General features: G+C 62.6%; 50 protein-coding genes (1 of these 50 running past the window's edge). 18 read left to right on the top strand and 32 right to left on the bottom strand.

Going from position 1 to position 57,671, the window contains the following annotated elements:
- From BV071_RS00960 to BV071_RS00940, 6 genes are all read right to left on the bottom strand, one after another.
- Positions 1-305: the beginning of a COX15/CtaA family protein gene (locus BV071_RS00960; protein ID WP_035600918.1), read on the bottom strand. Its footprint begins 712 nt before the window's first position; 305 of the gene's 1,017 nt are visible here — the first part of the coding sequence; it begins with the start codon at positions 303-305; its stop codon lies beyond the left edge, outside the window.
- A 67-nt stretch (positions 306-372) separates the two neighbouring features.
- Positions 373-1,554, bottom strand: a complete 1,182-nt coding sequence (locus BV071_RS00955) for an AI-2E family transporter (RefSeq protein ID WP_052572720.1) — start codon at positions 1,552-1,554, stop codon at positions 373-375.
- A gap of 110 nt (positions 1,555-1,664) precedes the next feature.
- Positions 1,665-1,868: a hypothetical protein gene (locus BV071_RS00950; RefSeq protein ID WP_035600914.1), complete on the bottom strand. Its 204-nt coding sequence runs from the start codon at positions 1,866-1,868 to the stop codon at positions 1,665-1,667.
- A 36-nt stretch (positions 1,869-1,904) separates the two neighbouring features.
- On the bottom strand, positions 1,905-2,147 hold the full coding sequence (locus tag BV071_RS36110; RefSeq protein ID WP_075090815.1) for a DUF1731 domain-containing protein: 243 nt from the start codon (positions 2,145-2,147) through the stop codon (positions 1,905-1,907).
- Complete coding sequence (locus tag BV071_RS00945; RefSeq protein WP_075090814.1) at positions 2,029-2,922, bottom strand: NAD-dependent epimerase/dehydratase family protein; 894 nt, start codon at positions 2,920-2,922, stop codon at positions 2,029-2,031. The genes BV071_RS36110 and BV071_RS00945 overlap by 119 nt, the downstream gene beginning before the upstream one ends.
- 83 nt (positions 2,923-3,005) lie before the next feature.
- Positions 3,006-3,527, bottom strand: a complete 522-nt coding sequence (locus BV071_RS00940; protein ID WP_035600911.1) for a MarR family transcriptional regulator — start codon at positions 3,525-3,527, stop codon at positions 3,006-3,008.
- A 174-nt stretch (positions 3,528-3,701) separates the two neighbouring features.
- Between BV071_RS00940 and BV071_RS00935 the strand changes: the two genes are divergently transcribed.
- Positions 3,702-6,053, top strand: coding sequence for a hypothetical protein (locus tag BV071_RS00935; RefSeq protein ID WP_265593909.1), 2,352 nt, complete (start codon positions 3,702-3,704; stop codon positions 6,051-6,053).
- A 148-nt stretch (positions 6,054-6,201) separates the two neighbouring features.
- The gene (locus BV071_RS00930) at positions 6,202-7,524 is read left to right on the top strand and encodes an SGNH/GDSL hydrolase family protein (protein ID WP_265593908.1); all 1,323 of its coding nucleotides are present in this window, start codon (positions 6,202-6,204) and stop codon (positions 7,522-7,524) included.
- A gap of 177 nt (positions 7,525-7,701) precedes the next feature.
- On the opposite strand, the gene BV071_RS00925 is transcribed toward BV071_RS00930, so the two are convergent.
- The 5 genes from BV071_RS00925 to BV071_RS00905 form a co-directional block, all read right to left on the bottom strand.
- Complete coding sequence (locus BV071_RS00925) at positions 7,702-8,574, bottom strand: ThuA domain-containing protein (RefSeq protein WP_052572719.1); 873 nt, start codon at positions 8,572-8,574, stop codon at positions 7,702-7,704.
- 122 nt (positions 8,575-8,696) lie between these two features.
- Entirely contained in the window at positions 8,697-9,857 is a 1,161-nt protein-coding gene (locus tag BV071_RS00920) for a Gfo/Idh/MocA family oxidoreductase (RefSeq protein WP_035600902.1), read from the bottom strand.
- Positions 9,858-9,881: 24 nt separating this feature from the next.
- Positions 9,882-10,175, bottom strand: a complete 294-nt coding sequence (locus BV071_RS00915; RefSeq protein WP_035600899.1) for a hypothetical protein — start codon at positions 10,173-10,175, stop codon at positions 9,882-9,884.
- Positions 10,176-10,197: 22 nt separating this feature from the next.
- A complete protein-coding gene (locus BV071_RS00910) occupies positions 10,198-11,277 on the bottom strand; it encodes a Gfo/Idh/MocA family oxidoreductase (protein WP_035600897.1) in 1,080 nt (359 codons plus the stop codon).
- A 167-nt stretch (positions 11,278-11,444) separates the two neighbouring features.
- A complete protein-coding gene (locus BV071_RS00905) occupies positions 11,445-12,497 on the bottom strand; it encodes a sugar phosphate isomerase/epimerase family protein (protein WP_035600894.1) in 1,053 nt (350 codons plus the stop codon).
- 256 nt (positions 12,498-12,753) lie between these two features.
- Between BV071_RS00905 and BV071_RS00900 the strand changes: the two genes are divergently transcribed.
- The gene (locus tag BV071_RS00900) at positions 12,754-13,956 is read left to right on the top strand and encodes a bifunctional 3,4-dihydroxy-2-butanone-4-phosphate synthase/GTP cyclohydrolase II (protein ID WP_035600892.1); all 1,203 of its coding nucleotides are present in this window, start codon (positions 12,754-12,756) and stop codon (positions 13,954-13,956) included.
- Between the two features lie 7 nt (positions 13,957-13,963).
- The gene (gene rhaM / locus BV071_RS00895) at positions 13,964-14,278 is read left to right on the top strand and encodes an L-rhamnose mutarotase (protein ID WP_035600889.1); all 315 of its coding nucleotides are present in this window, start codon (positions 13,964-13,966) and stop codon (positions 14,276-14,278) included.
- Between the two features lie 13 nt (positions 14,279-14,291).
- Here rhaM and hemB read toward each other — a convergent pair whose 3' ends face one another.
- The 5 genes from hemB to BV071_RS00875 all read right to left on the bottom strand — a co-directional run bounded on the left by hemB (position 14,292) and on the right by BV071_RS00875 (position 17,498).
- Entirely contained in the window at positions 14,292-15,278 is a 987-nt protein-coding gene (gene hemB / locus BV071_RS00890) for a porphobilinogen synthase (protein WP_035600886.1), read from the bottom strand.
- On the bottom strand, positions 15,275-15,607 hold the full coding sequence (locus BV071_RS34130) for a type II toxin-antitoxin system RelE/ParE family toxin (RefSeq protein ID WP_075090813.1): 333 nt from the start codon (positions 15,605-15,607) through the stop codon (positions 15,275-15,277). The genes hemB and BV071_RS34130 overlap by 4 nt, the downstream gene beginning before the upstream one ends.
- The gene (locus tag BV071_RS00885; protein WP_035600883.1) at positions 15,592-15,777 is read right to left on the bottom strand and encodes a hypothetical protein; all 186 of its coding nucleotides are present in this window, start codon (positions 15,775-15,777) and stop codon (positions 15,592-15,594) included. Before BV071_RS00885 ends, BV071_RS34130 begins: the two co-directional genes overlap by 16 nt.
- Positions 15,778-15,820: 43 nt before the next feature.
- Positions 15,821-17,209 (bottom strand): cysteine--tRNA ligase, encoded by a 1,389-nt coding sequence (cysS, locus tag BV071_RS00880; protein WP_035600880.1) that lies wholly within the window; start codon positions 17,207-17,209, stop codon positions 15,821-15,823.
- Positions 17,210-17,276: 67 nt separating this feature from the next.
- A complete protein-coding gene (locus tag BV071_RS00875; RefSeq protein ID WP_035600877.1) occupies positions 17,277-17,498 on the bottom strand; it encodes a hypothetical protein in 222 nt (73 codons plus the stop codon).
- 102 nt (positions 17,499-17,600) lie between these two features.
- Between BV071_RS00875 and BV071_RS00870 the strand changes: the two genes are divergently transcribed.
- Positions 17,601-18,134: a hypothetical protein gene (locus BV071_RS00870; RefSeq protein ID WP_035600874.1), complete on the top strand. Its 534-nt coding sequence runs from the start codon at positions 17,601-17,603 to the stop codon at positions 18,132-18,134.
- Positions 18,135-18,159: 25 nt separating this feature from the next.
- On the opposite strand, the gene BV071_RS00865 is transcribed toward BV071_RS00870, so the two are convergent.
- The 6 genes from BV071_RS00865 to BV071_RS00840 all read right to left on the bottom strand — a co-directional run bounded on the left by BV071_RS00865 (position 18,160) and on the right by BV071_RS00840 (position 25,442).
- Entirely contained in the window at positions 18,160-18,897 is a 738-nt protein-coding gene (locus BV071_RS00865; protein ID WP_265593907.1) for a hypothetical protein, read from the bottom strand.
- A gap of 159 nt (positions 18,898-19,056) precedes the next feature.
- Positions 19,057-19,614, bottom strand: a complete 558-nt coding sequence (locus tag BV071_RS00860) for a type II secretion system protein GspG (protein ID WP_035600868.1) — start codon at positions 19,612-19,614, stop codon at positions 19,057-19,059.
- Positions 19,615-19,676: 62 nt separating this feature from the next.
- Positions 19,677-20,966, bottom strand: coding sequence for a type II secretion system F family protein (locus BV071_RS00855; protein WP_035600865.1), 1,290 nt, complete (start codon positions 20,964-20,966; stop codon positions 19,677-19,679).
- Between the two features lie 83 nt (positions 20,967-21,049).
- The gene (locus BV071_RS00850) at positions 21,050-22,723 is read right to left on the bottom strand and encodes an ATPase, T2SS/T4P/T4SS family (RefSeq protein WP_035600862.1); all 1,674 of its coding nucleotides are present in this window, start codon (positions 22,721-22,723) and stop codon (positions 21,050-21,052) included.
- Positions 22,724-22,782: 59 nt separating this feature from the next.
- A complete protein-coding gene (locus BV071_RS00845) occupies positions 22,783-24,432 on the bottom strand; it encodes a GspE/PulE family protein (RefSeq protein WP_035600859.1) in 1,650 nt (549 codons plus the stop codon).
- A 188-nt stretch (positions 24,433-24,620) separates the two neighbouring features.
- Entirely contained in the window at positions 24,621-25,442 is an 822-nt protein-coding gene (locus tag BV071_RS00840; RefSeq protein ID WP_035600856.1) for an ion transporter, read from the bottom strand.
- 99 nt (positions 25,443-25,541) lie between these two features.
- Here BV071_RS00840 and BV071_RS00835 point away from each other — a divergent pair, with 99 nt between their 5' ends.
- Together BV071_RS00835 and BV071_RS00830 are read left to right on the top strand one after the other, a co-directional pair.
- Complete coding sequence (locus BV071_RS00835; protein ID WP_035600853.1) at positions 25,542-29,006, top strand: translocation/assembly module TamB domain-containing protein; 3,465 nt, start codon at positions 25,542-25,544, stop codon at positions 29,004-29,006.
- A gap of 47 nt (positions 29,007-29,053) precedes the next feature.
- Entirely contained in the window at positions 29,054-31,039 is a 1,986-nt protein-coding gene (locus BV071_RS00830) for a BamA/TamA family outer membrane protein (protein WP_265593906.1), read from the top strand.
- 6 nt (positions 31,040-31,045) lie between these two features.
- On the opposite strand, the gene BV071_RS00825 is transcribed toward BV071_RS00830, so the two are convergent.
- Both BV071_RS00825 and BV071_RS32270 read right to left on the bottom strand, forming a co-directional pair.
- A complete protein-coding gene (locus tag BV071_RS00825; RefSeq protein ID WP_035600848.1) occupies positions 31,046-31,798 on the bottom strand; it encodes a PEP-CTERM sorting domain-containing protein in 753 nt (250 codons plus the stop codon).
- A gap of 126 nt (positions 31,799-31,924) precedes the next feature.
- Complete coding sequence (locus tag BV071_RS32270; protein WP_052572718.1) at positions 31,925-34,216, bottom strand: hypothetical protein; 2,292 nt, start codon at positions 34,214-34,216, stop codon at positions 31,925-31,927.
- A 178-nt stretch (positions 34,217-34,394) separates the two neighbouring features.
- Between BV071_RS32270 and BV071_RS00815 the strand changes: the two genes are divergently transcribed.
- Positions 34,395-34,970, top strand: coding sequence for a sigma-70 family RNA polymerase sigma factor (locus tag BV071_RS00815; RefSeq protein ID WP_052572717.1), 576 nt, complete (start codon positions 34,395-34,397; stop codon positions 34,968-34,970).
- A 41-nt stretch (positions 34,971-35,011) separates the two neighbouring features.
- The gene (locus BV071_RS00810; RefSeq protein WP_035600846.1) at positions 35,012-36,532 is read left to right on the top strand and encodes a FecR domain-containing protein; all 1,521 of its coding nucleotides are present in this window, start codon (positions 35,012-35,014) and stop codon (positions 36,530-36,532) included.
- A gap of 38 nt (positions 36,533-36,570) precedes the next feature.
- On the opposite strand, the gene BV071_RS00805 is transcribed toward BV071_RS00810, so the two are convergent.
- Entirely contained in the window at positions 36,571-38,151 is a 1,581-nt protein-coding gene (locus BV071_RS00805; RefSeq protein WP_052572716.1) for a carboxylesterase family protein, read from the bottom strand.
- A 183-nt stretch (positions 38,152-38,334) separates the two neighbouring features.
- Here BV071_RS00805 and BV071_RS00800 point away from each other — a divergent pair, with 183 nt between their 5' ends.
- The gene (locus BV071_RS00800) at positions 38,335-38,994 is read left to right on the top strand and encodes a hypothetical protein (RefSeq protein ID WP_035600843.1); all 660 of its coding nucleotides are present in this window, start codon (positions 38,335-38,337) and stop codon (positions 38,992-38,994) included.
- A gap of 38 nt (positions 38,995-39,032) precedes the next feature.
- Here BV071_RS00800 and BV071_RS00795 read toward each other — a convergent pair whose 3' ends face one another.
- Positions 39,033-39,410, bottom strand: a complete 378-nt coding sequence (locus BV071_RS00795) for a hypothetical protein (RefSeq protein ID WP_035600841.1) — start codon at positions 39,408-39,410, stop codon at positions 39,033-39,035.
- A 247-nt stretch (positions 39,411-39,657) separates the two neighbouring features.
- Between BV071_RS00795 and BV071_RS00790 the strand changes: the two genes are divergently transcribed.
- Positions 39,658-41,799 (top strand): AMP-binding protein, encoded by a 2,142-nt coding sequence (locus tag BV071_RS00790; protein WP_035600838.1) that lies wholly within the window; start codon positions 39,658-39,660, stop codon positions 41,797-41,799.
- A 320-nt stretch (positions 41,800-42,119) separates the two neighbouring features.
- Here the strand turns inward: BV071_RS00790 and tnpA are convergent, their stop codons facing one another.
- Complete coding sequence (gene tnpA / locus BV071_RS00785) at positions 42,120-42,572, bottom strand: IS200/IS605 family transposase (RefSeq protein ID WP_035600836.1); 453 nt, start codon at positions 42,570-42,572, stop codon at positions 42,120-42,122.
- 443 nt (positions 42,573-43,015) lie between these two features.
- Between tnpA and BV071_RS00780 the strand changes: the two genes are divergently transcribed.
- The 5 genes from BV071_RS00780 (at position 43,016) to BV071_RS00755 (ending at position 48,127) form a co-directional block, all read left to right on the top strand.
- Entirely contained in the window at positions 43,016-43,336 is a 321-nt protein-coding gene (locus BV071_RS00780) for a helix-turn-helix domain-containing protein (RefSeq protein WP_035600833.1), read from the top strand.
- A complete protein-coding gene (locus BV071_RS00775) occupies positions 43,333-44,538 on the top strand; it encodes an AAA family ATPase (protein ID WP_035600830.1) in 1,206 nt (401 codons plus the stop codon). Before BV071_RS00780 ends, BV071_RS00775 begins: the two co-directional genes overlap by 4 nt.
- Positions 44,539-45,504: 966 nt before the next feature.
- Entirely contained in the window at positions 45,505-46,137 is a 633-nt protein-coding gene (gene eda / locus BV071_RS00765; protein ID WP_035600825.1) for a bifunctional 4-hydroxy-2-oxoglutarate aldolase/2-dehydro-3-deoxy-phosphogluconate aldolase, read from the top strand.
- Between the two features lie 10 nt (positions 46,138-46,147).
- The gene (locus BV071_RS00760) at positions 46,148-47,002 is read left to right on the top strand and encodes an ROK family protein (RefSeq protein WP_035600822.1); all 855 of its coding nucleotides are present in this window, start codon (positions 46,148-46,150) and stop codon (positions 47,000-47,002) included.
- Between the two features lie 66 nt (positions 47,003-47,068).
- Complete coding sequence (locus tag BV071_RS00755) at positions 47,069-48,127, top strand: metallophosphoesterase (RefSeq protein ID WP_052572715.1); 1,059 nt, start codon at positions 47,069-47,071, stop codon at positions 48,125-48,127.
- Between the two features lie 438 nt (positions 48,128-48,565).
- Here the strand turns inward: BV071_RS00755 and BV071_RS00750 are convergent, their stop codons facing one another.
- From BV071_RS00750 to BV071_RS00730, 5 genes are all read right to left on the bottom strand, one after another.
- Entirely contained in the window at positions 48,566-49,477 is a 912-nt protein-coding gene (locus BV071_RS00750; protein WP_052572714.1) for a YceI family protein, read from the bottom strand.
- A gap of 66 nt (positions 49,478-49,543) precedes the next feature.
- Positions 49,544-50,638, bottom strand: coding sequence for a calcium/proton exchanger (cax, locus tag BV071_RS00745; RefSeq protein ID WP_035600819.1), 1,095 nt, complete (start codon positions 50,636-50,638; stop codon positions 49,544-49,546).
- 260 nt (positions 50,639-50,898) lie between these two features.
- Positions 50,899-52,380, bottom strand: coding sequence for an efflux transporter outer membrane subunit (locus tag BV071_RS00740; RefSeq protein ID WP_052572713.1), 1,482 nt, complete (start codon positions 52,378-52,380; stop codon positions 50,899-50,901).
- 9 nt (positions 52,381-52,389) lie between these two features.
- Positions 52,390-53,574 carry an HlyD family secretion protein gene (locus BV071_RS00735; protein ID WP_035600816.1) on the bottom strand — a complete coding sequence of 395 codons (1,185 nt, stop codon included), beginning with the start codon at positions 53,572-53,574 and terminating at the stop codon, positions 52,390-52,392.
- 1 nt (position 53,575) lies between these two features.
- Positions 53,576-54,100, bottom strand: coding sequence for a DUF3302 domain-containing protein (locus BV071_RS00730; protein WP_081885693.1), 525 nt, complete (start codon positions 54,098-54,100; stop codon positions 53,576-53,578).
- Between the two features lie 182 nt (positions 54,101-54,282).
- On the opposite strand from BV071_RS00730, the gene BV071_RS32265 reads away from it, so the two are divergent.
- Positions 54,283-56,466, top strand: coding sequence for an ATP-binding protein (locus BV071_RS32265; RefSeq protein WP_052572712.1), 2,184 nt, complete (start codon positions 54,283-54,285; stop codon positions 56,464-56,466).
- 200 nt (positions 56,467-56,666) lie between these two features.
- A complete protein-coding gene (locus BV071_RS00720) occupies positions 56,667-57,602 on the top strand; it encodes an SgcJ/EcaC family oxidoreductase (protein WP_035600812.1) in 936 nt (311 codons plus the stop codon).
- The last annotated feature ends 69 nt before the right edge of the window (positions 57,603-57,671 follow it).

The raw sequence follows: 57,671 nt of genomic DNA, 5'->3' as shown, positions 1-57,671 counted from the left end.
GTGGAGCTCAGGCGGTTGATGTATTCGGTCCAAGCGAAGACCGGATTGAAGCTCTCCAGCACATGCTCTGGCGTGACCGTGGAGGGATCGCGTCCATAGCGCTTCGCCGCGCGCTCGAACTTGGAGAAATCCAGTTTGGACAGGTCGATCTCCTCCTTGCTCGAAGGCGGCACATAGCCTCCCCAGCACTTCGGCCAGTCCGGGCAGCCCATCCCCGCACCGCTGACCCGCACGATCGCACCCACGCAAATCAATACGATGACGGCGACGAGCGCCGCGGTGGCAAACTTCTGGAACAGATTCATGCGCACCGCCGAGCATTGGCACTAGCCGTCCGCGATGCAAATGCAAGGTCGCTCCAGAGCAACCAAACTAGCCGCGGCTCGCTACATCCGGCGTCCCGCGCGGCGGCACCTCGCTCCCGCCCGGCAGATTCATGACCGCATCTTCTTCCTGCGGCGGCTTGCGACCCTCCTGACCGATGGCCACGGCCACCCAGCGGAACTCGTCGCTATTGTCCAAGATCACCTTGAGAATCATCGTCAGCGGCACCGCGAGGATGATTCCCACCAAGCCCCAGAGCCAGCCCCAGAAGATTACGCAGAGCACAACCACCAGGATCGACAGGCCGAAGCGGCGCCCGAGCAGCATTGGCTGCACGAAGTTATCGAGGAACATGTTGATCAGCCCGTAGCCGGCAGCGACCACCACCGCATCCGCGACCCCACCATCCTTCGCGATCAAGGCAAGCAGGATCGGCGGAACCGACGCGATCGCCGAGCCGACCGCTGGGATGAAATTCATCACGAAGGCGAGAATTCCCCACAGCAGGAAGAAATCGAGCCCCGCCACCCAGCAGAGCACCCCGGCCAGAATCCCGGTCGCCAAGCTGATGATGGTTTTGATCCCCAGATAGCGCTGGGTATCCAGCATCGCGCCGGACATCCGGCCAAAATTGGGCCCCCGGGCCTCACGGATCGCCCCGAAGCGGTTGCTGAAGCCTCGCGCTTCCGAGAGCATGAAAATGGTCAACACGATCACCACCACGGAGGTGGCGAGAAAGGAAAACACGCGGCTCACCACGCCCGTGCCGAGGCTCAGGTAGGTGGAGCCCTTGATGTTGCTAAGCTCGGCCAGGTTCTGGGTGGTGAATTCCTTCACCTTCTCCGCCCCGTCTTCCACGCCCCACTCTTCCAGCTTGCCGGCGATGGCGGTGCTGGCGTCCTGAATCTTTGCCCGGGCGAGGTTGTAGTATTCGGAATCCCACTTGTCCTGGAGGTCGCCAATGATGGTAATTCCCAGCACGATCACACCGGCCAAGAACGCGAAGTCCACCAACACCGTGAGAAATACCGCCACGGCAGGCGGCATGCGGTGGCGCATCAACCAATCGGTGACCGGAAAGCTCACCGTGGCGATAAAGAAAGCCAACAGCACCGGCACGAAAAAGGCCTGCGCTGCCTTCAAGCCTGCGATCACCACCACAAGTGCCGCTAGTACAAGCAACATCTGGGTGGCGCGGGGCTTCTTGGGGGACAGTCCGGGTTCGGCCATGCGGAGAGTTCCCTAGATTAGCCGAGCAGCTCCTGATTCACAAAGCTTTCCTGTGCAAAAAGCACCTGCATGACATCACCATCCGCAGAAAGGCTGGGAACCCGTGGGATCTATCGACTCCACTCCATCGCCACCGGCACCGTTTCAAGCGCATCAGGTGCGAGAGTTTCGCGTGGCTTCGCGGGCTCCTCACGAGTCGGCGGTGGCGAGAGAACCTCAGCCGCGGTCGGGGCCGAGCCTTCCTGCAACCAGAGGCTCAGCGCGAACATGCATAGGCCGAGAACGGCAAGCGCGGCAGGAAGGAAGCGCAACATGAGAGTAGAGGAAAACCAGTAGAAGCTTGGGAAATTTCAGCGCGTGCCGGCGGCTAGCTTCTTGCCAGCAGTCCACACGTGGACACCGGCCGAGCGACGCTCCGCCTCCCGGAAAAAACCGCTCAGGCCCGGTCTCATCTCCAAATCCGCTAGCGCGGCATCAAGTCGCGGCCAGCGCCAGCGGAAACCGGCCTCGCGGAGGCGGCGGGGATCGGCCCAGCGGCTCTTGAGGACCAGCTCGGTTTCCGTCTTCAGCAAGCGGGCACCGATCTCCAACATCCAGCGCGCGGCTGGCAAGCCGAAGGGGGGCTCCCTGCTGCTCGCGGAAGGCCCGCATCAGCTCGCGGTTGGAGGGAAACTCTGGAGCTGTGAGATTGAAGACGCCATCCAACAAGGGATCCGCGGCAATGAAGTCGATGGCGGCCAGCAGGTCATCCATGTGGATCCAGCTCACCCGTTGTTTCCCATTCCCCATGGTGCCGCCGAGCCCACGGCGGGTCAGATGGCGGAGGACTTCGAAGACGGTGCCATATTCATTCGCGAGGACCATGCCCGCACGCAGAGCCACCTTCCGGGTCAGGCCGGGCACTTTGGCGGCGAAGAAGGCCTCCTCCCAGGCCCGGGCGACCTGCATCGAGAAGCCATCGCCGGGCTCCCCTTCCCACTCATCCTGTGCCCTATCTTCGGCATGCCGATAGATGGTGGCCGTACTGGCGTTCATCCACAGCTTCGGCGGGATCCGGCAGGCAGCAATCGCTTGGCCTATCACGCTTGTCGAAGCGACCCGCGACTCGATGATCTCACGCCGGTTCCGCTCGTCGTAGCGACAGTTCACACTGCGTCCTGCTAGGTTGATGACCCGCTCGGCACCTTCGAGAGCCAAGGCCCATGGACCTTCGGTCCGGCCATCCCATTCGAGAAACATCCCGTCGCCACTCCAGCCCTCGCGATGCCGTGCCACGCAGACGACCTCGCGTCCTTGGCGTTGGTAGTGGCGTGCCAAATAGCGGCCCATAAAGCCGTTGGCGGCGAAGATCACGATTTGCGGATTCATCTTGTCCTACCTTTCCTCTGAGCGTGGTTAATTTACGCTATTTTCAGGATCTTTTGAAAATTGGTTCGCGCCAAAAAGACGCTTCAGCCCAACAGCTTGGCGGCGAGCTGGATGGCAAAGCCATGCTTCATGGAGCCCACCCGGTCCGCGACTTTTGAAGCAAATCCCACAAACTCTTCGAGCTGGCGGATTTGAGCGTGAAAGGCCTTGCCGTCAGCCGTGGTTAGGTCGCGGGTGCTTTCCGCACAGTGATTCAGAACCCCAAGTGTAGGCTCAATCTCGCGCTTCTTGCGCTCGCGGGTGACGATCGTGAAAATCTGCCAAACGTCCTTCTCCGCGTCGAAAAACTCGCGGCGCTCGCCCTTCTTCACAACGATCCGGACAAGACCCCAAGCAACGAGCTCCTTCAAATTGGTGTGGGCATTTCCGCGGCTGATTTCGAGCTCTTCCATCACCTCGTCGGTCGAGACCGGCTCAGGAGCGGTCATGAGAAGTGCATGAATTTGCGCCATCGTGCGGTTGATCCCCCACTGCGAGCCCATCGCGCCCCACTGCGCCACGAACTCCTCTCGTGCCGCTTTCAACCGTTCGCGCTCGCCGCTCATCTTGTTTTCACTATTTACTGAAAGTTCGAGAACAGCAAGCGGAAACTTTGCGATCCTGAGATTGCGCTCACCCAGTGACGAATTGGGAACATTTGTTCAGATGCTTACTAACGGTCGGCACCTATTCTGCTTCCCGCCCGCCCAATTCCCTTCTCAAGGCTCAAAAGACGACCCATGAAAAGCACGCATCCCCTGTCGCTGTTTCCGCTATCCGCGGTCTCGCTATGCCTTTGTTCCAGCGCTTTCGGTCAGGCTGTGACCATGTCCGGAGCTGGGAGTTACGCTCAGGATTTCGACACCCTGACCACTAGCACCACCAATGCCGCGTGGGCAGACAACACGACTCTGCCCAACTGGTATGCAGCCCGAAAGGCAGGAACCGGAAACTTCAATATCGCAGCTAACGCCGGAGGCAGCAATTCCGGGCAACTCTATTCCTATGGTGTCGGCACTGACACAGAGCGAGCTCTAGGCTCGGTCGGATCGGGTACTCCGCAGATCATGACCTACGGTGTTCTTCTCCACAACACCTCTGGGTCCTCCCTTACGATCAACTCACTCGCCTACACCGGTGAGCAGTGGCGCAACGGGGCTGCGGCTAACTCTAACAAGCTCACGGTTTCGTACAAGAAAGATAGCGCCCCAATCGCGGTGGAGCCCTCGGATCTCCTCCCCGCAGGTTGGACGGCAATTGCTACAGCCGATTTCACTGGGCCGATCACCGGCGGCACGGCGGGAGCCTTGGTTGGCAATGATGCTGCAAACAAGGTAGCTATCTCCAGCAATCCGGCCATTACCGTAGCAAATGGCGAGTATGTGATGCTGCGCTGGGCAGACCCCGATGATGCGGGCGCGGACCAAGGCTTGGCCGTCGATAACTTGGCCATTTCCTGGGTGGTCGAAAGCCAACCTGCCATTGTTCTGACTGCGACGCCAGCCGGCTTCGCTGAGAATGCCGGGGCCACGGCAGCCGTTGGTACCGTGACCATCCCCGCTGCCTTGGGTGCCCCCCTGATAGTAACACTTGCTTCCAGCGACACCACGGAGGCCACTGTCCCACCGACTGTGACCATTCCGGCTGGAAGCACTTCCGCCCCCTTCCCTATTGCTGCGGTGGATGACTTCCTGGTCGAGGCCAATCCGATTCCGGTTACGCTGACAGCCACCGTCGGCGGCTATACTACAGGCCAATTCCAAGTGAACGTAGCCGACGACGGCATCGATACCCCGATCGGCATTGGGGTCGAGCCGGATACCTTTAGTGAGGGCGCGGGAGCGAATGCCGCCACTGGCACAATCGAACTGGCGCAAAACACGCCGGTGGATTTGGTGGTCACCCTGACCTCCTTCGACACCTCTGAGGCGACGGTTCCCGCGACAGTCACCGTTCTTGCCAATACCGATTCGATCACCTTTCCGATCAATGCGGTCAATGACACCGATCAGGACGGCGACCGTCCTGTGACGATCCGCGCCACGGCGCTTGGCTACACCCAAGGGACGACAAGCATCACGGTGAAAGACGACGGCGACATCCCGTCCCCTCCGACGCTCAGTCCCGGAGCCATTGCCTTCGTCGGCTTCAATGCTGATGGCAACGACAACCTTGCCTTCGTCGCTCTGACTACGATCGCACAAGGCGATGTGATTTACTTCACCGACAATGAGTGGAACGGAAGCGACATCGGCTCTGGCGGGGCTTTCAATACCGGCGAAGGCTTCATCACCTGGACGGCTCCAACCGGTGGCGTAGCTGCTGGTGCGATCGTTGCCTTGGATGGACTGAGCACGGCCACACCCACCGCCAACGCGGGCAGCATCACCAGGTCAAACAGCTTCGATCTCGGTGGCAGTGGTGAAACCGTCTATGCATATCAGGGCTCGCTCAGTGTCGCGACTGGTTTCTTGGCTGCCCTTACGACCACGGACACGGACTCGATTGCAGGCACGGGCCTCAGCGCCTCTCATTTGGTGACCTTGGGCAAGGATATCGATGTGGCGGCCTATACTGGTGCTCGCAATACACAAGCGAGCTTCGCGGACTACCTGACCCTCATCGGCAATGCGGCTGCCAACTGGGCGGACGAAGACGGAACCAACGATCAAAGCGCCAATGGCACTGCTCCTGACGTGCCCTTCGATACCACCGCCTTTACCCTCGGCAGCGGCGGTAGCAACTACGGCACTTGGGCCTCCACCAACGGTGTCGGTGGCCCCACCCAAGACTTCGACAATGATGGCTTGGAAAATCTGCTGGAATACGCCATGGGCCTCGATCCCAAGGCAGACAGCCAGCCTGCGGGAAGTCTCGTAAATGGTCTGGTGAGCTATCCGAAGGGGGCTGAAGCCGTGGCCAATGGCGACGTGAGCTACAAGATCCAGACCTCCAGCACGCTGGCTAACGGCTCTTGGCTTGACGCCAACCCCACCACGAACAACCCCTCGATCATCACCTACAAGCTTCCCGACCCGAGCCCGACGGTGCAGAAGGTCTTCGCGCGCCTAGTGGTGACCCAGAACCCCTGATTGATCTAACCGATTTGAATCCCCAAGGGGCGGACCTGCGAGGGTCTGCCCCATTTTTTGCGTAGATTACCGGCCATTGTGCCCCTTGGCAGCCCATTGATCGAGGCTAGGTTCCCTCGCGGCGGAGCTGCCGTGAATGATGCGCGCGTTGTTTCGAATCCTTGCTTCTCTAACCGTCCTCGCCGCCGCGTCGCAAGCCGCGGACCCATTGAAGGTATTGGCCATCGGGGACAGCATGACGGAGGAGTATGCCTATGAGCTGACCTTCTCCGCGCCAGACTCCAACAGCACCAACGCCAACGTGCGGAGCTGGCCCGAGCTTTTGCGAATCTTCCGGCCGAACGAGGTGAGCCTGGGCCCCTTCGAAGCAACCGGCGGTTCCTATGTCGACCTCCGCAATGCCGGTCATGAGTGGAACTTCGGCATCCCCGGGATGACGACCTTGAACTGGTTTCGCCTGCTGGCCGACTCACCGAACGGAGAGCCCCTCGGCTTCGGCTACGCGATCACCAAGGACGCACTGGAAGACCAAATCTTCGTGACTCCGGCGGTAGTGATCATGCTGGGCGCCAACGACCTGAAGCAGCAGTACAACGACATTTTCAACGACACGGAGGCCGCCAATTTCTTCAACCAGATCCGCAATCGCCTGAACTCGATCCACGACTGGGTGCGAGCGAACCGCGGGGCACATCCGCCGGCCGTGATCGTGTGCACGGTGCCGGATGTCGGTGCCACGCCGCAGATCTCCAACATCTACAATGTTCCGGAAAAGCGGGCGAGCACGCGGGCGAAGATCGCCGCCTTCAACCAATCGATCATCGATTGGGCCGCGGCGGAACCAGTTCCGCCCACCGTCGCGCGGCTCGACCTGCTGACCGACCGGGTCTTCGATCAGGCACCTTTCCAGATCAACGGCACGGTGTTTACCCTTGCCGGCAGCCAGGAGAATCCGCCGACGCAAGTCTTCTGCAAGGACGGCTTCCACCCCTCCACCGTGGCACAAGCTTATATCGCGAATGAGATCATCGGGGCCCTGAACACCGCGCTGGGCACCTCGATCACCAAGTTCAGCGACCGGGAAATCCTGCGGAATCTGTTAGGCCTGAATCCCGACCAACCTTATCTCAGTTGGATCTCGGCCGCAGGCATTCCCGGCTCGGGAATGGAGGCGGATCCGGATGGTGATGGCTTGCCAAACCTTGTGGAGTATCTGTTAGGGACCTCGCCGAAGAATTACAGCCAGCCCTTCAGCGGTGCCTTTGCTCCCGGGACAAGCTTGAGTTGGATGCCGGATGCCGTCGGCCTACGCTTCGGAAATTTGACGGCAGAGGAGTCGATTGACTTGAAAACCTGGACACCGGTGCCGGCCGCCCGGATCACGACTGCCCAGGATGGGCGAGTATCGGTGAGCCCCGCGGCGGGGGTGAAGAATAGCTATGTACGGCTCAGGGCGACCGTGAAGCCGTGAGCCCCAGCAAGCGTGTAGAATTTTAGCAGCGCACTCCACAAGCGGCTGCGCCGTAAAAGGGGGCGCCTCCAGAGGACGCGCGACACACTGCCACTTTCGAGATCACTGAAAAGAAAAACCCCGGCCTCCGATGAGGAGGTCCGGGGCAATGAAATCCATCGGAAGGAGTGGGAGGTCTTACTTGTCGATCTTCACCTTGTAGTCGCCGAGGGCCCACTGGATGCCGGCGAGGTAGTGGCTGAGGACGGTGGGATTCCAATACATCTCGTGGTTGTGACCCAGCGAGCAGTAGAAGACACGGCCCTTGCCCCAGGACCTGACCCAAGACACACCCCAGTCCTTGTCCTCGCGCTTGAGGCCGTTGACCTTCATGTCGGACTTCTCGGGGTCGAGGCGGAGCATCATGTGAACCTTCTTCGAATCGTAGGGGGCCTTGAGCTGATAGATCTCCTCCTTGAAGTCCACGTTCTTGCCTTCGAACATGGCGACCAGCGGGAACTTCTCCTGGCCCGGCTCGACCTTGATCGAGACCTGCGTGCCGGAGCCCCAAGGGTGGCCGTCGAAGTAGCCGCCGATCATATCGCCGTAGTCCGACCACTTGTAGAAGGTGTCGGTCGCGGCATGGATGCCGATGAAGCCCTTGCCACCCTTCACGAAGTCCATGAGGCTCTTCTTGAGGACGTCCTGGTCAGGTGCTCCATCAAAGGGCTCGCCGGTGGTGCTCAAGAACAAGATCGCGTCGAACTGATCAATGGTCTTCGGCTCGAAGTTGGCGAGATCATCGCTGATCACGGTCTCAAAGGCACCGGTCTTCTTGCCGAGCTCGGTCAGAGCCAGCTTGCCTGTGCCGATCGAATCGTGATGGAAGCCGCCGGTCTTCGAGAAGATCAGCACCTTGCGCGGCTTCTCGGGCTTGGCAAAAGCCTTGGCCGGCAGGGCGGCGGCGATCTTCTCCGCACCGCCATCCGGAGGGCCGTCCGCGGCAGGAGAAGTGGCGAAGAACAGAGCTGCGGAAGCCGCAGCGAGAGGGAGATATAGACTGGGTTTCATGACTGGAATATAGGCACCACGAATCCATCAAATCCGACGGATCGGGCTAGATACCACTGGATGCGTTCCGACTTCTCATCACACATCAAGATTCGTCAAATTCGTGGTGCCTGGATGGAGTTTTAGTGTCCGGGCTTGGTCCAAGCCGCATTGTTCTTCGAGGAAGCAACGGTGGCTTCGATAAAGGCCATGCCGGCAAGACCGTCGTCGATATTCGGGAAGTCGTAGCCCTCGGGGCGAGGGAACTTACCGGCAAGCTCATCACGGATCGCTTCGCCAGCGGCGAGGTAGATGTTCGCGAAGGCCTCGATGAAGGCTTCCGGGTGACCGAAGGGCAGGCGCGTGTAAGCCGTGGCCTCCGGACCATTGTAGGAATTCCCGCGGCGCCAGATCTCGCGCGGCTTGTCCGGGAACTTCACGATCAGTTCATTCGGATGCTCCTGGTGCCACTCGATCGAACCTTCCGTGCCGTAGACCCGGATGTTCAGATTGTTCTCATCGCCACTCGATACTTGCGAGGCGTAGATGATGCCCTTCACGCCGTTCTGGTAGCGGACGAGAACGTTGCCATCGTCATCCAGATTACGGCCGGGAATGAAGGTGGTCAGTTCGGCAGCCAGTTCCTCGATCTCCAGACCGGTGATGTAGCGGGCGAGGTTCTCAGCGTGAGAGCCGATGTCGCCCATGCAGTTTGAGACGCCGGAGACATTCGGGTCCATACGCCAGTTGGCGATCTTGCTCGGCGCGGCCTCCTTGAAGGCGCTCGAGGCGTAGCCTTGGGGGTACTCGGCGACCACTTTGAGCAAGCGACCGAGCCTGCCGGATTTAACGATCGCCTTGGCTTCCTTCACCATCGGGTAGCCGGTGTAGTTGTGGGTGAGCGCGAAGACCTTCCCGGACTTTGCCACCACTTCAGCGAAGGCCTTGCCTTCCTCAAGTGAGAGGGCCAAGGGCTTGTCGCAGATCACATTGATCCCCGCCTTCAGGAAGGCCGTGGCCACCGGCACGTGCAGGTTGTTACGGACGACGATCGAGACGAAGTCGATGCGCTTGTCCGCAGGCAAGGCGGCCTCTGCCTTGGCCATCTCCTCGTAGGAAGTGTAAACGCGGGAAGGATCGAGGAAGAAATCCTCGCCGGAGGCCTTGCTCTTCTCTGGATCGGAGGAGAAGCAGCCGGCAACGAGTTCGATCTTGCCGTCGAGGTTGGCAGCCATGCGGTGGACGCCGCCGATGAAGGCGCCACGGCCACCACCGACCATGCCCATGCGGAGTTTGCGGTTCATAGAAAGAGTAGATTAAATTGCTGGTTAGGGCTCGTACACGACAATCCGGTCGCAATGGGTCAAAGCCTGATCAATCAGGCTCTTGAGAATCCACGCTGCTGATTTCGTCGCCGTGAGATTGTCGCAAAAGTAGACGCCGTTCGGCTCGATGCTGGCGTAGCCATCCGGCCAATCCCCTTCCTTCGCGATGCCGGACTCCCTCAGATTGTAGAGAGAGTTCACGGCATCGTAGGAATCGAAATAGGGCTGGCTGCGCAGGAAACCGTCGAATGATGCAACCGCCTGCGGATCACAAACGATTTTATATTCGCGCCCCATGTCAGCCACCCTGTTGGAGATCTCACACCGCCACCGGTGCCTGGGTCGCGGCGGACTTGTAGATCGCGTCGATGATCTTCATCAGCTTCAGCGATTGGTCCGGCGTGTTGAATGCCTCGGCCGTGCCTTCGATGGCATGGATGAAGTTCGCGGCGGAGGCGCTGCGGCCCATGTCCTCGCAAGCTTCAGTGACGATGCTGCGGTTGACCGAGCGGCCACCTTCCTGGACGTAGAGTTCGCAAGTATCGATGGCGGTCTCATCAATGCCATCGCGGCCGAAGAGACGCTCTACCTTGCCACCGGCCTTGCTGCCCTGGAAGACCACGGAGACTTCCTCGCGCTTGATCATCTCCGCCCAGGAAACCTGGAGCGTGAGAACCTGGCCGGTCTTGAAGGTGACGAAGCCGTGGGCCGCAGCCTCGACGTCATTGGTGCCATCGGCACGATCGGGGATGCCCCAAGGGCCCTTGAAGCCCTTGTCGGTGATGTGGTCGTTGAAGGTCTGTGCCAGCACGTGAGCCGGATCCGGGTAGCCCATGAAGTAGAGCGCCAGGTCGATCATGTGCAGGAGGTCGATCACCGGACCACCGCCGGAGAGGGCCTTGGTGGTGAACCATCCGCCGAAGCCCGGGATGCCGGTGCGGCGGATCCACTTCGCCTGTGCCGAGTTGATCTTACCCACGGTGCCATCGGCGATGTATTCCTTCATCGCGATCGACTCCGGCCGGGCGCGGTTGTTGAAGTTGAACATCAGCTTCTTGCCCGCGGCATTGGCTGCAGCGATCATCTCCTCCACCTCCGCGGCATTGAGCGCCGGGGGCTTCTCGCTGAAGACGTGCTTGCCAGCCTTGAGGCACTGGATCGCCAGCGGCATGTGGAACTTGTTCGGCACGATGATCGACACGGCGTCGATATCAGCATTCGCCAGCATCTCATCGACGCTCTCGAAAGACGCGGGGACATCCCATGCGGCCGCAGCCTTGGCCGCAGCGCCCGGGGCTGGGTCGGCGACGGCGGTGACGGTGGCTCCGGCCTGGCGGAAGCCCGCGGCGTGATAGCGCAGCATGCCGCCCGCTCCGATGATACCTACTTTGGTGGACATGATTCTTGTCGGGGAAGGAAGATGGGACCGGAACGGGATGGATGGAAGAGGGGCAGAAAAACAGATGAGCGGGCTGAAGCGAGATCGATTCGCCCCCATTAACGGGGACAAGCCGCGCCAAGCCCTCAACGCCCCAGAGTCCTATCCATTCCGGTCCTGGATTCTTCTTATTGGTTGGATTTGTCGAAGGCGGCGTCGAAGGCGACAGTGTTCCGTGGGAAATCGAGGCTCTTCACGAAACCGCAGCTCTCGGTGGCGCCGTGGAAGCGGTCCATGCGGCCGTCTTCCCACTCGATCGAGAGCGGGCCGGTGTAGCCCTTGTCATTGAGGGCGACGATGACTTCCTCGAAGTTGATATCGCCGCGGCCGACGCTGCGGAAATCCCAGTAGCGGCGCGCATCGCAGAAATCGGTATGGCCGCCGAAAACGCCGACCTCCCCCGTGCCGTGGCCCCACCACACGTCCTTCATGTGGGCGTGGTGAATGCGCTCGCCGAGCAGGTAGATGAACTTCACGTAGTCCACACCTTGGTAGCCGAGGTGGCTGGGGTCGTAGTTGAAGCCGAAACGCTTGTGGCCGCCGACCGCCTCAATCGCGCGCTGCGCGGAGACGATGTCGAAGGCGATCTCGGTCGGGTGGACTTCGAGGGCGAAATAGACGTCTTCCTTGTCGAAGGCATCGAGGATCGGCTTGAAGCGCTTGCCGAAGTCATCGAAACCCTTCTGGAGGTATTCTTGGCTGGTCGGCGGGAAGGCGTAGAGGGCACCCCAGATCGAGGAGCCGGTGAAACCGTTTACCACGGTCTTGCCGGAGCCAGCGGCCTTGCCTGCCATGTAGGACTTGCCTGCGTCGAAGAACTTCCGGGCAGCCTTGGCGGTATCGATCATTTCCTGGGCGGCGCGCTGGCGCACACCTTCCGGATCGCCATCGCCCCAGACATGCTCGGGCAGGATCGATTTGTGGCGCTCGTCGATGGGATCGCAGATCGCTTGGCCGACGAGGTGGGCGGAGATGGCGTAGCAGGCGAGGTCGTGCTTCTTGAGCAGTTCCCAAAGGTTTTCCACGTAGCCGGCCTCATTGAGGGCCTTCTGCACGTCGAAATGGTCGCCCCAGCAGGCGAGTTCGACCCCGTCGAAGCCCATGGCCTTGACCTTCGGGAGCAGTTCCGCGGCGGAGAGATCGGCCCATTGGCCGGTGAAGAGTGTGACAGGTCTGGACATAGTCGTGGGGTGGATGGTGCGTGAAGATTGGCGAAGCCCTTTCACCGGGGGAACGTGAAAATCCCGCTGAGGGAGGAAATTTGCGACATGCTAGGACAAGTCGAGCCCGGGCGAAGATCTTCATGCGCAGGCAGGGCGTTTGACCCGCCAATCGGGATTCCTAATTTCAAATCTTAAATTTCAAATTTGAGATTCAGAAGCTCCGCCCCCTCCCCCTTGACCTGCGGCCCCGACGCGCCGAGTCTGGGCCCTGCCCATGGCCACCCCGCTTGCCTTTAGCCCGATCGAGGAAATCATCGAGGAAATCCGTAACGGTCGCATCGTGATCGTGGCCGACGATCCGAATCGCGAAAACGAAGCGGATCTGATCGCCGCCGCAGCCCTCTGCACCCCGGAAATCATCTCCTTCATGGCCGTGCATGGCCGCGGCTTGGTCTGCGCGCCGATCACCCAGGAGCGGGCCGAGGCGCTCGACCTGCCGCAGATGACGCGGCGCAACCGGGAGATCCAGCGGACCGCCTTCACCATTTCCGTGGACGCGGCGAAGGGCATCAGCACCGGAATTTCCTCCGCGGACCGCTCGCTCTGCGTGAAGCTGCTGGCCGATCCGAACTCCGGGCCGGAGGATTTCGTCCACCCGGGCCACGTTTTCCCGATCCAAGCCCGCGATGGCGGGGTGCTGCGCCGTGCCGGGCATACCGAAGCCTCGGTCGACCTCGCGCGACTGGCCGGACTCGAACCCGCCGGAGTGATCTGCGAGATCATGAACGAGGACGGCACCATGGGCCGGGTCGGCGACCTCGGGGATTTCCAGAATACCCATGGCCTGAAGGCCTGCACCATCGCCCAGCTCATCGAATGGCGGCGCCGCTCGGAGAAGCTGGTAGTCCGGGAGGAAACCATCGGGCTGCCGACCGATCACGGTGAATTCACCTGCCACCTCTACCGGGTGGAGACCGATGGCTCGCACCACCTAGCGCTGGTCCGCGGCGAGATCGATCCCGAGAAGCCGGTGCTGGTCCGCGTGCACTCCGAGTGCCTGACCGGGGATGTCTTCCTGTCCCAGCGCTGCGATTGCGGCGGCCAGCTCGACGCGGCGATGGAGCGGATCTCGAAGGAGGGCGGCGTGCTGCTCTACCTGCGCCAGGAAGGCCGCGGCATCGGCCTGGCGGCGAAGATCCATGCCTACAAGCTGCAGGAGCAGGGGCTCGATACCGTGGAGGCGAATGAGAAACTGGGCTTCGGCTCCGACCTGCGCGACTACGGGATGGGAGCACAGATCCTCTACGATCTCGGCGTCCGCCGGATCCGCCTGCTGACAAACAATCCCAAGAAGGTAGTCGGCCTGGAGGGCTACAATCTGGAGATCGTCGAGCAACTGCCGATCAAGCTGCCCCCCAATCCACACAACGCCCGCTATCTGGAAACGAAGCGCGAGCGGATGGGGCATCGACTCTAAGGCCGCCATGATCCCGAAGGCATTCGTGATGTCGGTGAATGCCGGCTGCGAGGAGGAATACGAGCGGCGGCACCGGCCGATCTGGGAAGAGCTGGCGGAGGTGCTGCGGGCCCATGGCGTGCACAACTACTCGATCTTCCTGCATCCGGAGACGCGGCAGCTTTTCGGCTATGCGGAGATCGAGAGCGAAGAACGCTGGGCGGCGATCGCGGCGACCGAGGTGTGCCAGCGCTGGTGGCAGCACATGAGCGATGTGATGCCGGCAAACGAGGATGCTTCGCCGGTGTCAGTTGGGCTACGCGAGGTATTCCACCTCGATTGAGCGGCCAGCCGGCTTACTTGAGCCACTCCGCAGCGCGCTTGGCATAGTAGGTCAGGATCATGTCCGCTCCGGCACGCTTAATGCCCATCAAGCTCTCCAGTGCGATCGCCTGGCCATTCACCCAACCTGCGGCGGCGGCGCTCTCGATCATCAGGTATTCCCCGCTGACCTGATAGGCGGCTACGGGAAGCGTCGTACTTTCGCGAACGCGGGTGATGATGTCCAGGTAGGGGCCGGCGGGTTTCACCATCACCATGTCCGCACCCTCGGCTTCATCGAGGAGCGCTTCGCGGATGGCCTCGCGGGCATTGCCGGGGTCCATCTGGTAGGTCTTCTTGTCGCCTTCCTTGGGCGCGGAGTCGAGCGCCCCGCGGAAGGGCCCGTAGAAGGCGGAGGCATACTTGGCCGAGTAGCTGAGGATCGCGACCTTCTCGAAGCCGGCGGCGTCCAAGGCACTGCGCAGCGCCGCCACGCGGCCGTCCATCATGTCGCTGGGCGAAACGATGTCGGCACCGGCGCGGGCGTGGCAGAGCGCCTGCTGACAGAGGATCTCCACGGTCTCGTCGTTGAGAATCTGAAGCTCGCCCCTTTCATCGCGGCGGACCACGCCGTCGTGGCCGTCGGAATTGTAAGGATCGAGCGCCACGTCCGTGATCACGCAGAGCGTGGGGTGGGCGGCCTTCAGGGCGCGAATGGCGCGTGGAACGAGGCCTTCGTCATTCGCACATTCCTCGGCGAGCGGGGTCTTGAGGTTTTCTTCAATCTTCGGGAAGAGCACCACTGCGGGCACCCCCAAGGCATGTGCCTCCCCCGCTTCCTTCACCAGACCATCCAAGGACCAGCGGGTGACGCCAGGCATCGAGGAAATCGGAGTGTTCTCCGCATCCTCGTGAAGGAACATCGGCAGGATGAAGTCCGCCGGGCTCAACGTGTTCTCACGGACCAAGGAACGGATCGCAGCCGTGCGACGGTTGCGGCGGGGACGAATGGGCAGGTTCATGAACGAGAAGATCCGTTGCCGGGTTTTAAAGACAATTCATCAAGAGCATCGCGGGCTCCATGCCACACGCGAAGAACAGAAATATTACCCATCGAGTCATCGATCTCGTAAACGACCCGATACGATGAAACAACGATTTGCCGAAGGTTTTCCTCTGCAAACTCGGGAACCCTGCGACCTATCCTCGGAAATTTGACCAAGGCATCAATTTTCGTAACGATGAGATCGCCAAATCTCTTCGCTACCACACGATCATCGCGTGCTATGTAGCGGACCAAGTCGCGGAGATCCGCAAGCGCCGCAGCAGACCAGACTACTCGGAAATCCATTCGTCCAAAAGGGCTCGGACCTCTTCGTGTGGCGTCACCCGTCCTTGGCGAACATCCTCGCGGGCCCTGTCGATGGCCGCCACGAAACGGATACGCTCTTCAACATCCTGCCAAGAAGCATCCTCCGGCAAATCCCGGATCGTATCGAGGGCCAGCTCCTTGGTGGACATGATCAAATTCTAGCTTAGCTTTCTCTCTGCTTCAAGGGTCGGCTCAGACCGGCGTGAGTTCGTAGCCTTCCTTGCCGTCCTTCATATTCCAGCCGAGGCCGGTGAGCTGCTGGCGCATGACGTCGGCCTTGGCCCAGTCCTTCGCGGTGCGGGCAGCCCAGCGCTCCTCCGCAATGGCGCGGATCTCGGCGGGCACTTCGGCTTCGGGCTCTTCCTCGGGCAGCGTCAGGCCCAGCGCGCGGAGGATGCGATTGAAGCCGGCAAGGGCCTTGGCCGCTTCCACGCCTTCGAGCTTGGCCGCTTCACGCAGGCCCGTGAAAAGACCGCCGAGGCAGCCGGGCGTGTTAAGGTTATCGTTGAGGGAATCCCAAGCTTCCTGGAAGGGCCCGAAATCGACCGATGTGAGCTGCACTTCCCCGCCAACCTTCGCGGCCAAGCTGCGCTGGCCCTTGGCCAGCTTCGCCATGGCTTCGCGGGCACCCGCGAGCGAGTCCAAGGTGAAGTTGAGCTGCTTGTGGTAGTGCGCACCGATAAGGACGTAGCGCACCTCCATCGCGGTGAAGCCCTTCGCCTTGAGGTCGTCGAGGGTGTAGAAATTGTTCTTCGACTTCGCCATCTTGCCACCGTCCACCAGCAGGTGTGTGGCGTGAAACCAATGCTTGGCGAAATGGCCTCCGCAGGCGCACTTGCTCTGGGCGATCTCATTTTCATGGTGCGGGAACATCAGGTCCTCGCCACCGCCGTGCAGGTCGAAGTCGGAGCCGAGGTATTCCGCAATCATGGCCGAGCACTCGAGGTGCCAGCCGGGGCGGCCTTCACCCCAAGGCGAAGGCCAATAGTTGTCACCATCCTCTGGCTTGCGGCCCTTCCAGAGCACGAAGTCCGAGAGGCTGTCCTTCTCGTACTCGTCGGAATTCGCCCGCTCGTTCTGGGTTCGGCCCAACTCCAATTCGCGGGTGTCCAGCCGCGAGAGCCGTCCGTATTCCGGATAGGAGGCGATCTTGAAATAGACCGAGCCATCCTCCGAGGCGTAGGCATTCCCCTTCTCCACCAAGGTCGCGATCATCGCAATCTGCTGCGGAATATGCTCTACCGCGCCAGGCTCGACATGCGGGGGCTGCAGACCCAGCTCCTCGCAATCGGCATGGAACTTGGCCGTCCACTGTCCGGTGAAGTCGGTGAGCGATTGGCCGGCAGCTTGGGAATCGCGGATCGTCTTGTCGTCCACGTCGGTGATGTTCCGGACGTGGAAGGTGCGCATGCCCCCGGTCTCCAAGGTACGGCGGAAGACGTCCTGGAGCACGAAGGTCCGGAAGTTCCCGATGTGGGCGGGACCATACACCGTGGGCCCGCAGCAGTAGAACCGGTAGGTCGTGCCGTCGAGGGGGCGGAGCTCCTTGAGCTCGCGGTCCAGCGTGTCGTAAAGCCGCATCACCGGCGGGTCTAACGTCTGGGCCGGGCAATATCAACCGCAACGGCGTGGATTTGCCACGGTCTCCTCAATTCCGCAGCGGCACCTGGTGAAGCCGCGGGGTTCCCCCGGCTTCGACGATCTCCACTGGAATCGTCCAGACCGCACTGTCCTCGTGCATCGTAGAGACCGGGAGGACCGAATGGTCTGCGGATTCACGCGACGACTCCGCGAGCGTGCGCCGGACCGCCAAGGTCAGGGTAACGCAAAGTACGGCAACGCCGATGAGTCTGATCCGCTCGAAGGACATGAAGACCTTCCGAGAGAATCTAAATTTTTAGAAATAATCAACTTAATTTAAAAAATATTCCGGTTCGCATCCAAGCCGAAGCCGGTGCATCGTCTTCCCGAGATGGCACAGCACGAACGCCGGAAGCAGGTGATAGTAGCGTTGGTGATTCTGGGAATTGTCGCGCTTTCCTTGTTGGGGATGGCTGCCGCGGCTCATTTGCCGGGGCTTGCCGGGGAATTTTTTGCGCGGGTTCTGGGCCTCCTCACCACCCCTTTCATCCTCGAGACCAGCTTCTTCATTCTCGGCTTTGTGATCGTGCTGACGCTCAACCAGTGGCGCCAAATGCGAGAGGGTGACGAACTGGTCTACTTGGAGCAGGTCCAAGACGCTCCGGCCGGCCTACCCGACCAAGCCCGCTGGGCAATCTATCCCAACAAGCCCTTGGAGCCTGGCACCGTGGCGGAGGCCGACCTACTGGAGGGCGCGCTGGCCATTGGCGATCACGGACAGGCGATAGCCATTCTCGACGGCATGAGTTCCGCCGAACGCGAGCGACCAGAAGTCCTCCGCTCGCGGATCGCTCTCGCTGAGGCCACGGGCAAGAGTGATCTTGCCCGGGACCTGCGGGAAAAATTGGGGAAAACGAGCTGCTAAGCTCCCCTTCCCCCGGTCTAAACGCTTAGCGGGAGGCGCGGCGGGCGGCTTCCTCCAGGAAGATCTCCGCAAGGCGGAAGCAGCGGCGCGAAATTTCCCGGGCGTCGTGATCGTCGATCAAGGCAAGGCCTTCTTCGCCGACTTCGGATTGGAAGATTTTCCATGCCTTCTGGGCAACCTGCTCGGGATCGAGCTGGGGCCGGGGTGAGGCGTGCATGGCTTGGGAGTGCGAGCCAGCCTCCCTTTCGCGATCGCGGCCCCGATCGCGATCCCGGTCACGGTCGCGATCCCGGTCACGGTCGCGATCCCGGTCACGGTCGCGATCGCGCTCCCTCTCCGCTGTCGCGGGGGCTGAGACCGGTGCTTCATCGGGAGCAGACACGGCGTGCGGGTGCTGCTGGTGTCCTTGGCCCTGGCCCTGCGCTTGCTGGCCGTGCTTCTTCTTCCGGCGGCGGCGCTTCTTGGAGCCGCCGCCCGGTTCCGGGGCAGGAGTCTCAACCAGGAAGGCGATGCGCCCCCCATCGGAAGAATCGTCGGAGCGCTCGGCGGCGGGTGCCGGGGCTTCCCGTTGCGGAGCCACTTCCACAGAGGCGGGCGCAGGAGCAGGGGGCGCTTCTGGTGCGGCTTCCTTCGGCGCGGATTTCTCTTCAGCGGCCTTGGCGGCCGGCTTGGACGACTTGCGGACCGCGGGCCGCTTCTTGGCCACCTTCGCGGCGGGCGGCACTTCGGACTCTGCGGGCGTATGTTCGATCTCGTCGCTCATTGCTGCGGCGAAAAAGGCCACGCGATTCACGCGCGTCGAGCGTAAAGCGAAGCCAAGACGCGGATATCTTGCTGCGGATTTCCGGCGCTCCCAAAACAAAACCGGCGGCCCGAAGGCCGCCGGCAGAATATTCATCCAGAGAAGTCCTCGTGGAGGTCCTCAGTTCGACCAATTCTTGATGTCGTCCAAGCAAGCGGCATTCTTGGGATCCGTGTTGGTCTTGCCATCGGGGCCAGCCGACCAGATGTCGAAATCCGGGTTTTTGGCAGCCGACGAATCGCCGGAACGATAACGGTAGGGATTCCCCCAGGGATCGACGATCTTTGCTTGGGCACCGGTGCCTTGGATCCAAGCCTGACCACCCTTGGTGTTGTTCTGCGGGTCGAGTTCGGCCAAGTAGATCCTTGCGCCGCCCTTCTGGTCGTTTTCCTTGGCCTCGAAACCGTCGTAGAAGAGGGCCTTGTAGAGCACCTCATCGCCCTTCGCCCCTTCGGGGTCAGCGTTGGTCGGATAGGTCCGGTTCTCCAGATTGTAATCCGCCAAGGCATGAGCGAGCAGATTGATCTGCACCAGAGCCGTGTCCCGGGCTTGCTTGCCGCGGATCATATTGAGCGCGCCCAAGGTCAGGGCTGCGAGCACGACGATGATGGAGACAACGACCACCAGCTCCATCAAGCTGAAGCCCTTGGCCGGGCGGCGTGACTTTTGGATTTTCATGGGTAATTGATCGGGTTTTTGCGGGTGCGGGGCGACCGATAGCGGAGCCCCGCTTGTCGCCCTTACATGTTGCCCATTTCGGAGATGATCTTGATCAGCGGCAGGAACAGCGCGAACACCACGGCACCCACAACGAGGGCCAGGATGACGATCATGATCGGCTCCAAGATAGAGGTAAGCGCAGTCACGGCGTTGTCCACTTCATCGTCGTAGACGTCCGCCACCTTCAGAAGCATTTCCGGGAGCTGGCCGGTTTCTTCACCCACGTCCACCATCGAGATAACCATCGAGGGGAAGACGCTGCCGGCAGCCTGCAGCGGGGTCACGATCGATTCCCCTTCCTTGACCGCCTCGTGGACCTTCTCGATAGCGTCGGAAACGACGACGTTACCGGCGGTGTCGCGGGTAATGTTGAGGGCTTGGAGGATCGGAACACCGGAGGTCACCAAGGTGCCGAGCGTGCGGGAGAAGCGGGCGATGGCCGACTTGCGCTGGATGTCACCGAAGATCGGCAACTTCAACTTCAAGGAGTCGATCGTGCGGCGGCCGCCCTTGGTCTTGCCCCACATGTTGAAGAAGAAGGCAATGATACCGAAGACGACGAAGACCCAGACAACGTTCGGGATCGGCTTGATCGTCGCGTTCAGGAAGAACTTCGAGGTGCCGAAGACGACCTGCGAGATCATCGGAAGTTCGGCGCTGCCCAGTTCTTGGAACATCGACTCGAACTTCGGCACGATGAAGAGCATCAGGAAGATCAAGATGGCGACGGCGATGAACATCACGATCACCGGATAGACCATCGCCGAGACGATCTTGTTCTTCAACTTATGGGCCTTTTCCTGGTACTCCGCAAGACGGACGAGCACGACTTCGAGCACACCGCCAAGCTCACCGGCCTTGACCATGTTCACGTAGAGCTTGTTGAAGATCTTCGGGTGCTGGGCCAGCGCTTCGGAGAAGGTTGAACCGGATTGCACCGAGTCCGCCAAGGCACCGATGGTGCCCTTGAGCACGAGATTCGGCTCCTGCTTGGCCAGCACGGTCAGGCCGCGCAGCAACGGCAGGCCCGAATCGATCAGGGTCGCGAGCTGGCGGGTGAAGATCATCAGCAGCTTCGGCTTGATGCGGCCGCCAGTGGTACCCTTGCTCTTGTCAACGGCACCCTTGGCTGGCTTGCCCTTCTTGGCGGCCTTCTTCGCGAGCTTACCCTTGCCTGCCTCGACAACCTGCAAGGGGTAGTAGCCTTGGGAGCGGAGTTGCTGGATGGCCTCAGCTTCGTTCGTCGATTCGATCGTGCCGGACATCTGCTCGCCCTTGGCATCGGCGGCGGTGAATTGGAATTGGGGCATGGGGTTGTTTTTAAATCGAGTGATTGGACTGTGATCGCCGAAATGCAAGCTGGCGACTCAAAATTCTCACGGTATGGCCAGTTTCAGGTGTATTTCAGCACTTCTTCGATGGTGGTGTGGCCGAGGTAAATGTTCCGCAGGCCGTCCTCGCGGAGGGTCAGCATCCCCAGCTCCATCGCCTTCTGCTTGATCACCACCGAGGGCGCCCGGTCAGTGATTAGTTCCCGGATCGGGTCCGTGATATCAAGCAGCTCGTAAAGGCCCTTCCGGCCCTTGTAGCCAGAGTTGCCGCAAACCTCGCAGCCGCGACCGGTGAAGAAATCCTTGTCGCCGATCTCATGCACGGCGATGCCCAGCTGGGTCAGGATGCTCTCATTCGGCTCATACGAGGCTTTGCAAGACTTGCAAATGGTTCGGACAAGCCGCTGAGCAAGAACGCCTTCGAGCGAAGCCGCCACCAGGAAGGGCTCACAGCCCATGTCCACCAGACGGGTCACCGCGCCGGGTGCGTCGTTGGTGTGCAGGGTGGAGAGCACCAAGTGACCCGTGAGCGAGGCCTGAATAGCGATCTGGGCGGTATCCATGTCACGCATCTCCCCCACCATGATCCGGTCCGGGTCTTGGCGGAGGAAGGCTCGGAGAACCCGGGGGAAGGTCATGCCGATCGCCTCGTTGACCGGGATTTGGATGATCCCGTCGATGTCGTATTCCACCGGATCCTCGGCGGTGAGGAGCTTGGAATCGATGGTGTTGATCCGGGCCAACGCGGCGTAGAGCGTCGTGGTCTTGCCCGCACCGGTCGGACCCGTGACGATGAAGATCCCGTTCGGCTTCTCGATCGTGTCGCAGATGTATTCGTAAATGGCCGGCGGCATCGCAAGCGCCTCCAGCGAGAGGTTCACCGAGGAGCGGTCAAGAACGCGGAGCACGATAGACTCGCCGTATTGGGTAGGCAGCGTCGAAACGCGCATGTCCACCTGACGGTCACCCACCTGCTTCACGATACGGCCGTCCTGCGGGACGCGACGCTCGGCGATGTTCATATTGGACATCACCTTGATACGCGAAGTGATCGCTACGGCGAGATGCACCGGCGGCGGGGCCATTTCGTAGAGCGAGCCGTCCACCCGGTAGCGGATCTTGAAGTCCTTTTCGAAGGGCTCGAAGTGGATGTCCGAGGCGCGCTCCTTGATAGCTTGGAAAAGCACCAGATCCACGTAGCGGATGATCGGTGCGGAGTTGGCTTCCGCTTCCATGTCCGCCGCGCTCATCGCGGCGTCCACGCCGGTCTGGAGCTGCTGGAGGATGTCATCCATTGCCTTGCCCTCGCCACCGTAGCACTCGTTGATCTTCTGCTCTACGAGGTAGTCCGGAGCAATCGCGAGGACGACCTCGCGGCCCAAGGCGAAGCGCAGGTCTTCCAAGGTCTGGGGATTCATCGGATCCACCAGCGCGATGTGCAGGCCCTCGGCATCGAAATGAACCGGGAGCGCGCCGTGCAGGCGGGCCATGCCGGCGGGAACCAGCGCCAGCAGTTGCTCGGAGGGATTCCAGTTACGCAGTTCCACTAGGTGGGACCCCAACTCGGAGGCAACCACCGGCCAGACGTCGTCGCGATGATTGATGACCTGGAAGTCGGCGAGGATTTCAGCGGCCTCCTTGCCGCTGTTTTCCACCTCGTGGAGAATGTCTTGGCCGAGCGAGCGGTCGATGAGCCCGCGGCTGATGAAGAGTTCGACGATCTGGTTGCTATCCATGATCCGGGTTTTGAAATCTGAGATTAGAAATTTGAGATGAACGATTGGCCGGATCCGGCTTAGTCGAGGTCGGACATGGTGACGTGGATGACTTCATCGGCCGAGGTCATGCCGGAGAGAACCTTGCGGATCCCGTCGTCGCGCAGCGTGCGCATGCCCAGTTCGCGGGCGCGCTTGCGCAGTTGGCTGGAGGTCAGGTTTTCGTTGATCATGTGACGCACCTCGTCGTCGATCTGGAAAAGCTCGAAGATACCGGCACGGCCGCGGAAGCCGTTGCCGCGGCACTTTTCGCAGCCCACCGGGCCCATGACCGAGGAGGTGTCGCTGCCGCGGTTGTCGAAGCGCAGGGCGCGGGCCTCTTTGTCGGTCAGGTCCACCGGGGCCTTGCAGACCGGGCAGAGCTTGCGGACCAGACGCTGGGCGAGCACCGCGCGCACCGCCGAAGCAATGAGGAAGCGCTTGATGCCGATGTCCGCGAGACGGGCGACTGCGGAGGGCGCATCGTTGGTGTGGAGGGTGGAGAGCACCAAGTGACCGGTAAGCGACGCGTTGATGGCGATGTTCGCCGTTTCCGCGTCACGAATTTCCCCGATCATGATGATGTTCGGCGCCTGGCGGAGCATGGCGCGAAGGGCCGCCGCGAAGGTCATGCCGATGTCCGTCTTGACCATCACCTGGTTGATGCCGGGAAGCTCGTATTCGACCGGGTCTTCCACGGTGATGATCTTCTTGTCCGGCTTGTTGATGACGTTCAAGCAGGCATAGAGCGTGGTGGTCTTGCCGGAACCGGTGGGGCCGGTGACTAGAATGATGCCGTCCGGCAGGCCGATCAGGCCCTCGAAAGTCGCCTGGTCGTCCGAGAAGAAGCCCAGTTCCGGCAAGCCGAGCACAAGGGCCGACTTGTCAAGGATACGCATGACGATCGACTCGCCGTGGTTTGACGGGACGGAAGAAACACGAAGGTCGATTTCCTTCTCCGCGGTCTTGACCTGGATACGGCCGTCCTGCGGCAGGCGCTTTTCGGCGATCGACATCGAGCCGCTCATCACCTTGAGACGGGCGATGATGGCCGGCAGCAGCTTTTTCGGGTGGTTGTCCACCTCGATCAGCTTGCCGTCGATGCGATAGCGGATCCGGACCGAGGTCTCGAGGGGCTCGATGTGAATGTCCGAACAGCGGTTCCGCATGGCCTCCGTCAGGAGGTTCTGCACCAACCGGATGATCGGCGCGTCGCTGTCGGAAGACTCGACCTCGTGGCCGCCGGAGATATCCAGTCCGCCGCTATCATTGGCACCGTAGATCGCCTTGAGGATGTTCCGGACCTGCTTGGCCGGGGCGCAGACAAAGTTAACCTCCCGCCCCAGCACCTGGGGCAGGCTGTCCATCGTATCGAAATTGAAGGGATCGACGACCGCAACGGTCAGGTAGACGCCGTCATCGTGGACCGGAATGGCCTTATAGCGGCGGGCGATGTCGTCCGGGATCGCGCTGGCGACGTTCGGCGGGATCGCCATGTCACCGATATCGACGGTATCAAGCCCGGCATTCTGGGCCAAAACGGCGCAGACCGTGGTTTCCGAGAGATCGGTATCTGCCAGAAGGTGGTCAATGAGCGAGCCGCCCTTGCGACGGGCTTGATCAACCGATTCGGGTGCGACGGCACCTGCCTCGACGAGCAGGTCAGCCAGGTAGTCTTCGTTAGAGAACACGGGTTTTCGGGGCCTTTAGAAAATCAATTGAAAGGTCGGGACGGCATTGTGCGCGTCCCGGCTCTGGCACATTGGTCAAGCGTCTCCCCCTTTGTCAACCTACCGACCAAGCATCGGAAAGGATTCCCGTCGCGGGTACCCACGCGGTATTGACGATGCGGTCTCAGGGGCCGCAAAAGCCCGCCAATTCATGCCATCGGAGCGCCGCAGCGGCGGCAGAAGCGGGCATCCGGGAGGTGGCCGTGGACCCCGCAGGAGGGGCAGGCGTCGGTATCGTCACAGCCGTCCAGCTTGGAGATTTCCGAGCTGACGATCCCGGTCGGGACGGCGATGATGGCGTAGCCGACCAGGACAAGGACGGAAGTCAGCATCCGGCCCAGCACCGTGTCCGGGGTGATATCCCCGAAACCGAGGGTGGTGATGGTGACTATCGCCCAGTAGATCGAGGTCGGGATGCTGTCGAAGCCGCTCTCCGGGCCCTCGACGAGGTACATCAGGGTCCCGAAAATGACGGTGATCGCCAGCATGAAGCTGAAGAAGACGGTGATTTTCGCCCGGGCGGCGTAGAGGGCGCGGACCAGCAGCTCGGCGCCATTGACATGGCGGACCATCTTGAAGACCCGGAACATCCGCAGCATGCGCAGGATCCGGATCACCTGCAGGGACTGGAAGCCCGGGAAGAAGAGGGTCAGATAGGCTGGCAGCACCGAGAGGATATCCACGATTCCGTAGAAGCTGCGGGCGTAGCGCAGCGGGTGGCGCACCACGTAAAGCCGGAAGATGAATTCCACCGTGAAGATGCCGGTAAAAATCCACTCAATGGTACGGAGAAAGATGCCGTATTTCGCGGCGATCGAGGGCACACTCTCGAGGACCACGGCCAGCACGCTCAAGCCGATGAACCAGAGAAGGGTCACGTCGAAGCGGCGGCCTTCCGGAGTCTCGGCCTCGAAGACGATTTCCCGCCAGCGTTCGCGGCGTGATGAGCGTGCTTGTTCCGGTCCCGCCATTGTGTTAGTATGCCTAACGGATTTTAAAATGGCACGCAGGAACAGCAATCGTTGACCATTTGGCGCCAAAACGCGAGGACTTAACCGCGTGATCGAATCATGAGCCGCGAGGAGGAAGCAGCACCGGAGAAGAAAACGAAGAAGCCGCGTCGCTGGCGGAGGAGGTTTGGGGTGCTCCTGCTGCTCTTCGCCGCCTTTCTGGTCTGGCTGAACGGCCCGGGCTGGCGCTGGCTCGGCAAGATCGGCATCGAGCAGGCCCTGACGAAGTCCAACATGAAGGCGGACTTCACCCTTCAAGGCACCCTGCTCGGCGGGATCCGGGTCGAGAAGCTGTCCCTGAGCGGCGGGGCCGTGCGCAAGCTGGAGATCGATGCGGTGGAGCCGCTCTACAAGGTCACCCGAGTCCTGAAGGGCGACTGGAATGCGGTGCTGGAAGGCGTGAAGGTCCGGCGAATCGACGCGGTGATCGACCTCGCGGCCGCGCCGCCGAAGGATCCGAATGAGCCGGAGAAGCCCTTCGATCCGGATGTGCTGGCAGAATCCCTTCGCAAGACACGGAAGTTCCTGCTGCCACTGGACTTGGGTGCCGCCGACCTGCGTCTCCAGGTCCTGCGCGGGGACGAAAAGCTGGTGACGCTGGATACCACCAACTTCGGCCATGCGCCGGGCAGCGATGATTTCGTCCTCAAGCTCGGCACCATCGCAGCGGGTCCCGGCTATGCGCTGGAGGCGCAGGACTCGGTGATCACCTGGAAGGAGGACAGCCTCTACCTCAACCGCTTCGATTTCTCACCACGGGTCGGCATCGACAATCTGCTGATCGGCATGCCCAAGTCCGGCGGGATGTCTGCCGCGGGCGTAGTGCGGATCGAGGACTCCCGGCTGGTGCTAGACGGCACCACGACCCGGGGTCACCTGCGGATGGAGGGAGCTCCCCTGCCCTTGCACGAGGCGGCCAAGAACTTCGCCTTCGGCTTGCCGGTGGAGGCCACCTTGCGCAGCCTGGATGCCGAGTTCATCGATTTCCAAAAGAAGCCGATCGAGTGGCTGGCGACGGCCAAGGCCGAACTTTCCGACATCCGCTACGAGGACTGGCGGGTTGCCAACCTCAAGTATGAGGCGAGCAAAAGCGGCAGCGACGGCAAGCTCAACTTCTCGGTCGCGGCGCTCGATTCCACTCTGACTGGCGAGGGCGATTTGCACTGGCGGGACCTGACGAGCGGGACTTGGACCGACTTCGAGGCGAACACGAAACTCAAGGTGCCGCAGCTCTCTCCGCTCTATGCCGCGCTGAACCAGAAGTTCCACTTCGCGCCGCCGGAGGCCAAACCCCTGCCCGCTTCCGCGCTGACCCTGGACGCCAAGGCCGACATGGGCCCGGAGAAGATCCGCTCCGCCAGTGCGACCTGGCTGCTCTCCCCGGAGAAGGATGCTCCCTCGCTGGCCGGAGAAGTGAAGTGGACGCCGGACGGCAAGCTCGGCGGAACGCTCGGCAGCGACGGCCTGCGCGCCACCTACGCGCTCGATCTAACAGGCAAGACCTACGAGGCCACTGCGAACTTCGAAGGCTTCCGGCCCGAGCGGCTCACGCCGTGGTCGATGGCGGCCGGGGTCGAGCTGCCGACCGGCATGAACGCCACCGGGAGCTGGCAGGGCAGCGGGGCCTTCGCGGCTGAGCCACACCAAGGCAACTTCGATATCCCCTCCTTTGAATACGTCCGCCAGGACACCCCGCCACTGATCCTGCGCACCAAGGGCGACTACCACTGGCCGCAGGAGGTGAACCTCACCAGCCTGACCGCGGTTGCCGAAGGCCAGACGATCACCGCGCAGGCGGCCTTGGCCAACCGGGTGCTGAAGATTCCGAAGATCGAGTGGAAAGATGGCGAGACCCGCTTGGTCGGCGGTCAGGCGGAGATCCCGGTTCCGGAGAAGCCCGGGGATGTGAAGGCCTTCCTCAAGCAGACCGAGCCGATCAGCGTCTTCCTCGAGTCCGAGTGGATCGACAACGCCCGGCTGGCCGCGTGGATGCCGGAGAAGAAGTCGCCTCTCGCGGATGGCAGTGGACGTGTGCACCTGGTGATCACTGGCACGCCCGCCGCGCCGAAGATCAACCTGGAGACCCAACTGAAGGGCCTGCGGGTGCCGGAGAAACCGGATGTGCCGGTGACGGATGCGGCGATCAACATCGATGGCGAGGGCGGTTCACTGGCGCTCAAGGGCGATATCCGCCCGGCCGGATATCCGCCGGTAACGCTCTCCGGCAAGATGCCCTTCAAGCCCGGCGAGTGGGCGGACGATCCGAAGTCGGTGCTGGAGGAGAAGTTCGAGGCGCGCGCGAATATCCCGCGGTTGGAGCTCGCGACCTTCCAGAAGATGGTGCCAAGCGCCTCGCAGCTTGGCGGTTCCTTGGAGGGCTACTTCGCGGGATCGGGAACGATCGGGAAGCCGGACCTCAGCGGTGAGCTGCGTCTGTCGAACGGGGCTGTCACCCTGAAGGATTCCGAGGTGCCGCCGATTACCGGGGCCAATGCGGTAGTGCGCCTGCAGGGCAAGGAAGTGCTGCTGCAATCGCTGGCCGTAGAGCTGGCGGCCGGCACGGTGCGTGGCAGCGGCCGGGTCGGTCTGGCGGATGCCGCGAAGCCGACCTTCGATCTCTCCATCAAGGGCCAGGCCCTGCCGCTGAAGCGCGACGAATCGATGATCGTGCGGGCGGATGCCGACCTGGCTCTGCGCGGGGATCTTCAGCAGGCGACGATTTCCGGCACGGTCGACATCGTGGACAGCCTCTTCTACAAGGACGTGGAGATCCTGCCGCTGCGGGTACCCTTCACCGCGCCCTCGCGGCCGAAACTGCCTTCGATCGATCCGGAGCGGAAGTCCGGTGCTGGAATGCCGGAGCCCTTCCGGAACTGGGCGCTGAATGTGCGGGTCCGGACACGTGATCCGCTCTTGATCCGCGGCAACCTGGCGAAGGGCGTGGTGGTGGCCAACGTCCTCTTCGGAGGAACCCTGGGCAACATTCAGCCGCAGGGCAATGCGACCATCGGCGAGGTCACGGCGCGGCTGCCCTTCAGCACGCTGAAGGTGGACAATGGGGCGGTGGTCTTCACTCCGGCCGGTGGCCTTACTCCCGAGCTGAACATCCGCGGGACCTCCACCGTGGGACGCTATGACCTGAGCCTTTACTTCTACGGGCCGGTGAGTTCGCCGAAGACGGCGCTCACTTCCGACCCGCCATTGCCGGAAAACGAGATCATGACCCTGCTGGCCACCGGGACGACTTCGGATGGCCTTGAGGGTGGCCAGGCCGCGACCCTGAAGGCGGCGCAATTGCTGGTGGAGGAGTGGCGCAAGGGCCGCCTGCCCTTCGCGGACCAAGTCTCCAAGGTGATGGAGGTCGTGAACAAGGTGGACGTTCGGATCAACGAGGATGATCCGCTCACCGGCAAGCGCCTGAACTCCGCCACCATCGAGGTCACCGACCGCTGGTATGCCAGCGGGTCAGTCGACAAGCAGAGTAACACCCGCGTGCTGGGGGCCTTTGTCATCAAGTTCAAATGAGGAGAAGAGACAAAAGACTGCCAGACAGAAGACGGAAGACTGGAGGCGTGAAGCTGGCTCCAGTCTTCTGTCTGTTGTCTTCGGGACTTCTGTCTGCTGCCGACATCCGCGTGGAGGGGATGAACGCGATGAAGGAGTCGGAAGCCATCGATCTGTTAGGCGACCGGCTGGAGCACGTGAAGTCGAAGCCGCCATCCCCGGCGCGGGCCAGCGACGCGGCCTTCCTGCTGGAGAACCTCTTGAAGCGGCAGGGTTTCCAGGACCCGAAGGTCACGGGCGTGATCTCCGGCAATACCATCCGGCTGGTGGTCAATGAAGGCCAGCGCCTGAAGATCGGCTCGGTCTATGTCCCGGGCTTCGACGAGAAGGAGCAGACACGCCTCTCCCATCTCTTCAAGCTGCCAGGGCAGGAGCGCGTCTTGAAAATGGGCCAGGATCCACCCTTCCGCGAGGCGGATGTGGACGAGGGGCTCTCGCTGCTGAAGGCGGACTTCTCCTCGCGCGGCTATTGGCAGGCGGAGGTGAAGGTGGACAAGCGCGAGATTCGTCCGGGCACGGATGAGATCGCCTTCGCGATCAAGGTCGATCAAGGCCCGCTGCACCATCTGGGCGCACCGGAATTCGAAGGCGCGCCCCCGGACCTGATGTCGAAGTTGCGTGAGAAGGCCGCGCCGCACGTCGGCAAGGTGGCGAACACCGACCTGCTGACCACCTTGCGCGGCGAGATCGAGAGCGTCTTCCGTTCGACCGGTTATCCACTGGAGACCTTCGAGATGAACAGCATCATCGCGGGGTCTACGTTGACGCCGCGCTTCATCATCAAGTTCGGCACGCGGCAGCGGCTGAGCGATGTTTTCGTGGAAGGCACGGTGAAGACGAAGGTGAAGCGGATCACCAAGCGCTTCGAGGATCTGCGCGGCGAGTGGTTCAATGCCGAGGCCTTCGACAAGCGCCTCAAGAAGGTGCTGGCGACGGGTGCCTTCGCCTCGGTGCGGGTGGAGAACCAGACCGACGCGACCGGCCAGCTCGATGCGACCCTGCACATGGTGGAAGGCAAGGCCAAGGGTGCCTCCGTCTACGGCGGTGTCGGCAGCTACGAAGGTGGGATCATCGGCGTGAAGTACCATGACCGCAACCTCTTCGGATACCTGTGGAATTTCAGCGCGGGTGCGGAAGTCAGCTCGCGCGGCCTGTTAGGCGACATCCGGCTTTCCGATCCCTGGTTCTGGGACACCGATACCTACCTCGGCCTGCGCTTGTTCTCGGTGAACCGCACGCTGGAAGGCTACGACAAGTTCGAGACCGGGATCTCGGCGGAGTTCTCCCGCGACGACCTGGGTGAGCACATCGACGCCAGCCTGATCTTCGGCACCTCGATCGTGAACATCAGCAGCGAGGGCATCGCCCGCGATGAGCTGGGGGAGACGATCTACAACCACAGCTACGTGCGCGCGGACCTGGGCTACGACCGCCGCGACGACCCGCTCTCGCCAACCAAAGGCTATCATGTCAGCGCGCTGTTAGAGGCGGGCTTGGTGGCGGCCGACACGAATTCGAACTACATTCGCTTCGAGACACTCGGTGCCGGCTACATCCCGATGGGCAAGAGCGGCCAAGTGAATCTGGCAGCGCGCCTGGGCATGCTCTTCCCCTCCACCGGCGCGGCGGATTTCCCGATCGACCTGCGGCTTTTCACCGGCGGGGCGGACTCGGTGCGTTCCTATCCCTACAACGAGCTGGGAGCCCGGACCCGCAGCAACGACCCGCTGGGCGGCGAGAGCTATTGGGTGACCAACGTCGAGTATGTCCACGTGCTGGCTGGCCCGGTGAAGGGAGTCGCCTTCGTCGATGCGGGGAACCTTTCGGGCATCGGCGATGCCTTCAACTTCAGTGCCCCGGAGATCGCCGCAGGTCTCGGGATCCGGATCGACCTGCCGGTGGGACCGATCCGTCTCGAGTATGGACACAACCTCACGCAAGACGAAGGCGAGCCGAGCGGCACCTGGCACTTCGCGATCGGCACGGCGTTCTGAATCTCCTCAGCGCCGGCGGCGCAGCAAGCCCAGCAAGGCAAGGCCACCCAGTAGTGCGGACGATGGTTCCGGCACGTCGGAAAGCGCCGTGGCCACGATCAGATTGTCGAACTGCCAGGACTCCGTGCCACCGGCACCGGACCCGCCGCGCAGGCGGATCGTGTCGAAGTTCAGGTCAGTATCGGTGCGGGTGATGGAGGCTGCGCCGAGAGCGCCCTCACTGCTCATGTCCGCGGGGTTGAACCAGACATCGAGGACGTCGTTGCCAGAGGCATTCAGCGTCACGCGGGCCAGCACCGAGGTCAGGCTCAAAGTGGAGACCGGACTGGCGGGGCCGACCAGACCACCGCCGGTGCCCGCACGCCATTCGTAGGGCCCGGGCCAAGCCTTGCCGATGAGCAACTGCTCGGTGCTGCCATTGTAGAGGCCGAAGCCTCCAAAGCTGTTGGTGCTGCCCGAGAGCGTGGTGAACTGTTGCGCCTCGAAGAGGATCCAGATGGTCGCCGTGCCGGATTGCGCGGCCGCCAGAGTGCGGGCGACTTCCGATCCGGGCGTGGAGGTGATATTGGCTTCAGCACCGAGTGAAGAGGCGGTGGTGCCGACGGCATTGGTCCAGGTGGTGGACCAGCCGCTGCCTCCGTTGCTCCCGGCAAGGCTGCCATCCGCGTAGCTGAAATTCTCGGTGGCGAGGACCGCGGCAACTGCGGGCAAGGAAACGGTGGCAAGGCAGACGGCAGTGGAGAGGAAGGCTCGATTCATGATGGTTTACTTGAAGCTTGGTGAAAAAATGGCGGGAAATCCGTTGCGGGCGCCATCCACCCCCGGGCAAACCCAAAAGCCCGGAGGTGAATGGCTTGGTGTCCGTGCCGGGGACCTCTGGCCGGCTCAGGGTTGCTCCGCTTTCAAGCGGGCGAAGACCTTGTTGGTAGAGCCTCCGGTGACGGTCACGGTCACTTCGATTTCATCCACACCAGGCGCGGTGGTATCGGTGATCACGCTGCTCGCGATGGTCGCGGTGACGCCGTTAGGATCGGTTTCTCCCGAAGCTTTCCAGTCGAGCAAGTTCGCCGACCACTCGTAGGAAGCGGTGACATCCGTGGCCGGTGCATTGGTCCGGCTATGGCGGAAGCGGTAGGAGTGCGGGCCGGTGGCGGCCACCTCGTGCAGGCCGCTGTTAGAAGAGGCCGGGCTGGTGCCCAAAACCTGCTCGATGCCATTGGCCAGGCCATCGTGATCCGGGTCCTGGTCGAAGCCGCTTTGCCCAGCGACCGGATAGCCGGAGATCCATGCGAGGTAATCGTCCGTAGGCGGAACCACTCCGGGGAAGACCGCGAGGGCAGACCACTGGCGCGCGACCACGAAGTGATCCCACTCGGTCGCATCGGTGCCGCCCGAACCAATACGACCGGCGGTGGTCCAATTGGTGAGCGTGAATGGGGCGCTGAGCGTAGGCGCTGACTCCGGGGCAGAAAGGTCGGGATTCACCCACAGGCTGATCAGGTCGTTCTGGTAATCGAGCTTCATCACCAGAGTGTAGTCGCGGCCGGCGATGGGCTGGATGCCGCTATAGACGGGCGTGGGCGAGGGCGCGCCGATGCCGAACTCCAGATTCCCGGAAGCAGGATTGGGCGCGCTGGTCACACCCGCGAAGGCGCGCTCGGTGCCGAAGTCGAAGGCGGAGATCCCGCTCCACGTGGCACCCGCACCGCGGCGCATGTCCGCACGGATATAGACCGTCCTGCCGACCGTGTCCGCGGTATCATTCACGGCACCCTTGTATTCGTCGCTGCCGGCGGTAGCGCCTTCGCCGGGACCATTGAACTCGCGCTTGGCCCCGCTGTTGAGGGTGACAAGCTTGCCGCCCGCCACGTTGCTGGCGCCGAATACATCATCCCAATCCGCAGTCGCGGCTGGACCATCGTGCCCCACGAAAGATTCGTCGGCAGTAGTATTGTCATAGTCGAAGCCGCTGCCCCCCGTGAGTCCGGCGACGGGACCGTCGGGATAGGAATTGAAATCGTCGCTGCCGACCAAGGCCAGATCTCCGGTGGCCGGCACCGAGGCCGCGGAGTTCGGGTCACTGCCACGAGCCACCTCGAATTCATCGCGATGGGTGTCGCCGTCGCTGTCCACCTTGTTCGGATTGGTGCCGGGATCCAGCGGACCGTTGAAGACACCGCTGCCGTTCTCTTCGTTGTCGAGCAAACCGTCGCCATCGGTATCGATCTGCGTGGGGCTGCTGCCGGTGTTGGCAGCGCTGACGAAGATTCCAGTACCGGTTTCGACTCCGTCTGAAAGCCCGTCGCCGTCCGTGTCCGCCACATTGGGATCCGAGCTGCGCTGGTATTCCTGGAGATTGGTGGCTCCATCCGGCTCACGGTCCAGATTGGCGTCGTTGATCCCGACCACCAAGCCGTGTTGGGTCTCCCAAGCATCCAACATTTGGTCGCCATCGCTGTCGGAGGCCACGACATCGGCGAGAGTATCGCCGGCAGTCACCGCATCGAAGGCCCAGCTCTCCGCCGTCACTCCCGCATCGCCCTCGCCGCCGCGGATCCGCAGGGTATCGAAGGACAGGTCCGGATCAGTGCGGGTGATGTGGGGCGAGCCGAGCGCGGCAACACTGCTGGTGTCCGCCGGATTGATCCAGACGTCGAGGGTATCGGTCGCCGCGTCCACCATGGTGATGCGTGCGACGATCTTGGTCATGGCCAAGGTCGAGACCGGCACGGCTGGACCGATCAAAGTTCCGCCCGTGCCCGCCTTCCACTGATAGTCGCCGGGCCACGACTTGCCGATGAGCAGCTGCTCGGTATTGCCGCGATAGAGACCGAGGCCCCCGTAGGAATTGGTAGAGGCAGTGCCCGCCACATTGGTGGTCTGCTTGCCTTCAAAGGAGACCCAGACGGTCTTGCTGCCACCGAGCGGCGGTTCCTGCAATGCCGAGATGAGCCGCGCGCCTTGCTGGCCGCTGACAGTATTGATCACGCCCTTCCCTCCGGCGGCGGTGGGGGTCCCCAGGGCATTGCTCCAGGCAGACTGCCAGCCCACGCCGCCGTTGCTGCCGGCAAGATTGCCATCGGCATAATTGAAATCCTCGCGGGCAAAGATGGCGGCACTGGCATCCGCAGTGACGCCGAGGAGGGAGGTGGCGATACAAAGGTGTCTCAGGTTCATGGTAGGGGTTTCCGCCACCCGACGGGGGTTCGCCGACGGGTGGACCGCGGCTTACGTCGCCTTCTTTTCCAGGTTACGGGGCGATCTGAAAAAATCGCGGCAGCGTGACATCGCCTGCGATCCGCGGCAGGTCCTTGTTGAACTTCCAGCGGATTTGCCGCATGGATGCCGTCTCCCGATGAACGGCCAGCGTCCCGTCACTCCCCCACCGGACCAAGCGGTCACCCGGGAATTCGAGGCGCTGTTGATCGCGCACCAGCACCGGATCTACTTCTTCATCCGCGCGATGGTGTTCAACCCGGACGATGCGCGCGATGTGCTACAGGACGTCAACGCCCTGATCATCCGCAAGCGCGAGCGCTTCGCCGCGGGCACCGATTTCAAATCGTGGGCCTTCGCGATCGCGCGCTTCGAATGCCTCACCTATCTCCGGCGCTACGAAGCGCGCCGCAAGGTGCCGGTGGACAGCGGTCTGTTAGAGCACCTCGCGGAAGGGGCCGAAGACCGCGCCGACGATACCGATGCCTGGCTGGAGGCTTTGGCCGAGTGCCGCAAGCTTTTGCCGGACGAAGGTGCCCAGCTCCTGCAGCTGCGTTACCAGGCCCGGGTTCCGCTGGAGGAGATCGCCACCCGCTGGAAGACCACCGAGGGAGCGCTCAAGCAGAAGCTTTTCCGGATCCGGAACCAACTGAAGAACTGCATCTTGAAGCGCCGCGCGGAGTCCAATGTGGATGAAATGCCGTTTGAGGGGTAACCTGCGTCCCATTTTGAAGTAAGCCTTTTGCACCACCATTCATGAACCAGGACTGGCAGAAATGGATCGAGCGCCTGAAGTCGTATGACCTCACGGAGGCCGAGCTGCGCGAATTCCAGGCGGCCATCGAGAAAGACCCCGCCCAGCGCGATGCCTATCTGGACGCCCTCCTCACGGAAGTGGGACTAGAGGCGGAGGACCTGCCGAATCCCTTCGCGAAGCCAGAGGCGCCGGTGGTGGTGCCCTTCCGGCGCTGGCCGCGGATCGCGGCGATTGCCGCCGGGATCGCGCTGGTGGCCGCGGCTTCTTATCTGGCAGGCCAGCGTCTCACGGTGAAGCCAGCTGCGGCGACGCATGTGGCCACGATCACCGATGCGGATGAACTTGCTGAGAATGCGGGGATGCGGATCGGGCAGCCGCTGGAGAAAGGTTCCTTCACGGTGCCGGACGGCTCGGAGATCGGCATCGCGATGCGTGGCGGAGCGCGGCTGAAGGTGCGCGGACCGGCGGACTTCCAGATCGATGGGCCGGACAAGATCCGCCTCGGGAAGGGCCGGATCAGCACCTATGCGCCGACCTATGCGCACGGCTTCACGGTCGATACCACGGACGGCAAGGTGGTGGACCTCGGCACCCGTTTCGTCACCGCGGCGGGCACGCCATCAGGAACAGAGGTGCATGTGCTGGAGGGCTTGGTGGAGGCCTTCACCGCAGCCAGCGGCTCCCCGCACAGCTTGAAGGGCGAGAACGCGGCGATTCTCAAGGGCGGCAAGCTGGTGAGCACCGAGTTCCTGGCCCAGCGCTTGATTGTGCCGCTGGATCCGGTGCTGGCGGACCAGGACGGTGATGGATCTCCGGATGTGGTCGAGGACTTCTATGGCACCAAGGCGAATGATGCCTCCTCCAAGCCGGCCGCGTTACGCATTGAGGAGAGCTTTGCGAGTTACCCCACGGGCCCCTTCCGCAACGCGTCTTTCACCGGACCACAGGGGAAGTGGGAAGGCACAGGGGTCTTCGAGCCGGAAGGGCTGAGCTTTGCCGCGGGTGGCGCATCCCTGAAGAGCAGTGGCGGTGCGTTGAGCACCACTGGTGAGACCAACGTGGGTGCCACCCTGCGGCCGGATCCCAAGCAGCTCTCACCGCAGGGCGTAACTTATTTGAGCTTCCTGATGCGGAATCCCGACAAGGCCACCGCCAACTGCTTCGCGGGTCTCATCCTCTATCAAGACGACCGCGAGGAGCTTTTCATCGGCAAGCTGAGCGTCGCCAACTCCTATGGTTCGCGGCTGAAGCAATCGCTCACCCAAGACGCATTCGGCCTGCCGCTGGATGGCAAGCCGCATCTCTTCGTGGTGCGGATCGACCGGACGCGCTTGGTCACGGATCTATTCCTCGATCCCGTGCCCGGCCAACCGGAGTCTTCCGCCACCCGGCAGTTCCGCTATCAGGACGTGCCGGACTTCGATCGGATCGTTTTGCGCTCAGGAAGCGGTGCCGGAGTCTTTCCCTCGACCTTCGACGAGATCCGCATCGGGCTGACCTGGGATGCGGTGGTGCCTTGAGAGACGCAAGGCTTGAGGGCGGGTGATGCAAAGAGCTCTCACTTCCCGGGCTTGGAGCCGTCGCGCCGCCATTTGAAGTAGGCATCGAAGGTGGGCATGCGGTAGGCATAAGGCATGGCGCGAGCGCCGGGCTTGGCATCGAAGATCATGCCCTCTGGAGATTGCCTGGTGAAGGCGGGCCACTTGGGCAGGTCTGCGCCGTTGGGATCGCCGGTCTTCGCGAAGTTCACCCAGTAGTTCATCATCAGCTCGGAGAGCCGCTTGTCCTCCGCGCTCGAGCCGCGGCTGAAGAGGCCGAGGGGCGAGAGGTTGCCAAAGACGTAGCCGATCTCCGCGGCATGGCTGGCACCGCTGGTATTCCCAGGCGGGCGGTGGTCGAAGTAGTAGAGGAAAGCGGGATTCTTGCCATGGGAGCCCTGCATGCCGGCCCAAGTCCAGGCATGCCAGGTGAAGGCTAGATCGGTGAGGATCGCTTTACCCGCCCAAGTGGCCTCATCCACGCTGGTATGCGGATAGAGTGCGAGGATCTTGCCAGCATAGTCGCCGAGGCCGGCAGCAGCCTGTTGCTTGACCTTGTCCGGTGTGAGCTTGCCCCAGACAAACATGGCAGCTTCATCCGAGTTGCTGCCGACTAACAGCGGCGTGTCGTTGAACTGCTTGTGCGCATAGAGCTCGAAGATGTCCTTGGGCAGGATCGTGCCATCGAAGACCGCGGAACCGGTGGTGTCGGATGTCGCGGCATCGATGATCGCCTTCGCCGGGAGTTCGCGGGCCTTGGCGATGCTGCTGACCTTGAGCCGACCCAAGAGCTTTTCGCCCTCGGTCTCGGCACGCTTGAGCGGCAGGTGGAGCGGGCCGAAGGCCGCGGCATCGTTCTTGGGCGGTGCGAAGCTGCCACCGCTCTCGGCGATCGCGCGATGGAAGAGGCCCTTGGCCCTGGGCGAGGCGGCGAGGATATTCACCGAGTAGGCTCCGGCGGATTCACCGAAGATGGTTACATTCGCGGGGGTGCCGCCGAAGTTCGTGATGTTGTCGCGCACCCATTCGAGCGCCGCGATCTGGTCGCGGATGCCGTAGTTGCCAGAAGATCCCCCGCCCTCCTGCGTGAGCTCCGGGTGCGCCATGAAGCCGAGGGGGCCGAGGCGGTAGTTGATGGTGACCACGACCACGCCTTTCCCCGCCAAGTGGGCGCCATCGTAGAGTGCCTGCGAACCGGAGCCACTGGTGAAGGCACCGCCGTGGATCCAGACCATCACCGGCAGGTCCTTGGCCCCCGTGGAAGACCAGACATTGAGGTAGAGGCAATCCTCATCGAGTCCGCCGGTCACGCCCATCGCGAGGGCCGCGACGCGGCTTTGCTCGGCGGAATGGCCGTAGTCTTTGGCCGGGCGGATGCCTTCCCAAGGTTGGACCGGCTGGGGGAACTTCCAGCGCAGGGGCCCGACCGGCGGCGCGGCAAAGGGGATGCCCTTGAAGGCTTGGATACCATCCTTCGCCGCGATGCCCTCAATGGTGCCGCCAGTGACTCTCACCTGCGGGCCCTGCGCCAAGCAGGCAGAGCTGAGGCCGAGGCCAAGCAGAATGGAGAGCAGGGAAAAGCGATTCGGACGGACAGGCATCGGCAGAGGGTACGGGAATCGAGGCTGCCGAGGTTACGCCGGTTCTGCGAATTTGCAGCGGCAGATCGCTCGACACGACGAATGGAAGCCCCGAGGTCGACCATTCCCGAAGCCGGGAGAAAAAGGTTAAGCGAAATTAACCAATATTCGACAAACCATCCCAGAGCTGCTACTGGGGCGGCGATGTTCGTTCTTTCCTGTGAACCGGCGACCTGTGCGATCCCGGAGTGGCACAAGGACATCTTCCGAGGCCACGAGGAGACGGTGACCTCCGAGGAGGGTTGGTCGCCGGGTTCGCTGAACCTGGCCCAAGCCTTCGCGACCAAGCTGCGGAGCCTGCTGGCGCACGGTGATATCACCCGCCTGTTGGTCGATTTCTCACGCCGCCCGGACGATCCGGCACGCTTCAGCCGCTTCAGCGCCAAGCTGACCGAGGACCACCGGCGCAAGCTCGACGAGCGGCACCATCAGGCCCACATCAACCTGCTGCGCCAGCGGATCGTGGAGGAGATGAAGCACGGCGGGTCGGTGATTCATCTCTCGCTGCGCACGGCGCCGGCTGCGGATGCCCCGGTGGTCGAATTTGTGCAGGATCCCTCGCGGGACGTGGAGACCGCCTTCGTACGCAAGTGGACGGACGCCTTGCGGGCCGCGGCACCAGAACTGAAATTCGCGGTGGCCTCCGACCCGAACTACGGGCTCTCGACGGTCTTGCGGGAGCAATTCCCGGAGAAATTCGGCAGCATCTCGGTGGTGGCGGCGCAGTCGAGCTTCCTGGAGGGCACGCCGCTGCGCTGGGACAAGCTGAAGAAGCTGCTGCTGGAGACGCTGCCGAAGGAGTGAGGCTGGAGGCCGGACGGAAAGCTCGGTCGCTAGGCCCATCAACCCAAGGTGAGCCAGAGCGTGAAATGGCCGAAGACGTAAAACGCGGTGATCCCATTGAGGATCCATGCGACCGCTCTCAATCCCTTCCAAGGCTCGCGCCTCTTCCTCGCGATATCGGCCAAGATCAACCCGAGCAGCGAAGCAGCGCCAGCCACGAAGGTTATTCCAAAGACCAATGCACCAAACGAGTTTAGCGAGTGGCCGGAGAAAAACGGCCGTAGTCCTTCCGCCTGCACGAATTTCACAGAGCCCCAAGTCAAACCAGGCACGGAGAAGAACGAGAAAACCGTGAACCATGGAGGCTCAGATTCTCGGAACTCATAGGGATTCTCTGTCAGATACTCCTCCGGGTATTCAGGCTTGGAAGCTCTCATCAAAATCGCCGTAGCGGGGCGATAGCAGGGCGTTTCCACGCGGAACCGGGATGAGGAAATGCCGAATTCTCGATGAATCTTGGTGCCGAGGCGGGACCTTGGCCGAGCTTCCGCTTCCCGCGCCAGCCGATCATCGAAAATCTAGCATTCGTCATTCTCAAAAAAATCCGTGCCTGCCGGGGGCGATACGCTTCAATACCCCCCAAGCAAGCTCCGTCATTCTTCTCCAGGGTATTCCCGCGTAACGATGTCCAGTCCTGTTCAAGTCCTTCACGCCGAACGCATTCCTTCCAGCGGTTGTCTCGTCATTCCCGGTCGAATCACACTCAACGAGTTGCCGCACCTGGAGAAACTTTTCGCGGGGCGGAAGATCACTTGGTTCATCGAGGAGCATTCCAAGCTGGATCCGGGGGTGCAGGCGCACCTGGAGCGCTCGGGCTCGGGGGCGCTGTTTTCGGACGATGATCCCTCTCACGCGGTCGCCGGCGAGCACCTGAAACCCCTCCTGGCCAATGGCGGGGTGCTGATTTTCGTGCATGGCAAGGCTGTAGCCCGCGCTGGCGTCCCCTGCCACATCCCGGGCAAGACCCTGCGGACCCTGTGCTCCTTCGGCCTGCCGGTGCTGCCGGTGCTGATCGATTACCCGCGCGAGGCCTGCCTCTCGATCGAGCGCCCCAGCTCGATGCCGCACGCGATGATCGGGATCGGCACGGTGATCCCGGCCGAGGAAGCCTGCCCGGCGCTCTTCCGCGAACAACTCCTGGGCATGGTGGAGGAATCCTTCTCCCGCCGGCCGCTGCTGAAAGGCTCGCTGGCGATGGCGCTGCTGCACGGCCTCAAGAAGCACAGCCGCAACAAGGTCCACGACGGCTCGGATGACTCGACCATCGGCTTCGACAAGATCCTGGGCGCGGCGCTGGTGTTCTCCAAATACATCCGCGAGTCCACCGACAACCAGCGCATCGGCGTGATTCTGCCCCCGGGCAAGGCGGGCCTGATCGCAAACCTCGCCGCGCTCTTCGCCGGCAAGACGCCGGTGAACTTCAACTTCACCGCGGGCCATGAGGCGATCCGCTCGGCGATGCGCCAGTCCGGGCTCGACCGCTATATCACGGCGGACCCCTTCGTGCGGAAGATCGCATCCTTCCCCTGGCCGCCTAACCGGGACCTGATCTTCATCGAGCGCGTGCTGCCCTCGCTGAAGAAGAAGATCATCTCCTGGACGATCCTGGGCAAGCTGATGCCAGCCGCCGCGATCGCGACGCTCTTCCGCATCGGCAAGAAGCGCGATGGCGACGAGTGCGCGCTGCTCTTCACCTCCGGCTCCTCCGGTGAGCCGAAGGGCGTGCCGCTCACGCATCGCAACGTGCTGGGCAATGTCTGCCAATTCGGCACGCGCCTCAATCTGGCACCCGGTGCGGCGATCCTCGGGAGCTTGCCGCTCTTCCACTCATTCGGCTGCACGGTCACGCTGTGGTATCCGATCATCGAGGGCATCGACCTGGTGACCTATCCGAATCCGATCGAGACCAAGCGTCTGGCGGAGCTGATCGCGCAGCGCGGGGTAAACATCCTGCTGGCCACGCCGACCTTCCTGCGCGGCTACATGAAGCGCGTGGAGCCGGAGCAACTGCGCTCCCTGCAACTGGTGGTGACCGGTGCGGAGAAGCTGCCGGACAATCTCGCCGAGGCCTTCCAGGAACGCTTCGGCATCCCGCCGCAAGAAGGCTATGGCCTGACCGAGACCTCGCCCGCGACCAACGTCAACCTGCCCGATCTAACAGCCCCAGCCGATACCGTGGTGATCCCATCGCACCGCCGCGGCTCGGTGGGGCACATGCTGCCGGGCATCGCATTCCGCATGACCGATCCGGCGACGGAGAAGGCGGTGCGCGGCGACAAGCAGGGCGTGATCTGGATGAAGGGCGCGAACATCTTCCCGGGCTACCTGAACAACCCGAAGCAGTCCTCCGAAGTGCTGACCGCCGATGGCTGGTTCCGCACCGGCGACGTGGGCCGCATCGATGACGATGGCTTCCTCTACATCGAGGGCCGCATCTCGCGCTTTTCGAAGATCGCGGGTGAGATGGTGCCGCACGAGACCGTCGAGGCTGCGGTGAACAAGGCTCTCGGCCTCGACGCCGAAGCCGAGCGCAAGATCGCGATCGTCGGCATCCCGGATGAGCAGAAGGGTGAGGCGATCGTTCTCCTGTCGACCATCGCCGGACCGGCGCTGGAGCAAGAGTGCATCGACCTGCGCTACAAGCTCATGGACGCGGGCTTCCCTTCGCTGTGGTGCCCGAAGATCATCGTGCCGGTGACGGAGATCCCGGTGCTGGCGTCTGGGAAGCTGGATCTGAAGGGGTGCGAGGAGTTGGCGATGAGGTGATCAAGAGCCTCGAAGAGGCGGCACTGAGAAAGCCCAGGGCAAGCAAGCGAAGCGAGCGCAGCCCTGGGTCATGCCGTTAGCGAATGACGCGCCCTGAAGGGGCGCACGGAGCATAGTGATTCCTTGTGTGTTCCCATCCGCGACCTCCGTGTCCCCCTTCAGGGGACATGTTCGCTCGGGCCGGTTCCCAGGGTTGCGTACGCGGTGCGTGCTTACCCTGGGCTTTCTCCGCGCCGCATCTTCGAGGCTCTGGAGGCGTCACTCCCTGTCTTCACACCTTGGCCTTTCTCCGTGCCGCCCCATCGGGGGTTGGGACCCCTTCAATCCCACACATACCGCTCGTCCCACTCCACCCCATACTTGGTGAGCAGCTTCCGGAACTCATCTTGAAACGTGGTCTTCCGGTGATGCTCCGCTTGGTTGGCGATGTATTTCTCCAGATCTTCACGATGTCCGGGGCTGATGGAGAACATTCCATACCCACCCTGCCAATGAAACGCCGCCTGCCGCTTGTCGCGATCCTTGATCCACTTGGATGAGCCGATCTTGATCTCTTTCACGAGCTCGGCGGGCGAGATCGTGCGAGGATGGGAGATCAGAAGGTGAATGTGATCAGCCACTGAGCCGGCAGCGAGAAGATGCCCACCCAAGCGCGTGACAATTCCACCGATGTAACCGTGGAGATCGTCGCGGAACTCATCGGCAAGACAAGGCTCGCGGTCCTCGGTCGAAAAGACGAGATGCACCAGCAAGGAAGCGAGGGATTGCGGCATTGTTAGAAGCTCACAATTTGCCGTGGCCGAATCAAGCGTGGCTTCCAGAGCCCAAAGGTCCGAACAGCAGAGAAAGTTCCAGAAGAACGCGGCAGCGCTTCCAAAGCCCCAAGGGGGCAGCACGGAGAAAGCCCAGGGCAAGCAAGCGAAGCGCGCGCAGCCCTGGGTCTAGCGGTTAACGCATGACGCGCCCTGAAGGGGCGCACGGAGTGCAGTGATTCTTTGCGTGATCCCACCCGCGACCTCCGTGTCCCCCTTCAGGGGACCTATTCGTTCTTCGGGCCGGTTCCCAGGGTTGCGCACGCGGTGCGTGCTTACCCTGGGCTTTCTCCGTGCCGCCTCTTCGAGGCTCTTGAAGCAGGGCAGGCCCCCGCCCCAAAAAACTCCCCCACCCCGAGTTGCGCCCGTTACGCGGCACCCGGCCGGGATGATCCCATGACGTCATGTTGAAACGACATGACACGCAAGAGACACAAGAGCCCGCGGCCGGGACGCAGGCCGCGAAAGCTGAATCCAAATCCCCCACCCAGGCGATCCTCCGCGAGTGGATCCGGCCGAAGGAGGTCATCGCTGGCTTCGGCATCAGCCGGACCCGGCTCTACGCGCTGATCGGCCAGGGCAAGATCGATTCGGTCCGGCTGGAGAGCCCGGGCGAGAAGCAGGGCACGCGGATCATTCGCCTCGCCAGCCTGAACGACTATCTGGAGACTTTGCTGGCGGAGCAGCAACAGCAGCAAGCGGCGAAGAAAGGAGGTGCAGCATGATTGCTCCCCTCGATCATCCTTCTTACCGCGACGAACGATGCTCGCCCGAAGAGATCGAAGCCGCCGAAGCCCGCTGGCGGGAAGCCATCGAGCACATCGATGACGCCGGTCCGCGGGCGATCAGCTTCGAGACCCTGGAGTCCAGCGCGCAGTCCCAGGACAAGACCGGTGCCAAGCGCCAATGGCTGCAAGCGTGGAAGCCCTCGGAGTTCATGAACTTCACCCCGCCGGCGGACTTCGTGCTGATGGGCGATTGCCACCTGACCCGTGGCAATTTGACCGTGATCAGCGGTTGGCCGGGCGTGGGCAAGAGCCGTGCCGCGATGGCCATGGCGATCGCCGGGGCGAGTGGCGCGGATTGGCTGGGGCACCCGATCCACAGCCGCTTCCGCACCCTGATCATCCAGTGCGAGAACGGTCCCTTCCGTCTCAAGGCCGAGCTGGGAGCGGCCACGCCGGGCGATGATGATGAGGTGCTGGATGACTGGCTGCGGATCACCCCGCCGCCGACCTATGGGCTGGCCTTCAGCGAGCCATCCTTCCGTGCCGAGTTGCGGCGCTACATCGCCGAGTGGCAGCCGGGACTGGTGATCATCGATCCCTGGAACCGCGCCGCGGATGGCGACAAGCAGCAGGACTACCGGCAAGCGCTCGACTCGATCTTCGCCTGCTTGCCAGAGGATCCGGCGCAGAAGCCCGCGCTGCTGGTGATCCACCACATGCGCAAGAAGGGCAATGAGTCGAACCGCAAGCACGGCCGCGACCTGCTGCATGAGCTGGCGGGGAGTTATCAGATCGGTGCCGCGGCCAGGTGCGTCTTCGCGCTGGAACCGGCGAGCAAGGACCTGAGCGATGGCACGGTGGTGCTGACCTGCTGCAAGAACAACGACGGGCTGGAAGGCGCGCCGAGCGCCTGGCATCGGAAGAACGGGCTCTTCGATCCGTGTCCGGAGTTTGATATGGAGGGGTTCCTCAATCCTACCGAGGAGAGTGCAGGCACCGGCTCGCGGCTTCCCTTCGAGGCCGTGGCTCAAGCCCTTCGCGGCATGTCCGGCGAGACCAAGGGCAGCGCCGTGGCTCGTTTGGTGAATGCAGGAGTCTGTGTCCGTTCCACTGGCTATAAGCTGCTGGCCGAGCTTCCCGAGAACATCGTGGAAGATGCGATGGGCAAGTTCTGGTGGAAGGAAGATCCCGAAGCTTGAGACGCCGTTCAACCCTGTCCGATCCGTCCGACAACCCTAGGGGAATCGGACGGATCGGACAGACCGGGGCTCCTCAGTATGCCTTCCTCCTCCGCCTCGCCCGCCAGAAGAGCAGCCCGAGCCAAGGAACCATCGCGGCAAGTAGAGCAACCCAATATGGCAGCATGAGATACCAATCTCGTGGATCATCGTAGGCCCAAGTGTCTCGGATTTCCTCGTAGGGCGACCGTTCGTCCGGTTCCAATGGCAGGGGCATTTCCTCTCGCGGTTTCCCACCACCCCGAACAAAGAGGGGCCTCATGCGGGACGGGCTCCCCTTTCCGGTGTAAACCCAATTCCGGTGATCGAACCTGCTGAATCTAAACTTGGTTCGATTGTAGTGATCATATCGGACAGCCACTGCCGCCTCCATCGTATCACAGTGAATGGCACCGCCTTGTATCGTTGTCCAAACGATCCTCGAATCCCACCAAGCCCAACAAATGAACGCCATCACGAGGATGCCAGACCAGAAGGTGAGGGAGCGGTGGAGGGCGAGCTTCACCGCAGCAAGCTGAGCAGGCTTCTGCCACAAAGCGAGCAGCGTAATTTTATCAGGAGCCACGCCTTCTTCTGTCCGATCCGTCCGATTCCCCTAGGACTATCGGACGGATCGGACGAATGAGTGTGGTCCCCGCTCCCATTTTCCATTCCATTCCAACTCCCTAGGGTTTTGGAATGGAATGGAAAATCGGGTCAAGTGCGTCCTCCTGCACCAACAGCAAGTTCGCGGTTGGCGCAGGAACTCCCCACTCCATTCCGGCATCCCGAATCCTGCATTCCTCATTCGCCTTCCTGCCGCAGCCACGGATGCGCCTTGCCGCGCGGAATAGCACTGCCACAGAGTCTCCCCGCTCACCCCTTCGGGGACTTCCTGCGTCTTGCTGAAAACTGCACACTGACCACTAGCAAACTCTTCTCCCGTCCATGCTCGACCGAGTCCTCGCCAAGCGCATTGTTCCCGTCATCGTCCTCGACCACGCCGATTCCGCCGAGCCCTTGGCGGAGGCGCTGCTGGCCGGTGGGCTGGACATCATGGAGATCACCTTCCGCACGGAGGCGGCGGAGGAATCGATCCGGCGGATTGCCAAGCGCTTCCCGGAGATCCTGGTGGGTGCTGGCACGCTGCTGGAGAATGATCAGGTCGCGCGGGCGAAGGATGCTGGCGCGGTCTTCGGCCTGGCACCGGGCCTGAACCCGCGGACGGTGGCCAAGGCCGCCGAGGTGGGCCTGCAATTCTCTCCCGGCGTGATGACGCCCAGCGAGGTCGAGCAGGCGCTGGCGCTGGGTTGCAAGCTGCTGAAGTTCTTCCCCGCGGAGGCCGCCGGTGGCACCGCGATGCTCAAGTCGCTGGCCGGTCCCTACGGCCACACCGGCGTGAAATTCATCCCGACTGGCGGGGTGACCAGCGCGAATCTGGCGGAATACCTGAAGCTGCCGGTGGTCGCCGCGATCGGTGGCTCCTGGATGGTGGACAAGCAGCTCGTGAATGAGGGCAAGTGGGAGGAAATTACCCGCCTGACTCGCGAGGCGCTGGCAGCGGCCGCGGCGGCTCGTTAGAGTCGCCTCCATGATCGCGGGAATCGAACTGGGCGGCGGCAAGACGGTCGTCGCCATTGGCACGGCTACGGGCCTCGTGCAGGAGGAGTGGCGCTTCCCGACCACCACCCCGGCGGAGACCTTCGGGCGGGCGCTGCAGTGGTTCGCGGAGCGCGGCACGCCGGAGGCGATCGGGGTGGCGGCCTTCGGGCCGATCGGCATCGTCCCGGGGCGCCCGGAGTATGGCAAGGTCATCGCCACGCCCAAGCCGGGCTGGAAGGATTTTTCGATCACCGGCGCTATCGCGGAGGTCTTCCCCGCGGCCAAGGTCACGCTCGATACCGATGTGAATGCGGCAGTGCTGGCGGAGGCGCGGCTGGGCGCAGGCCAAGGCGTGGACGATCTCGCCTACATCACCATCGGCACTGGCATCGGCGCGGGCATTCTCTCCGGCGGGCACCTGATCCACGGTGCTTTGCACCCGGAGTTCGGCCACATCAAGGTGCCCCGCTGCCCCGGCGATGAGTATCCCGGCATCTGCTCTTTCCACAAGGATTGCCTCGAAGGCCTGGCCAGCGGTCCCTCGATCGCGGCGCGCTGGGGCCAGCCTGCCGCGGAGCTGCCCCGCGATCATGCCGCTTGGGATACGGAGGCTTGGTATCTCGCGCACGGGGTGCTCTCGCTGCTAGGCGTGGTTTCCTCCGCGCGGGTGATCATCGGCGGCGGCGTCTCGCAGGCAGAGGGCTTCCATGAGAAGACCGAGCGGATCCTGAAGGAGATCGCCGCGGGATATTTCGTGCCGCTCTCAGCCAGCCCCTACGTGGTCCCGCCGCTCCTGGAGCAGCAGGCCGGGATTGTCGGTGCGCTGCTGCTGACCGGGATCTAAGGCGGACTTGAAACGCGGCCGCCGCATCGGGCGTAGAAAGGGATTCACGCGCCCTTTCGCAAACCCATGGACCGCCGCACTTCCCTGAAATCGCTCGCCGCCGGCACGCTCGCTGGCGTCATTCCGCCCTCGCTGCTTGCCCAAGCCCCGGCCGAGGCACCAGCGGTCGAGCCGCATGCGGAGAAGATCCCGGAGATCCCCTTCGATGCGCCGAAGGGCAGCTGGACCCTCGCCGTCTTCCCGGATAGCCAGAGCCTCACCCGCCTGCACCCGGAGGTCTTCATCCGCCAGGCGGAGTGGGTCGCGGCGCACAAGGAGAGCCACGACATCCGCTTCGTCGCCCATCTCGGCGACATTACCGACAACAACCTGCCCTACCAGTGGACGAATGCGAAGGCGGCGATGGATGTGATCAAGAAGGCCGGCATCCCCTACTCCCTGCTGCCCGGCAATCATGACCTCGGTGCCAATGGTGGCACCGCCGACCGCAGCACGCTGATGAATGATTTCTTCAAGCCCGCGGACTACTCTAACAGCCAGAGCGTGGTCTACTTCGAGCCCGGCCACCTGGAGAACTCCGCCCACGGCTTCAACACTCCGCATGGCGACTTCCTGATCCTCGCGCTCGAGTTCGCGCCGCGCAATGCGGTGGTCGCCTGGGCAAATGAGCAGGCCTCGGCGCATCCTCACCACACGGTGATCATGACCACGCATGCCTACATGTTCTCCGACGACACGCGCTACGATCTCGCGAAGTTCGGCAGCAAGCAGACTTGGAACCCGAAGACCTATCCCCTCGCCAAGAACGAGGAGGTCAACGATGGCGAGGACCTCTGGCAGAAGCTCGTCTCACAGCATGCAAACATCCGCTTCACGCTGAATGGCCACGTCCTGAACGACGGTGCCGCCCGCACCGTGAGCCCGGGCAAGGGTGGACAGAACGTCCACCAGATCCTCTCGAACTATCAATACGGCGTGAAGCCCGACCGCCCCTTCCACGGTGGCGGCTACTTCCGCCTGATGCAGTTCCTGGCGGACAAGAAGACCGTGCGCGTGAAGACCTACTCGCCCTGGCTCGACAAGTGGATGGATGGGCCTGAGCAGCAGTTTGAGGTGGTGGTGTAACAAAGCTCAAGGGCCACTTGGCACACTCGCAGTGCGGCGCTTGCCCTGCACATTACCCGCAAGTGGCTGAATCTTGCCCGGCTCAAAAGCCCCAAGGGGGCGGCACGGAGATAGCCCAGGGCAAGCGACAGCGCAGCCCTGGGTCATGTCGAAAGCCATTCATGCCCCCTGAACTGGGGGCCAGGAGTGTGGTGACTCCAGACGGTTTTCTCACCCGCGACCTCCTTTCCCCCAATTCAGGGGGCCTTCTTCCTGGACCTCGAACCCAAGGTTGCGCTGCGCTTCGCTTGCTTACCTTGGGCTATCTCCGTGCCGTCCCTTTGGGACTCTTGAATCGCCGCCTTCGTTCCATGGATCGGTCCGATCTCATACGAACTTGAGGAAAAGATGCAGACCGCGATTGCGCGCACTCCAAGGCGGCTACGCCGCGAGAAGGCACTACGCCGTCACCATCCTCAACTGCAGCTCGATCATATCATTCACCAGGTGTCCGCCGAGGCTGCGGAAGAACTTCCCGGATCCGTAGATCACATTCCAGCGCGTGCGATCGATCGCAAAGGCCGCCTGCGCCGCGAGCTTGCCCTCGGCGGTGATACCACTGCTGGCCAGGAACTCGATCTCGCCATCGATCCCCTTCAGCGTCAGCACGCCCTTCACCTTCAAGTCCGCCGATCCCGGCGTGGCACCGGCCACTTCGGAGGCACCGCTGATCTTGAAGGAAGCTTCCGGATACTTGTCCACCTCGAAGAAGTCATCGCTCAGCAGGTGCGCGATCAGCATCTCGTGCAAGGGATCACCAGCGAGGTCCTCGCAGGCGATGCCCTGCATATCGAAAACGAAACTACCACCCGTCAGCTTGCCACCGGCGATGCTCAGCTCACCGGACTTCAAGCACAGGGTCCCGTGGTGATGGTTCAGCAGGTTGCGACCGGTCCACTGCACCCGGCTCTCCGCGAGATCCAGGGCATAGGTGCCATCGCGGGGTTTAGCGGCCGCAGCCGCCGGAGTCCCCTCCTCCACCGCGAGGCCAGCGGCCTTCCAGCCCTCCACGCCTTCGCGGAACTCTAACACCTGCGTGTAGCCCGCACGGCAGAGCTTCTCCGCCGCCACCCGGCTCTCCTGGCTATCCGGCCCGCTCCCATAGACGCAGACCGCTTGGGCGGTGGCCGGCAGCTTCTCCTGCATCCGCTCCAGAAAGGCGACCTCATAGACGCAGTTGTTCCAAGCACCGGGGAGACGCTTGCAGTCACAGTCCTCCTGCAGACGGACATCGACCAGCAAGGGCGGCTCCGCGCCCTCCAGTCGCTGTTTCAGTTCGGTGAGGGAAAGAACCGAGGGATTTCCAGACATGCCGGACTGATAGCCCGGAAGCCGCACTGGACAACCGGCAAATTGCATCAGCAGGGAGGCAACGCTTCAGCCGGCTGACGGCGGCAGCAAATACAAGGTCATGGCGAAAACCCCATAGACCATTAGCACCAGCACGCCGACGAACCACGTCGATCGGCCACTGTTGGTGACCAGGGAGGCGGTCATCGTGGCGATGAGCATCATCACCACCGCACCCGGCCAGAATTGCAGATCCATCGGCGTCGGGCCCAGGCCGTAGCTCAACAGCACCAGCACGGGTGCCACGAAGAGCGCGATCTGCGATGCGCTGCCCAGCGCGATGCCCACGCTCAGGTCCAAGCGGTTCTTGCGCGCCCCGGAAAACGCCGAGGCCATTTCCGCAGCACCGCCGACCAGTGCCACCACGATGAAGCCCACGAAGGCCTGGCTCATCCCGAAGGACTCTGCTGCCTTCTGCACTGACTCCACGAACACCTCGCTCACCAGCGCGACCAGCACGGTGACCCCGGCCAGTGTGGCCAAGGCCAGACCCAGGGGCCATGGCTCTTCACCAGCCTCCCCGGATTCCGCGCTGGCAAACAATCCGCGGTGCGTCTTGAGCGAAAACAACATGCTCAGCCCGTAGGTCGCGATCAACAGCAGCGACAGCCCGACGCTCAACTTGTGGGTGAAGAGCGCCCCCGGCGCGGAGTCAACTTTGGAAATGGCCGAAGGAATCAACAGCGCCACCGTGGCCAGGAAAAGCAGGGCTGCTTGAAGACGCGCGCTAACCCGGTTGAATTCCTGCACATGGTGCTTGAGGCCGCCGAGGAGGAAGGAAGCGCCCAGCATGAACAAGGTATTCGTGACGATCGCGCCAGCGATGGACGCCTTCACCAGCATGTATTGTCCGGCGCGCAGGGCGGCGAGAGCGATCACCAGCTCCGTCAGGTTCCCCAGCGTGGCATTGAGCAGGCCGCCGACGGCGTCTCCGGTCTTCGCCGCCACCGATTCCGTGGCGTGACTCAGCAGCGCCGCCAGCGGCACGATCGCGAGCACCGACAGCAAAAACAGCAGCGTATGCGATTCCGACCTGAGGTGATGAAAGGCGAACACCAGAGGCACAAACACCAGCAGCCACAACAGCGGATTGTGGCGGATTTCTTTTAGCAAGGGGCTCATGGGAGAAGCTCTGTTGGAGGTTCATCTGCAAGGTTTGCCCTTGAGAACCGACCCGGGCGTGAGCCTCGGATGCCGCTCCGGACAAGCGGCAATTTGGAGCACATCGCTCACTCCAGCATCCTGCCCATGACCCACAAGTCGGTCGGACCGGCCCTGATGATGGCACCAAGGGAAAAACGCCAACAGTTCCCTTGGCTTGGTGAGCTGGATCAGGCCGGCTTGTGGGCGATAGGCAGGTCTCGAAGTGCTTCTGGTTTTGTTTACTTGTAGGAAGTTCCCTTGAAGTCGCCGCCCAGTGCGAGGTGCAGGTTAACCCGCTCCCGCAAGCGCGAGGCCTGCACTTGCGTGAGCTCGACCTTGGCGGCCAGATTCTCACCGACGAGGCGCAGGATCTGGAACATGTCCATCTGCCCTTGGTCGAATTGCATCCGGGCATACTTTACCGAGTCGCTGCTCTGCTTGACCATCTCGCCGAGCGCTTCCTCGCGCATGCGCAGGTAGTATTCGTTGGCCAGCGCGTCCTCCACGTCCTCGAAGGCATGCAGCGCCGCGCTGGTGTAGAGGGCGGCCGCGGCCTTCTGCTCGGCCGTGCGCAGATCCTGCATCGCCTTCAGCTCGCCGCCGAAGAAAATTGGCTGCGTGATTCCACCGGCCAAGGTCCATGTCACGGAGCTAAGGGTGCCCACGCCGTTGAGGTGGGCGCTGCCGAGGCCATTCGCGGCACTCAGTGCGAACCGTGGCAGGCGGGCGGTGCGGGCTTCTTCCACGCGGTGGAAGGACGCCGCAAAGCGGCGCTCCGCGGCGATCAGGTCCGGGCGACGCTCCAAGATCTGCGAAGGCAGCCCGGCGGGCACGGTCTTCGGTGTCCGTGGGAAATCGTCGCGCGTGCTCAAGCGGCCCGACGGATACTGGGCGGTGATCACCTCAATGCCGCGGATCGCCTTTGCACGCGCGGCCTCCGCGGCATGAAGGGTGTCCTGCGCCCCGGCAGTGCGGGACTTGATCTGGCTTATCTCGAAGTCACTGGCGTGGCCCTGCTCCTTGCGGATGCCGGTTAGATTGAGGTAGTCATTGTAGAGGCCGATCGCCTCGCGGGCATTCGCCGCCTGCTGGGAAGCTTCGATCGCCGAGATATAGGCCCGTGCCACCGCCGCCGCGAGCGACTGGCGCGCATACAGGTAGTCCGCCTCCGCAGCATCGGCATCGGCCTGCGCCGCCGCACTTTTCGAGCCGACGCGGCCCCAGACATCGGCTTCCCAGGAGGCGCCGAAGCCCAGCCCACCGACCCAGCGGATCGAGGTATTGTCACTGCCCCGGTCGGTCGAGGGCGCACCGCCACTGTTGTCCTCCCCGGAGCTCCCGAGGTCCGGGGGAGTGATCTGGGGCCCATCGTTCAGGATCTCGCGACCCTCGTGCTGGCCCATGACCTTGATCCCCGCGCGCGGATAGAGCGCCCCGCTGGCAACCGTCACCGCATGGCGCGAGGCTTCCACCTTGGCGGCCGCGGCGGTAAGGTCCGGATTCCGCGCCACCGCATAGTTCACCAGGTTGGTCAGCTCCGGATCATTGAAGCTGGAGATCCAGTTCGGCACGATCGGCCCGCTGCCGTGGCTGGCGCTGAAGCTTCCGGGAACCTTCGCATGGATGCTGGTGAGGATGTCCTCCTTGGTAGGCGGCGTCTTCAAGGCGCAGGCCGCCACCGCAAAGCAGGCCAAGCTGCCGGAGATCAGGGTGCATTTCATGGGCTGGGCCTAGTGGAGTTTCAGCACGAACCAATCGGTCTTGGTCGAGACACGCAGGAAGACCTTGCGCAGGATGTGCGTGAAGGTGCCATGCTCGGTGAAGATGGCACCGGCACCGCGCGCACCGGCCGCCAGGAACAATTCCTTGTCCTCAGGGTTCACCAGCAAGCGCACCGCGATGCGTTGCTCGGGCATGGACACGGGCAAGGTATTCGGCAGGTTGCCGTTGATCGGCATCTGGCCTTGGGCGGTGGCCCACAGGATCGAGTCCACCTTGCACTTGATGATCTTGCCGGGATAGGTCTCCAGGAAAATCTCAGCCTCATTCCCCGGCTCCACGTAGCGCAATTCGTTCTGACGGAAAAAGGCCAGCAGCCATTGGTCCTTGTCCTCGATGAAGCTCATCACGGGCATGGTCGCGAATTGAGTCGCGCGCACCCCCGGCCGCAGCGCGAGGTTGGCCACGCGCCCATCTGCCGGCGCGGTGTGCACGCAGCCTTCCAAGTCGTACTTCGCGCTCCGCAAGGCGGCCTCGGACTGCGCGATCTTCGTCTTGGCCTTGGCCACCGTGTCGAGTTCACCCGTGGCAGTCAGCGCCCCGAGCTTCTGCTTCACCTGGGACTCGACGGCTTCCGCGCCCACGATCTGGCTCTGGTAACTCGCAAGCTGGGCCTGCGCGGATTCGAGGTCCGCACCGCGACCGGCACCGGCTCCCGCCAGTGTGGTGAACTGGTTCACCCGCTTCTGCGAGAGCTCCATCTGGGCTACCAGCGCCGCCTTCTGGGCCTGGGCATTCTTGAGCTCAAATTCCAGCCCGCGTTGTCCTGCCTCCGCGGTAACTAGGGCGACCTTCGCCTCCTCCAGGTTGGACTCGGCAAGCTTCACCGCCGCCTCGAAGGGCTCCGGATCCATCTTGAACAACACGTCGCCCTTCTTGATCGGGCGGTTCGGCTCGATCGGAACCTCTGTGACCTGACCGGTCACCCGCGGCACGATTGGGATCACGTAGTTCATCGCCCGCACGTCCGATGAGGAAGGCGCGAAAATATTCAGCAGCAGGATCAAGGTGGTCAGCGCGATGATCGGGATGGTCACCACGATCACCTGGCTGGTGATGTTCCAAGGCAGCCACTTCAGCTTGATGAAGATCAGCCAGACGAAGAACGCGTAGATTCCTAGAAGCAAGATATCCATGTCAGGCTTGGTCGTCCCCCTGTTTGAGTTTGGCTTCGAGTTCAGCGACGCGAGCGCGCAGATTCTCGACTTCATCCGTCGGCTGCTTGCCCTTGGATGGCTTGGCCTCCCCCTCGGCCTTCACCTCTGTCTTGGCATCGCCATGACCGTGCGAGTGATCCACATCCGTCCCGTAGGCCAGCTTGTGCAGCACCGGCTTGGTGTAGGCCCAGAGCCAGGCGATCGGCCACAGCAGGCCGCCGAAGGCCAGCGAGAGCAGGCACAGGCACTGGATCGCCTTCGCCTGCGGGTGCCCCTTCTTCTCGGCGATTTTCTCCGGCAGGATGTGCACCAGCCAGAAGACGACGATGCCGACGACCGGCACGAGGACGAGGACGACCCAGGAGAGCACATCGGCGACCTTGTCGAGCGTCTCGCCATGGAGCAGCGAGGCGTGAACATTCGCCGGGATGAAAACCGCGGCCGCCACCGGTAGCCGGGTCCACGCACGCAGGGCCTGGCGTGGGATTGAGATGGCAGGAATCATGGAATGGATGCTTCTTCTGCTAGAGCGGCCCCGAAACTGCCAGAGACCGCGATCACCCGCCATTGTACTTTAGTTTAATGGCCCCGGGCGGCCTTTGCCGAAGTATCCTTGATAACTCGACAATCTTCCCTTTTAGCCCTAGGACCGGGGCACCGCCTTTTTCCGGTTCCGCAGTCGCCCGCATGAGCACCGTTCAGATTCTTTGGCAGACGATGATCGGTGCCTGCCTGATGCTCGCGGCAATCCAATGGCTGGCCCGCAGCAGCAACAAGGCCGCCCCCTGGGTCACCCTGCTGGCGCTCTCGATCGCGGGGATCGCCGCCGGCGAATTGGCCGCGATGTATGCCCCGACTCCGGAATACTTCGGGCGCACGGTCCGCTGGATTCACTTACCGATCTACACCGCCTTCGTCGCCATCGTCGGCTTCGTCGATTGGTCCTTTGGCACCGGCCGGCGCTGGCTTGGCACCCTGGCCCTGTCGGTCCGCATGGTCTGCCTGGCCATGAACTTCTGGTTCTATCCGAATCTGAACCACGAGAAGATCCTCGGCCTGCGGGAGATCCACTTCCTGGGATCATCGGTAAAGGTCGCGGATGCGGTCTTCAGCCAGCGCACCCGGCTTGCGGAGGCGAGCACCTTGCTGTTGCTGGTCTTCGCCTTCGATGCCTCCCTGCGCTTATGGAGCAAAGGAGACCCGGATTCAAAGCGCCGGGCCCTGCTCATGGGCGGCGGCGTAGTGATCTTCATCGCCACGGCCTTGCTGCAAGGCGTCCTGATCCACACCGGCACGGTGCCCATGCCCTATCTGATCAGCCTGCCCTTCTGCCTGCTGCTGGCCGCGATGGGCTACGAGAGCAGCCGCGACCTGAAGCGCTCCGCAGCCATGGCCGCCACCTTGCGGGAAAACGCGGAGAGCATGCAGCTCGCCGCAAACACCGCCCGTATCGCCTTCTGGCAGTGGAATATCGCCGACAACTCGATCTCGATGGATCCCCGCGGCCGCCAGCTCTACGGAGTGCCTGCCCAAGCAATCGTGACTCTCGACGACTTCCTCGCCACCCTGCACCCCGATGACCGGGAACCCACTCGCCGCGAACTGGATGCGGCCGTCAAAGGCGATGGCAGCTTTCACGCCAACTACCGGGTGGTGGTTCCCGCGGAAGCGCGCCACTGGATCGAGGCCCGCGGCAAGGTCGAATATGACCCCCACCACAAGCCCCTGCGGATGCGCACCGTCTCGATCGACGTTACCGAGCGCCAGATGATGCACGAGCGCTTCCGCCTTTCGGTGGATTCCTCGCCCAATGGAGTGGTCCTCGCCAATGCGGAAGGCTCCATCCTCCTCACGAACCAGCGCGCCGATGAGATGTTCGGCTTTGCTCCCGGCGAGTTACTCGGCCAATCCGCGGACCTGTTGGTCCCGGAACGCCACCGCCGGGCCTCGGGCAATTCCCGGCCCGGCTTCCAAAAAGCTCCCAGGGCCCTCGGCATGAGCGGCGGGCGCGAGCGCTTCGCACGGCGCAAGGATGGCAGCGAGTTCCCCGTGGAGATCAGCATCACCCCGGTCGAAAGCCCGGAAGGCATCCTGATCCTCAGCGTGATCGTCGATATCTCCGCGCGCCGGGAAGCGGAAGCGGAGGCCCGACGGCATCGCGATGAGCTGGCCCACGTGACCCGCGTGACTACCTTGAGCGAACTCTCCGGCTCCTTGGCGCACGAGCTCAACCAGCCCCTGGCGATCATCCTGGCCAATGCCCAAGCCGCCCAACGGATGCTCGCCCAGAGCCCGCCCGACCTCGTCGAGGTGAAGGAGATCCTCTCCGACATCGTGGATGAAGACCGCCGCGCCGGTGAAGTGATCCAGCGCCTGCGCGCCCTGCTGAAGCGTGGCGAGACGCAGATGCTGCCGGTCTCCTTCAATGACATCGTCACCCAGGTCCTGCACCTGACTCATACCGACTTGTTAGGACGCGGCGTCACAGTGAGCACTGACCTCGCCGATGATCTGCCACTGGTGTCGGGCGACCGGGTCCAGCTCCAGCAGATCCTCCTCAATCTCGTGCTCAACGCCGCCGAAGCGACAATGGAGAAGCCCGGCGGCAGCCGTCACGTGGTGATCTCCACCTCAGAGAAAGATGGCATCGTCCGGCTGGCGGTGCGGGATTCCGGGATCGGGCTACCGGAAGACATCGAACGACTGTTCGAACCCTTCTATACCACCAAAGCCCAGGGCTTGGGCATGGGTCTGGCGATCTGCCGCTCAATCGTGGCCGCCCACGGCGGACGCCTCCGGGCGGAGCCCCATGCGGAAGGGGGCGCGGTATTCCACTTGGACATTCCCGCGACCGTGCAAGAGCAAGCCTGAGTAGATCCCGGGGACCCGCATTATCCCGGGTAAGCTTCCCGAGAGTTAACTATTCTCATCGCAAGTCGTGGCGATGGCATTGCACCAAAGTAGTATACTCTACTTTGGTTTTTCCAGCTATGCCGGAGAGGACCACCAGAACCGAGCGGTGACTGCATCATGTCTCTGCCCGTTCCGGGGAAAACTTCGTTCCTCGTTCCATGAAAACCACGCTCCTGTACGCCGGCCTCAGTTCGGCCCTGCTCTTCTCTTCCAGCCCGCATCTGCAGGCCCAGGAAGAGTCCCCCGAAATCGTTGGTTTGCACAAGGCCGCCTCCGACTTTGTCGCAGCCTACAACAAGAAGGACGCCGCCGCCGTGGCAGCGCTCTTCACCGAGAATGGTGAGATCGCCGACCTCAAGGCGGACGATGTCACCTCCGGCCGCGAGGACATCCAGGCGCGCTACGAAGCGATCTTCGCCGCACCGGATGCCCCAAAAATGGCTGTCGAGGTTGATACCGTGCGGATCGTTGGCAAGGATCTCGCCATTGAGGACGGCACCGTGCATTTGACCTCGCCCGACGAGGACGACGCGCCGCAATCAATGTCCTATACCGCCGTCTTGCAAAAGAATGACAAGGGCGTCTGGCAGATCGCCAGCACCCGCGATCTCGGCGACGTTAGCGACACCGCCGGCCATCTCGCGATCCTGGCCAAGCAGCTCAAGGGCGATTGGACCGCCGAAGCCAACGGCATGCGCCTCGACATTGCCTTCGGCTGGGACGACACCGGCAAATACCTTAAAGGCGAGATGCTGGCCACCGCCTCCGATTCCAAGGAGGTCAGCACCGACATCCGCATCGGCTGGGACCCCTCTAAGAAGAAGATCACCTGGTGGTCCTTCGATGATGGCGGCGGCTTCTCCAAAGGCGAATGGACGCCTATCGACGAGGGCTGGATGATCCGCACCGAGGGAACTACCGCCGATGGCGAGGAAACCAGCGCCAACCAGCTCCTCTCATTCGAGGACAAGGATACCTTCACCTTCACCTCCAAGGGACGCCTGATCGATGGCGAGTTGCAGCCCGACGTGAACATGCGGGTGGTGCGTCAGGCCCCGGAGGCCAGCGACGATGACGACGACGACAAAAAGTAAGCCCCTAACAGCATTCAAGTCATGAAAGCGAGTCTCTTCAATACAATCGTAGTGGCCTTGATCGGCATG

Origin of the sequence: Haloferula sp. BvORR071 (assembly GCF_000739615.1) — a bacterium.
Classification (GTDB): domain Bacteria; phylum Verrucomicrobiota; class Verrucomicrobiia; order Verrucomicrobiales; family Akkermansiaceae; genus Haloferula.
This window is presented reverse-complemented; position numbering and strand designations above follow the sequence as displayed.

Bases quoted from the DNA above. Each gene is read 5' to 3' on its own strand.
- BV071_RS00810 (WP_035600846.1), top strand. From the start codon at position 35,012: ATGAACCAGGACTGGCAGAAATGGATCGAGCGCCTGAAGTCGTATGAC.
- BV071_RS00780 (WP_035600833.1), top strand. From the start codon at position 43,016: ATGTTGAAACGACATGACACGCAAGAGACACAAGAGCCCGCGGCCGGG.
- BV071_RS00740 (WP_052572713.1), bottom strand. From the start codon at position 52,380: ATGAAATGCACCCTGATCTCCGGCAGCTTGGCCTGCTTTGCGGTGGCG.
- BV071_RS36110 (WP_075090815.1), bottom strand. From the start codon at position 2,147: ATGTTGGAGATCGGTGCCCGCTTGCTGAAGACGGAAACCGAGCTGGTC.
- BV071_RS00920 (WP_035600902.1), bottom strand. From the start codon at position 9,857: ATGAACCGCAAACTCCGCATGGGCATGGTCGGTGGTGGCCGTGGCGCC.
- BV071_RS00805 (WP_052572716.1), bottom strand. From the start codon at position 38,151: ATGCCTGTCCGTCCGAATCGCTTTTCCCTGCTCTCCATTCTGCTTGGC.
- eda (WP_035600825.1), top strand. From the start codon at position 45,505: ATGCTCGACCGAGTCCTCGCCAAGCGCATTGTTCCCGTCATCGTCCTC.
- BV071_RS00860 (WP_035600868.1), bottom strand. From the start codon at position 19,614: ATGAAAATCCAAAAGTCACGCCGCCCGGCCAAGGGCTTCAGCTTGATG.
- BV071_RS00875 (WP_035600877.1), bottom strand. From the start codon at position 17,498: ATGTCCTTCGAGCGGATCAGACTCATCGGCGTTGCCGTACTTTGCGTT.
- BV071_RS00735 (WP_035600816.1), bottom strand. From the start codon at position 53,574: ATGGATATCTTGCTTCTAGGAATCTACGCGTTCTTCGTCTGGCTGATC.
- BV071_RS00945 (WP_075090814.1), bottom strand. From the start codon at position 2,922: ATGAATCCGCAAATCGTGATCTTCGCCGCCAACGGCTTTATGGGCCGC.
- BV071_RS00840 (WP_035600856.1), bottom strand. From the start codon at position 25,442: ATGGCGGGACCGGAACAAGCACGCTCATCACGCCGCGAACGCTGGCGG.
- BV071_RS00835 (WP_035600853.1), top strand. From the start codon at position 25,542: ATGAGCCGCGAGGAGGAAGCAGCACCGGAGAAGAAAACGAAGAAGCCG.
- BV071_RS00950 (WP_035600914.1), bottom strand. From the start codon at position 1,868: ATGTTGCGCTTCCTTCCTGCCGCGCTTGCCGTTCTCGGCCTATGCATG.
- BV071_RS00935 (WP_265593909.1), top strand. From the start codon at position 3,702: ATGAAAAGCACGCATCCCCTGTCGCTGTTTCCGCTATCCGCGGTCTCG.
- rhaM (WP_035600889.1), top strand. From the start codon at position 13,964: ATGATCCCGAAGGCATTCGTGATGTCGGTGAATGCCGGCTGCGAGGAG.
- BV071_RS00955 (WP_052572720.1), bottom strand. From the start codon at position 1,554: ATGGCCGAACCCGGACTGTCCCCCAAGAAGCCCCGCGCCACCCAGATG.
- BV071_RS00825 (WP_035600848.1), bottom strand. From the start codon at position 31,798: ATGAATCGAGCCTTCCTCTCCACTGCCGTCTGCCTTGCCACCGTTTCC.
- BV071_RS00760 (WP_035600822.1), top strand. From the start codon at position 46,148: ATGATCGCGGGAATCGAACTGGGCGGCGGCAAGACGGTCGTCGCCATT.
- hemB (WP_035600886.1), bottom strand. From the start codon at position 15,278: ATGAACCTGCCCATTCGTCCCCGCCGCAACCGTCGCACGGCTGCGATC.
- BV071_RS00940 (WP_035600911.1), bottom strand. From the start codon at position 3,527: ATGAGCGGCGAGCGCGAACGGTTGAAAGCGGCACGAGAGGAGTTCGTG.
- BV071_RS34130 (WP_075090813.1), bottom strand. From the start codon at position 15,607: ATGGATTTCCGAGTAGTCTGGTCTGCTGCGGCGCTTGCGGATCTCCGC.
- BV071_RS00730 (WP_081885693.1), bottom strand. From the start codon at position 54,100: ATGATTCCTGCCATCTCAATCCCACGCCAGGCCCTGCGTGCGTGGACC.
- BV071_RS00800 (WP_035600843.1), top strand. From the start codon at position 38,335: ATGTTCGTTCTTTCCTGTGAACCGGCGACCTGTGCGATCCCGGAGTGG.
- BV071_RS00865 (WP_265593907.1), bottom strand. From the start codon at position 18,897: ATGAGCGACGAGATCGAACATACGCCCGCAGAGTCCGAAGTGCCGCCC.
- BV071_RS00790 (WP_035600838.1), top strand. From the start codon at position 39,658: ATGTCCAGTCCTGTTCAAGTCCTTCACGCCGAACGCATTCCTTCCAGC.
- BV071_RS32270 (WP_052572718.1), bottom strand. From the start codon at position 34,216: ATGAACCTGAGACACCTTTGTATCGCCACCTCCCTCCTCGGCGTCACT.
- BV071_RS00925 (WP_052572719.1), bottom strand. From the start codon at position 8,574: ATGAAACCCAGTCTATATCTCCCTCTCGCTGCGGCTTCCGCAGCTCTG.
- cysS (WP_035600880.1), bottom strand. From the start codon at position 17,209: ATGCGGCTTTACGACACGCTGGACCGCGAGCTCAAGGAGCTCCGCCCC.
- BV071_RS00910 (WP_035600897.1), bottom strand. From the start codon at position 11,277: ATGTCCACCAAAGTAGGTATCATCGGAGCGGGCGGCATGCTGCGCTAT.
- tnpA (WP_035600836.1), bottom strand. From the start codon at position 42,572: ATGCCGCAATCCCTCGCTTCCTTGCTGGTGCATCTCGTCTTTTCGACC.
- BV071_RS00870 (WP_035600874.1), top strand. From the start codon at position 17,601: ATGGCACAGCACGAACGCCGGAAGCAGGTGATAGTAGCGTTGGTGATT.
- BV071_RS32265 (WP_052572712.1), top strand. From the start codon at position 54,283: ATGAGCACCGTTCAGATTCTTTGGCAGACGATGATCGGTGCCTGCCTG.
- BV071_RS00775 (WP_035600830.1), top strand. From the start codon at position 43,333: ATGATTGCTCCCCTCGATCATCCTTCTTACCGCGACGAACGATGCTCG.
- BV071_RS00900 (WP_035600892.1), top strand. From the start codon at position 12,754: ATGGCCACCCCGCTTGCCTTTAGCCCGATCGAGGAAATCATCGAGGAA.
- BV071_RS00885 (WP_035600883.1), bottom strand. From the start codon at position 15,777: ATGTCCACCAAGGAGCTGGCCCTCGATACGATCCGGGATTTGCCGGAG.
- BV071_RS00905 (WP_035600894.1), bottom strand. From the start codon at position 12,497: ATGTCCAGACCTGTCACACTCTTCACCGGCCAATGGGCCGATCTCTCC.
- BV071_RS00855 (WP_035600865.1), bottom strand. From the start codon at position 20,966: ATGCCCCAATTCCAATTCACCGCCGCCGATGCCAAGGGCGAGCAGATG.
- BV071_RS00750 (WP_052572714.1), bottom strand. From the start codon at position 49,477: ATGTCTGGAAATCCCTCGGTTCTTTCCCTCACCGAACTGAAACAGCGA.
- cax (WP_035600819.1), bottom strand. From the start codon at position 50,638: ATGAGCCCCTTGCTAAAAGAAATCCGCCACAATCCGCTGTTGTGGCTG.
- BV071_RS00915 (WP_035600899.1), bottom strand. From the start codon at position 10,175: ATGGGGCGCGAATATAAAATCGTTTGTGATCCGCAGGCGGTTGCATCA.
- BV071_RS00720 (WP_035600812.1), top strand. From the start codon at position 56,667: ATGAAAACCACGCTCCTGTACGCCGGCCTCAGTTCGGCCCTGCTCTTC.
- BV071_RS00795 (WP_035600841.1), bottom strand. From the start codon at position 39,410: ATGAGAGCTTCCAAGCCTGAATACCCGGAGGAGTATCTGACAGAGAAT.
- BV071_RS00755 (WP_052572715.1), top strand. From the start codon at position 47,069: ATGGACCGCCGCACTTCCCTGAAATCGCTCGCCGCCGGCACGCTCGCT.
- BV071_RS00815 (WP_052572717.1), top strand. From the start codon at position 34,395: ATGAACGGCCAGCGTCCCGTCACTCCCCCACCGGACCAAGCGGTCACC.
- BV071_RS00850 (WP_035600862.1), bottom strand. From the start codon at position 22,723: ATGGATAGCAACCAGATCGTCGAACTCTTCATCAGCCGCGGGCTCATC.